Annotated in this window: 58 protein-coding genes and 1 tRNA gene; 29 read left to right on the forward strand and 30 right to left on the reverse strand. The window is 64.7% G+C overall.

The features are described from left to right. Positions 1 to 9: 9 nt before the first annotated feature. From bhcB to ACP159_RS00020, 4 genes are all read left to right on the forward strand, one after another. Positions 10 to 972, forward strand: coding sequence for a beta-hydroxyaspartate dehydratase BhcB (gene bhcB / locus ACP159_RS00005; RefSeq protein ID WP_425098181.1), 963 nt, complete (start codon positions 10 to 12; stop codon positions 970 to 972). Between the two features lie 11 nt (positions 973 to 983). Beyond that, a complete protein-coding gene (gene bhcC / locus ACP159_RS00010) occupies positions 984 to 2,150 on the forward strand; it encodes a 3-hydroxy-D-aspartate aldolase BhcC (RefSeq protein ID WP_425097552.1) in 1,167 nt (388 codons plus the stop codon). Positions 2,151 to 2,275: 125 nt separating this feature from the next. Next, complete coding sequence (gene bhcD / locus ACP159_RS00015; protein WP_425097554.1) at positions 2,276 to 3,241, forward strand: iminosuccinate reductase BhcD; 966 nt, start codon at positions 2,276 to 2,278, stop codon at positions 3,239 to 3,241. A gap of 187 nt (positions 3,242 to 3,428) precedes the next feature. Then, positions 3,429 to 4,049 carry a VPLPA-CTERM sorting domain-containing protein gene (locus ACP159_RS00020; RefSeq protein WP_425097555.1) on the forward strand — a complete coding sequence of 207 codons (621 nt, stop codon included), beginning with the start codon at positions 3,429 to 3,431 and terminating at the stop codon, positions 4,047 to 4,049. Between the two features lie 63 nt (positions 4,050 to 4,112). On the opposite strand, the gene ACP159_RS00025 is transcribed toward ACP159_RS00020, so the two are convergent. The 3 genes from ACP159_RS00025 to puuE are packed head-to-tail and all read right to left on the reverse strand — an operon-like array spanning position 4,113 to position 7,475. Further along, positions 4,113 to 5,528: a uracil-xanthine permease family protein gene (locus ACP159_RS00025; RefSeq protein WP_425097556.1), complete on the reverse strand. Its 1,416-nt coding sequence runs from the start codon at positions 5,526 to 5,528 to the stop codon at positions 4,113 to 4,115. Between the two features lie 52 nt (positions 5,529 to 5,580). Further along, positions 5,581 to 6,066, reverse strand: a complete 486-nt coding sequence (locus ACP159_RS00030) for an ureidoglycolate lyase (RefSeq protein ID WP_425097557.1) — start codon at positions 6,064 to 6,066, stop codon at positions 5,581 to 5,583. After that, a complete protein-coding gene (gene puuE / locus ACP159_RS00035; RefSeq protein WP_425097558.1) occupies positions 6,063 to 7,475 on the reverse strand; it encodes an allantoinase PuuE in 1,413 nt (470 codons plus the stop codon). Before puuE ends, ACP159_RS00030 begins: the two co-directional genes overlap by 4 nt. Before the next feature lie 150 nt (positions 7,476 to 7,625). Here puuE and uraH point away from each other — a divergent pair, with 150 nt between their 5' ends. Next, a complete protein-coding gene (gene uraH, locus ACP159_RS00040) occupies positions 7,626 to 7,982 on the forward strand; it encodes a hydroxyisourate hydrolase (RefSeq protein WP_425097559.1) in 357 nt (118 codons plus the stop codon). A 175-nt stretch (positions 7,983 to 8,157) separates the two neighbouring features. Here the strand turns inward: uraH and ACP159_RS00045 are convergent, their stop codons facing one another. After that, a complete protein-coding gene (locus tag ACP159_RS00045) occupies positions 8,158 to 8,583 on the reverse strand; it encodes a tetratricopeptide repeat protein (protein ID WP_425097560.1) in 426 nt (141 codons plus the stop codon). Positions 8,584 to 8,744: 161 nt separating this feature from the next. Continuing rightward, complete coding sequence (locus tag ACP159_RS00050; protein ID WP_425097561.1) at positions 8,745 to 9,650, reverse strand: LysR family transcriptional regulator; 906 nt, start codon at positions 9,648 to 9,650, stop codon at positions 8,745 to 8,747. 102 nt (positions 9,651 to 9,752) lie between these two features. Here ACP159_RS00050 and ACP159_RS00055 point away from each other — a divergent pair, with 102 nt between their 5' ends. After that, positions 9,753 to 10,988: a urate hydroxylase PuuD gene (locus ACP159_RS00055; protein ID WP_425097562.1), complete on the forward strand. Its 1,236-nt coding sequence runs from the start codon at positions 9,753 to 9,755 to the stop codon at positions 10,986 to 10,988. Between the two features lie 61 nt (positions 10,989 to 11,049). Here the strand turns inward: ACP159_RS00055 and ACP159_RS00060 are convergent, their stop codons facing one another. Beyond that, a complete protein-coding gene (locus ACP159_RS00060; RefSeq protein ID WP_425097563.1) occupies positions 11,050 to 12,252 on the reverse strand; it encodes a M24 family metallopeptidase in 1,203 nt (400 codons plus the stop codon). A gap of 287 nt (positions 12,253 to 12,539) precedes the next feature. Here ACP159_RS00060 and ACP159_RS00065 point away from each other — a divergent pair, with 287 nt between their 5' ends. After that, positions 12,540 to 12,818 (forward strand): hypothetical protein, encoded by a 279-nt coding sequence (locus ACP159_RS00065; protein WP_425097564.1) that lies wholly within the window; start codon positions 12,540 to 12,542, stop codon positions 12,816 to 12,818. A gap of 4 nt (positions 12,819 to 12,822) precedes the next feature. Here the strand turns inward: ACP159_RS00065 and ACP159_RS00070 are convergent, their stop codons facing one another. Beyond that, a complete protein-coding gene (locus tag ACP159_RS00070; protein WP_425097565.1) occupies positions 12,823 to 13,470 on the reverse strand; it encodes a L,D-transpeptidase in 648 nt (215 codons plus the stop codon). Positions 13,471 to 13,718: 248 nt separating this feature from the next. On the opposite strand from ACP159_RS00070, the gene ACP159_RS00075 reads away from it, so the two are divergent. Then, on the forward strand, positions 13,719 to 14,360 hold the full coding sequence (locus ACP159_RS00075; RefSeq protein WP_425097566.1) for an SGNH/GDSL hydrolase family protein: 642 nt from the start codon (positions 13,719 to 13,721) through the stop codon (positions 14,358 to 14,360). A 53-nt stretch (positions 14,361 to 14,413) separates the two neighbouring features. On the opposite strand, the gene ACP159_RS00080 is transcribed toward ACP159_RS00075, so the two are convergent. The 5 genes from ACP159_RS00080 to ACP159_RS00100 all read right to left on the reverse strand — a co-directional run bounded on the left by ACP159_RS00080 (position 14,414) and on the right by ACP159_RS00100 (position 18,727). Then, positions 14,414 to 14,490, reverse strand: a tRNA-Pro gene (locus ACP159_RS00080). A 43-nt stretch (positions 14,491 to 14,533) separates the two neighbouring features. Next, positions 14,534 to 15,484 (reverse strand): DMT family transporter, encoded by a 951-nt coding sequence (locus tag ACP159_RS00085; protein ID WP_425097567.1) that lies wholly within the window; start codon positions 15,482 to 15,484, stop codon positions 14,534 to 14,536. Between the two features lie 190 nt (positions 15,485 to 15,674). Next, a complete protein-coding gene (locus ACP159_RS00090; RefSeq protein WP_425097568.1) occupies positions 15,675 to 16,580 on the reverse strand; it encodes a DUF2167 domain-containing protein in 906 nt (301 codons plus the stop codon). 85 nt (positions 16,581 to 16,665) lie between these two features. Beyond that, the gene (leuB, locus tag ACP159_RS00095) at positions 16,666 to 17,772 is read right to left on the reverse strand and encodes a 3-isopropylmalate dehydrogenase (RefSeq protein ID WP_425097569.1); all 1,107 of its coding nucleotides are present in this window, start codon (positions 17,770 to 17,772) and stop codon (positions 16,666 to 16,668) included. A 61-nt stretch (positions 17,773 to 17,833) separates the two neighbouring features. Then, positions 17,834 to 18,727: a LysR family transcriptional regulator gene (locus ACP159_RS00100; RefSeq protein WP_425097570.1), complete on the reverse strand. Its 894-nt coding sequence runs from the start codon at positions 18,725 to 18,727 to the stop codon at positions 17,834 to 17,836. Positions 18,728 to 18,822: 95 nt separating this feature from the next. On the opposite strand from ACP159_RS00100, the gene ACP159_RS00105 reads away from it, so the two are divergent. After that, the gene (locus tag ACP159_RS00105) at positions 18,823 to 19,746 is read left to right on the forward strand and encodes an epimerase (protein ID WP_425097571.1); all 924 of its coding nucleotides are present in this window, start codon (positions 18,823 to 18,825) and stop codon (positions 19,744 to 19,746) included. Here ACP159_RS00105 and ACP159_RS00110 read toward each other — a convergent pair. Together ACP159_RS00110 and ACP159_RS00115 are read right to left on the reverse strand one after the other, a co-directional pair. Next, complete coding sequence (locus ACP159_RS00110; RefSeq protein WP_425097572.1) at positions 19,679 to 20,635, reverse strand: endonuclease/exonuclease/phosphatase family protein; 957 nt, start codon at positions 20,633 to 20,635, stop codon at positions 19,679 to 19,681. The genes ACP159_RS00105 and ACP159_RS00110 overlap by 68 nt on opposite strands. Further along, the gene (locus ACP159_RS00115; RefSeq protein WP_425097573.1) at positions 20,632 to 21,465 is read right to left on the reverse strand and encodes a hypothetical protein; all 834 of its coding nucleotides are present in this window, start codon (positions 21,463 to 21,465) and stop codon (positions 20,632 to 20,634) included. Before ACP159_RS00115 ends, ACP159_RS00110 begins: the two co-directional genes overlap by 4 nt. 406 nt (positions 21,466 to 21,871) lie before the next feature. Here ACP159_RS00115 and ACP159_RS00120 point away from each other — a divergent pair, with 406 nt between their 5' ends. Beyond that, positions 21,872 to 22,492: an isopropylmalate isomerase gene (locus ACP159_RS00120; protein ID WP_425097574.1), complete on the forward strand. Its 621-nt coding sequence runs from the start codon at positions 21,872 to 21,874 to the stop codon at positions 22,490 to 22,492. A gap of 66 nt (positions 22,493 to 22,558) precedes the next feature. Here the strand turns inward: ACP159_RS00120 and leuD are convergent, their stop codons facing one another. The 7 genes from leuD to ACP159_RS00155 form a co-directional block, all read right to left on the reverse strand. Beyond that, positions 22,559 to 23,164 carry a 3-isopropylmalate dehydratase small subunit gene (gene leuD, locus ACP159_RS00125; protein WP_425097575.1) on the reverse strand — a complete coding sequence of 202 codons (606 nt, stop codon included), beginning with the start codon at positions 23,162 to 23,164 and terminating at the stop codon, positions 22,559 to 22,561. 5 nt (positions 23,165 to 23,169) lie between these two features. Beyond that, positions 23,170 to 23,475, reverse strand: coding sequence for a hypothetical protein (locus ACP159_RS00130; RefSeq protein ID WP_425097576.1), 306 nt, complete (start codon positions 23,473 to 23,475; stop codon positions 23,170 to 23,172). 49 nt (positions 23,476 to 23,524) lie between these two features. After that, complete coding sequence (locus ACP159_RS00135) at positions 23,525 to 23,971, reverse strand: hypothetical protein (RefSeq protein ID WP_425097577.1); 447 nt, start codon at positions 23,969 to 23,971, stop codon at positions 23,525 to 23,527. 81 nt (positions 23,972 to 24,052) lie between these two features. Next, the gene (gene leuC / locus ACP159_RS00140) at positions 24,053 to 25,456 is read right to left on the reverse strand and encodes a 3-isopropylmalate dehydratase large subunit (protein ID WP_425097578.1); all 1,404 of its coding nucleotides are present in this window, start codon (positions 25,454 to 25,456) and stop codon (positions 24,053 to 24,055) included. Positions 25,457 to 25,531: 75 nt separating this feature from the next. After that, a complete protein-coding gene (locus ACP159_RS00145) occupies positions 25,532 to 25,654 on the reverse strand; it encodes an isopropylmalate isomerase (protein WP_425097579.1) in 123 nt (40 codons plus the stop codon). A 78-nt stretch (positions 25,655 to 25,732) separates the two neighbouring features. Next, positions 25,733 to 26,305: a hypothetical protein gene (locus tag ACP159_RS00150; RefSeq protein WP_425097580.1), complete on the reverse strand. Its 573-nt coding sequence runs from the start codon at positions 26,303 to 26,305 to the stop codon at positions 25,733 to 25,735. Between the two features lie 256 nt (positions 26,306 to 26,561). Then, a complete protein-coding gene (locus ACP159_RS00155; RefSeq protein ID WP_425097581.1) occupies positions 26,562 to 27,134 on the reverse strand; it encodes a VPLPA-CTERM sorting domain-containing protein in 573 nt (190 codons plus the stop codon). Between the two features lie 469 nt (positions 27,135 to 27,603). Here ACP159_RS00155 and ACP159_RS00160 point away from each other — a divergent pair, with 469 nt between their 5' ends. Further along, entirely contained in the window at positions 27,604 to 28,965 is a 1,362-nt protein-coding gene (locus tag ACP159_RS00160) for a mechanosensitive ion channel family protein (RefSeq protein ID WP_425097582.1), read from the forward strand. A gap of 266 nt (positions 28,966 to 29,231) precedes the next feature. Here ACP159_RS00160 and ACP159_RS00165 read toward each other — a convergent pair whose 3' ends face one another. Both ACP159_RS00165 and ACP159_RS00170 read right to left on the reverse strand, forming a co-directional pair. Beyond that, positions 29,232 to 30,185, reverse strand: coding sequence for a PLP-dependent cysteine synthase family protein (locus ACP159_RS00165; protein WP_425097583.1), 954 nt, complete (start codon positions 30,183 to 30,185; stop codon positions 29,232 to 29,234). A gap of 42 nt (positions 30,186 to 30,227) precedes the next feature. After that, the gene (locus tag ACP159_RS00170; RefSeq protein ID WP_425097584.1) at positions 30,228 to 30,536 is read right to left on the reverse strand and encodes an EthD family reductase; all 309 of its coding nucleotides are present in this window, start codon (positions 30,534 to 30,536) and stop codon (positions 30,228 to 30,230) included. A gap of 132 nt (positions 30,537 to 30,668) precedes the next feature. Between ACP159_RS00170 and ACP159_RS00175 the strand changes: the two genes are divergently transcribed. Further along, positions 30,669 to 31,847, forward strand: a complete 1,179-nt coding sequence (locus ACP159_RS00175) for an acetyl-CoA C-acyltransferase family protein (RefSeq protein ID WP_425097585.1) — start codon at positions 30,669 to 30,671, stop codon at positions 31,845 to 31,847. Positions 31,848 to 32,099: 252 nt separating this feature from the next. On the opposite strand, the gene ACP159_RS00180 is transcribed toward ACP159_RS00175, so the two are convergent. Then, positions 32,100 to 32,888 (reverse strand): alpha/beta hydrolase, encoded by a 789-nt coding sequence (locus ACP159_RS00180; RefSeq protein ID WP_425097586.1) that lies wholly within the window; start codon positions 32,886 to 32,888, stop codon positions 32,100 to 32,102. 105 nt (positions 32,889 to 32,993) lie between these two features. Between ACP159_RS00180 and ACP159_RS00185 the strand changes: the two genes are divergently transcribed. From ACP159_RS00185 to ACP159_RS00195, 3 genes are read left to right on the forward strand one after another with little or no spacing between them, the layout of a single operon-like run. Next, the gene (locus tag ACP159_RS00185; RefSeq protein ID WP_425097587.1) at positions 32,994 to 34,472 is read left to right on the forward strand and encodes an NAD-dependent succinate-semialdehyde dehydrogenase; all 1,479 of its coding nucleotides are present in this window, start codon (positions 32,994 to 32,996) and stop codon (positions 34,470 to 34,472) included. Between the two features lies 1 nt (position 34,473). Next, positions 34,474 to 35,385, forward strand: a complete 912-nt coding sequence (locus ACP159_RS00190) for a hypothetical protein (protein WP_425097588.1) — start codon at positions 34,474 to 34,476, stop codon at positions 35,383 to 35,385. Further along, complete coding sequence (locus ACP159_RS00195; protein ID WP_425097589.1) at positions 35,382 to 35,753, forward strand: hypothetical protein; 372 nt, start codon at positions 35,382 to 35,384, stop codon at positions 35,751 to 35,753. Before ACP159_RS00190 ends, ACP159_RS00195 begins: the two co-directional genes overlap by 4 nt. Positions 35,754 to 35,808: 55 nt before the next feature. On the opposite strand, the gene ACP159_RS00200 is transcribed toward ACP159_RS00195, so the two are convergent. Next, complete coding sequence (locus ACP159_RS00200; RefSeq protein WP_425097590.1) at positions 35,809 to 36,360, reverse strand: hypothetical protein; 552 nt, start codon at positions 36,358 to 36,360, stop codon at positions 35,809 to 35,811. A gap of 112 nt (positions 36,361 to 36,472) precedes the next feature. Between ACP159_RS00200 and ACP159_RS00205 the strand changes: the two genes are divergently transcribed. From ACP159_RS00205 to arfB, 9 genes are all read left to right on the forward strand, one after another. Further along, positions 36,473 to 36,799, forward strand: a complete 327-nt coding sequence (locus tag ACP159_RS00205) for a hypothetical protein (RefSeq protein ID WP_425097591.1) — start codon at positions 36,473 to 36,475, stop codon at positions 36,797 to 36,799. Positions 36,800 to 36,863: 64 nt separating this feature from the next. After that, positions 36,864 to 37,130, forward strand: a complete 267-nt coding sequence (locus ACP159_RS00210; RefSeq protein WP_425097592.1) for a hypothetical protein — start codon at positions 36,864 to 36,866, stop codon at positions 37,128 to 37,130. A gap of 10 nt (positions 37,131 to 37,140) precedes the next feature. Continuing rightward, entirely contained in the window at positions 37,141 to 37,734 is a 594-nt protein-coding gene (locus tag ACP159_RS00215; RefSeq protein WP_425097593.1) for a DUF1523 family protein, read from the forward strand. Between the two features lie 145 nt (positions 37,735 to 37,879). After that, a complete protein-coding gene (locus ACP159_RS00220; protein WP_425097594.1) occupies positions 37,880 to 39,250 on the forward strand; it encodes an MFS transporter in 1,371 nt (456 codons plus the stop codon). Further along, the gene (mepA, locus tag ACP159_RS00225) at positions 39,247 to 40,167 is read left to right on the forward strand and encodes a penicillin-insensitive murein endopeptidase (protein ID WP_425097595.1); all 921 of its coding nucleotides are present in this window, start codon (positions 39,247 to 39,249) and stop codon (positions 40,165 to 40,167) included. The genes ACP159_RS00220 and mepA overlap by 4 nt, the downstream gene beginning before the upstream one ends. Positions 40,168 to 40,177: 10 nt before the next feature. Then, positions 40,178 to 41,062, forward strand: coding sequence for an esterase-like activity of phytase family protein (locus ACP159_RS00230; protein ID WP_425097596.1), 885 nt, complete (start codon positions 40,178 to 40,180; stop codon positions 41,060 to 41,062). 69 nt (positions 41,063 to 41,131) lie between these two features. Beyond that, complete coding sequence (locus ACP159_RS00235; RefSeq protein ID WP_425097597.1) at positions 41,132 to 41,467, forward strand: DUF2322 family protein; 336 nt, start codon at positions 41,132 to 41,134, stop codon at positions 41,465 to 41,467. Positions 41,468 to 41,585: 118 nt separating this feature from the next. Further along, entirely contained in the window at positions 41,586 to 42,236 is a 651-nt protein-coding gene (locus tag ACP159_RS00240; RefSeq protein WP_425097598.1) for a queuosine precursor transporter, read from the forward strand. Positions 42,237 to 42,544: 308 nt separating this feature from the next. Beyond that, positions 42,545 to 42,964, forward strand: a complete 420-nt coding sequence (gene arfB, locus ACP159_RS00245; protein ID WP_425097599.1) for an alternative ribosome rescue aminoacyl-tRNA hydrolase ArfB — start codon at positions 42,545 to 42,547, stop codon at positions 42,962 to 42,964. Between the two features lie 115 nt (positions 42,965 to 43,079). On the opposite strand, the gene ACP159_RS00250 is transcribed toward arfB, so the two are convergent. The 4 genes from ACP159_RS00250 to argH all read right to left on the reverse strand — a co-directional run bounded on the left by ACP159_RS00250 (position 43,080) and on the right by argH (position 48,972). Continuing rightward, positions 43,080 to 45,713 (reverse strand): DUF4175 domain-containing protein, encoded by a 2,634-nt coding sequence (locus tag ACP159_RS00250; protein ID WP_425097600.1) that lies wholly within the window; start codon positions 45,711 to 45,713, stop codon positions 43,080 to 43,082. A 39-nt stretch (positions 45,714 to 45,752) separates the two neighbouring features. Then, the gene (lysA, locus tag ACP159_RS00255; protein ID WP_425097601.1) at positions 45,753 to 47,021 is read right to left on the reverse strand and encodes a diaminopimelate decarboxylase; all 1,269 of its coding nucleotides are present in this window, start codon (positions 47,019 to 47,021) and stop codon (positions 45,753 to 45,755) included. 159 nt (positions 47,022 to 47,180) lie between these two features. After that, entirely contained in the window at positions 47,181 to 47,486 is a 306-nt protein-coding gene (locus ACP159_RS00260) for a DUF2834 domain-containing protein (protein ID WP_425098182.1), read from the reverse strand. Positions 47,487 to 47,580: 94 nt separating this feature from the next. Further along, positions 47,581 to 48,972, reverse strand: a complete 1,392-nt coding sequence (argH, locus tag ACP159_RS00265) for an argininosuccinate lyase (RefSeq protein WP_425097602.1) — start codon at positions 48,970 to 48,972, stop codon at positions 47,581 to 47,583. A 21-nt stretch (positions 48,973 to 48,993) separates the two neighbouring features. Here argH and ACP159_RS00270 point away from each other — a divergent pair, with 21 nt between their 5' ends. Next, positions 48,994 to 49,554: a TlpA family protein disulfide reductase gene (locus tag ACP159_RS00270; protein WP_425097603.1), complete on the forward strand. Its 561-nt coding sequence runs from the start codon at positions 48,994 to 48,996 to the stop codon at positions 49,552 to 49,554. Positions 49,555 to 49,943: 389 nt separating this feature from the next. Here the strand turns inward: ACP159_RS00270 and ACP159_RS00275 are convergent, their stop codons facing one another. After that, complete coding sequence (locus ACP159_RS00275) at positions 49,944 to 50,135, reverse strand: hypothetical protein (protein ID WP_425097604.1); 192 nt, start codon at positions 50,133 to 50,135, stop codon at positions 49,944 to 49,946. A gap of 223 nt (positions 50,136 to 50,358) precedes the next feature. Here ACP159_RS00275 and ACP159_RS00280 point away from each other — a divergent pair, with 223 nt between their 5' ends. From ACP159_RS00280 to ACP159_RS00295, 4 genes are all read left to right on the forward strand, one after another. Next, positions 50,359 to 50,751 (forward strand): hypothetical protein, encoded by a 393-nt coding sequence (locus ACP159_RS00280; protein ID WP_425097605.1) that lies wholly within the window; start codon positions 50,359 to 50,361, stop codon positions 50,749 to 50,751. Beyond that, positions 50,748 to 51,656: a sterol desaturase family protein gene (locus ACP159_RS00285; RefSeq protein WP_425097606.1), complete on the forward strand. Its 909-nt coding sequence runs from the start codon at positions 50,748 to 50,750 to the stop codon at positions 51,654 to 51,656. The genes ACP159_RS00280 and ACP159_RS00285 overlap by 4 nt, the downstream gene beginning before the upstream one ends. Positions 51,657 to 51,798: 142 nt before the next feature. Further along, a complete protein-coding gene (locus ACP159_RS00290) occupies positions 51,799 to 52,554 on the forward strand; it encodes an OB-fold-containig protein (RefSeq protein WP_425097607.1) in 756 nt (251 codons plus the stop codon). 15 nt (positions 52,555 to 52,569) lie between these two features. After that, positions 52,570 to 54,225: a flotillin family protein gene (locus tag ACP159_RS00295; RefSeq protein WP_425097608.1), complete on the forward strand. Its 1,656-nt coding sequence runs from the start codon at positions 52,570 to 52,572 to the stop codon at positions 54,223 to 54,225. Positions 54,226 to 54,541: the final 316 nt, after the last annotated feature.

A 54,541-nucleotide genomic window follows, 5' to 3' on the forward strand; every position in this document is an offset into this window, starting at 1 on the left:
GGCCGCGGCATGAAGGACCTTCTGGACATCCCGACCTATGACGACATGCTTGCCGCGCATGGACGGATCAAGCCGCATATCCGGCGCACGCCGGTGCGGGTCTCGGATTACCTGAACGATCTGGCCGGCTGTCAGCTTTTCTTCAAATGCGAGAACTTCCAGGAACCCGGCGCCTTCAAGGTGCGCGGGGCCTGCAACGCGGTCTTCGGGCTGGACGACGCGCGGGCGGCCAAGGGCGTGGCGACGCATTCCAGCGGCAACCATGCGTCCTGCCTCAGCTACGCGGCCATGCTGCGGGGCATTCCCTGCAACGTCGTCATGCCGCGCACCGCGCCGCAGGCCAAGAAGGACACGGTGCGGCGCTACGGCGGCGTGATCACGGAATGCGAGCCGTCGACGAGCAGCCGGGAGGCGACCTTTGCAGAGGTGCAGGCCCGGACAGGCGGCGACTTCGTCCATCCCTACAACGATCCGCGTGTGATCGCGGGGCAGGGCACCTGTTCCAAGGAGTTCATGGAGCAGACCGACGGGCTGGACATGGTGGTCGCGCCGATCGGCGGCGGCGGCATGATCTCGGGCACCTGCCTGACGCTGGCGACGCTCGCCCCCGAATGCCAAGTCATCGCGGCGGAACCGGAACAGGCGGACGACGCGTTTCGCAGCTTCAAGGCGGGGCACATCATCGCCGATGACGCGCCGAAGACCATCGCGGACGGGCTGTTGGTGCCACTCAAGGACCTGACATGGCACTTCGTCCGGACCCACGTGAGCGAGATCTACACGGCCTCCGATCCGGAAATCGTCGACGCGATGAAGCTGATCTGGAAACATCTGCGCATCGTCATGGAACCGTCGAGCGCGGTGCCCCTGGCCACCATCCTGAAGAACCCCGACGCCTTCCGCGGCAAGCGCGTGGGCATCATCATCACCGGCGGAAACGTCGATCTGGATAAATTGCCCTGGATGGGCTGAGGAGATTTCCGATGAAAGACCTGACCAATTTCGACCTCTACGAGGTGGGTTATGACATTCCGGCCAAGCCCGGCATGGACGCCGCCGACATCCAGACCCCCGCGCTGGTGCTGGACCTCGACGCGCTGGAGCGCAACGTCCGCAAGATGGGCGATTATGCCAAGGCGCACGGAATGCGCCATCGGGCGCACGGCAAGATGCACAAGTCGGTGGACGTGCTGAAGCTTCAGATGGATCTGGGCGGCGCGATCGGCGTCTGCTGCCAGAAAGTGTCCGAAGCCGAGGTCTTTGCCCGCGCGGGTATCAAGGAAATCCTCGTGTCGAACCAGGTGCGCGACCCGGCCAAGATCGCGCGGCTGGCGCAGCTGCCGAAGATCAGCGGCGGCGAGGTGATCGTTTGCGTGGATGACGTCGCCAATATTGCCGACCTGTCGGCGGCGGCGGTCACGGCAGGCACGACCCTTGGCGTCTTCGTGGAAATCGACTGCGGCGCGGGGCGCTGCGGCGTAACCACCACGCCTGCGGTGGTCGAGATCGCAAAGGCGGCCGTCGCGGCGGGCAACCTGATTTATCGCGGGATTCAGGCCTATCAGGGCGCGATGCAGCACATGGACGATTTCGGCGCGCGCAAGGCCAGGATCGACGCGGCCATCGCGCAGGTGCAGGACGCGGTCGACGCGCTGAAGGCCGAAGGGATCGACACCGATCTGGTGTCGGGTGGTGGCACCGGGTCCTATTGCTTCGAGTCGACTTCCGGCCTGTATAACGAACTGCAATGCGGGTCCTACGCCTTCATGGACGCGGATTACGGCCGCATTCTGGACAAGGACGGCCAGCGCATCGACGCGGGCGAATGGGAAAACGCGTTCTTCATCCTGACCAGCGTGATGAGCCACGCCAAGCCCGACAAGGCGATCTGCGACGCCGGTCTCAAGGCGCAATCCGTCGACAGCGGCCTGCCGGTCATCTACGGGCGCGACGACGTGGAATATGTCAAATGCTCGGACGAGCATGGTGTGATTGCCGATCCGAATGCCGTGCTGAAGGTGGGTGAAAAGCTGCGCCTCGTGCCCGGTCATTGCGACCCGACCGCCAATGTCCACGACTGGTACGTCGGTGTTCGAAACGGCAAGGTCGAATGCGTCTGGCCTGTTTCGGCCCGCGGCAAGGCCTATTGAGCGCCGACAGGGGGTGCGAGGGGCCAGCCCCTCGCTCTCCCCGGGGTATTTGCACCAAGAAGAAGCAGGGACTCGGTCCCGGATGACGTCTTGGGTGGGCGTCGCAGTTTGAAGGACACCATATCATGTGGATCGTACCGGAACGGGTCATCGCCGATCTGATGACCCGCGAGGCGGCGTTCGACGCCGTCGAACAGGTTTTTGCCGCGATGGCGGCGGGGGCGGCGCGCAACTTTCCCGTGGTGCGCGAAGCCCTGGGGCACGAGGACGCGCTCTACGGGTTCAAGGGCGGCTTCGATGGCGCAGGCCAGGTGCTGGGGCTGAAGGCCGGGGGCTACTGGCCGCACAACATGGACCGCCGGGGGCTGATCAATCACCAGTCGACGGTGTTCCTGTTCGATCCCGACACGGGCCAGCCTACGGCGATGGTCGGGGGCAACCTGTTGACGGCGCTGCGCACGGCGGCGGCATCCTCGGTGTCGATCCGGCATCTGGCACGACCGGACGCGCGGGTGCTGGGGATGATCGGCGCGGGGCACCAGGCGACGTTCCAGTTACGCGCCGCGCTGGAACAGCGCCCGTTCGAAAAGGTGATCGCCTGGAACCGGAGCGCGACGCGGCTGGACAGTTTGCGGGTGGTTGCCGAAGAAGCCGGCGTCCCGTTCGAATCGGTCCCGCTGGAGGGGATGCGGGAAGCGGATGTGATCGTCACGATCACCAGCGCCTTTGCGCCGTCGCTGCTGGCCGATCACGTGTCAGACGGCACCCATATCGCCTGCATGGGCACCGATACGGTCGGCAAGCAGGAGGTCGAGTCGTCGCTGCTGGGGCGGGCCACGGTGTTCACTGATGAAGTGGCGCAAAGCGTCACCATCGGCGAGGCGCAACATGCCGTTGCAGAAGGCCTGATCCGCGCGGCGAACATTACCCCGCTCGGAGCAGTCATCAACGGCACGCGTCCGGGGCGGGTTTCGGACCGACAGATCACGCTGTTCGACGGCACCGGCGTCGGACTGCAGGATCTGGCCGTCGCCTCGGCGGTGGTGGACCGCGCCATTGCGCAGGGCATCGCCATCGAGGTCGAGTTCTGAGCAGCGCCGCCGCCAAATTGCCGCACCTTGCCACTCGGGGTTGATAACTCCGATCCACCGCCCCCGATAAGGCGTATTTTCAGCCTTTTTTTCCCGTTTGCCTTCGGAATCCCGGAAAACCGCGCTACGCTCTCCCTAGGGCCGCGTGGACCCTTGCGGCCCGAAACGCATATTCGGGGGATTCTTCATGAAACGTATTCGCTCACTGGTCGCGGCAGTCCTGTCGTTCGCCGCCGTCAGCACGGCGCAGGCTGGTACAGTCAACATCACCATCACCGAGGAAGCCGGCGGCGTCCGGCTCACGGGCAGCGGGACCTTCGATTTCAGCGGCCTGTCTCTCGCCATCGACAACGGCGGCATGGGGAACGCCGGGCTGATCGACCCGGCAGGCGGCGGGCTGATGTCCGGCGGGATCGGGAGCTTTGTCGGGTTTGCTCTGGATTTCTACTATTTCAACAACCCCTTCCCCGCCTTCGGCACCGGCTCGCCCTATGGCGGGACCTTCTCGGACGGGGATGTCTTTGGCTTCATGTTCCTGTCCACCTCCGCTGGCACCGGGGATTTCCTCATGCTACCCGCCAATTCCAACGACCTGCCGGTGCCGGTCATCGCGCTGGACTTCGAGACTATCTACGGCAGTGACAGCTATGCCACGCGCGGCATCACACCCGGCAGCTACAGCGCATCGCTGAACGGCAACACGGTCAACCTGACCGTCGTGAGCCCTGTGCCGCTTCCGGCGGCGGGTGGCCTGTTGCTTGCGGGACTGGGCGCGCTCGGCCTGAAACGCCGTCGCCGCAAAGGCTGAGCCCGGCACACAAAAAAGCCTCCGCCCATTGGCGGAGGCTATCGTTTTGCGGTCAGGCTTGGATCACTCCCCCGGCAGGCTCCCGGCGCCGTGGCCGGCCATGCCGCCGTTGACCTCTTCCGTCGCCTCGTCCGACAGCTCCTCCGGCAGGACGAGGTTGAGCACGATGGCGATGAAGGCCGCAGGCAGGATGCCCGAAGTGGCGAGCACCTTCACCGTGGCGGGCAGGTATTGCAGCGCGTCCGGCTCCAGTTGCAGGCCGAGGCCGAGCGACAGGGCGATGGCGAAGATCACCATGTTGCGGCGGTTCCAGTTGACGTCCGACAGCATCGAGATGCCCGCTGCCACGACCATGCCGAACATCACGATCACGCCGCCGCCGAGCACTTCGATCGGAACGGAGGAAATGATCGCGCCGATCTTCGGCACGAGGCCGCAGACGATCAGGAAGATCCCGCCGATGGTCACCACAGTGCGGCTCATCACGCCGGTCATGGCGATCAGGCCGACGTTCTGGCTGAACGAGGTGTTCGGCAACGCACCGAACAGGCCGGAGACCGCGGTGCCGAGACCATCCGCGAAGGTCGCGCCGCGGATCTCGACATCGGTGGCTTCCCGGCCCGCGCCGCCCTTGGTGATCCCGGAGACGTCACCGACGGTTTCGATGGCGGAGACCACGCCCATGGCGCAGAAGCCGATGATCGCGGCGACGGAGAATTCCAGCCCGAAGTGCAGCGGGTTCGGCAGCGCGAAGTTGGCGGCGCGGCCCACGTTCCCAAGATTCACCTGACCCAGCACGAAGGCGAGCGCATATCCGACCAGCAGGCCGATGAGCACGGCGGAAACAGAAAGCATCCCCTTGGTGAAAAACTTCAGCCCCAGCGTCACGACGATCACCGTCCCGGCCATCAGCCAGTTGATGCCGCTGCCGTATTCCGGCGTGCCAATGGCAGGCACACCCCCGGCGGCGTACTGAATGCCGACCTTGACCAGCGCGAGGCCGATCATGGTGACGACCAGGCCGGTCACCAGCGGCGGCAGGGCAAAGCGCAGCCGGCCGATGAAGAAGCCGAGCGAGGCGTGGAACAGGCCGCCGACGAGGATGCCGCCCATAAGAACGGCGATGGATTCGACACCCTTCCCCGCAACCAGCGGGATCATGATCGGGATGAAGGCGAAGGACGTGCCCTGCACGATGGGCAGGCGGGCGCCGACCGGGCCGAAGCCGATGGACTGGAACAGCGTGGCGATACCCGCGAAGAACATCGACATCTGGATCATGTAGATCATCTGCGGGAAGTCGGGCGAGTTGGAGCCGAAGCCGAAGCCCGCCGCACCGCAGACGATGATCGCGGGCGTCACGTTGGACACGAACATGGCGAGGACATGCTGGATGCCCAGCGGTACCGCCTTGGCCAGCGGTGGCGTGTAATTCGGGTCGCGGAGTTGCTCCGGTGTCCCGATGGAAGCGTCTGTCATTCTTCTGTCCTCTCTGTTGTGCGGGTGCCGGCTCCTCCTCCGGCAGCCCTGTTCACGTGTCGATGGTGTACGGCTCGTCGAGCCAGTGCTCCTCCAGGTTGTCGCCCGCTCCGATGCGGTCGATCACGGCGAAAAGCCCGGACCCGGAGAGCGGCGTCAGCACGCCATGCCAGGCGTTCCGGTGGAAATTGATGCCCTGCCCCGGTTCGGTCAGGAAGGCCTGCGGCGTGCCCGGCTTGCCACCATCGTCCGGGGCGACGATGACAAGGAAGGCATCCATGGACATGGGCAGGAAGGCTTGAGAGCCGAGCGGGTGCCGTTCCAGCAGGTCGAGGGTGTAGGGCAGCGTGCGCAACTCCGCCTTGAACAGGCTGATCCCCGCCGTGCCGCCATCGGTGAAGTCGAGCGTGGCGCGGTCGTGATACCGCCCGCACAGGCCTTGATTGATGAGTTTGTCCGGAGCACCGCTGGTATCGAGCACCTCGCCAAAGGGGGCAAAGGCCTCGGCGGTCAGGGGCTGGATCGTGATCCGGCTCATGCGCCCAGCTTCTCGATCAGCCGCAGTTCGGCGATGCGTTCGACCTGCTTGCAGGCTTCGGCGAATTCCGTGGCGCGGTCATTCCCGATCCGGCGTTGGAAGGCTGCAAGAATGCCAGCCTTGGTGTTGTCCTTCACCGCGATGATGAAGGGGAAGCCGAACTTTTCCGTGTACCGGTCGTTCAGGTCGGTGAAGCTGGCGCGTTCCGCGTCCGTCAGCAGGTTCAGCCCGGCGCTGGCCTGCTCATTGGTGGACTCAGCCGTCAGCCGCCCGGCGGCGGCGAGTTTCCCGGCAAGGTCGGGGTGGGCCGTCAGGACGCCAAGCCTTTGCTCCTCTGACGCGGACCGGAACACGCGGGCAAGGGCGTTATGCACACCCGCCGCGCTGTCGGAATAGGTCCCGAGTTCCCCGGCGTGGGCCGTTTCGGCAATCCAGGGGGAATGCTCGAAGATGCCGCCGAATTCCCGGACAAAGGTGTCGCGGTCCATCTGCGAAGGGCGCAGGCCGGTCGGCGCGGGATGCTCTGCCGCCCAGTGGTCGGCGATCTGCTCGCGGGTGGCGAACCAGACACCCTCGTGCGAGGACATGTACTCCATGACCCGCTTCAAGGCGGCCATCCGGCTCGGACGCCCGATCAGACGGCAATGCAGGCCAATCGACATCATCTTTGGCGCGCCTGCCTGCCCCTCGGCATAGAGCACATCGAAGGCATCGCGCACCATCGCTTCGAAATCCGCGCCCTGCGTGTAGCCCGCCTGAATGGCGAAGCGCATGTCGTTGCAATCCATGGTGTAAGGCACGATGAGTTGCTGCTTGCCGCCAGCCTCCATCCAGTACGGCAGATCGTCGGAATAACTGTCTGCGATATAGGCGAGGTCCGCCTCCTCGGCGGCCAGCGGGATGGTGTTCATCGAACAGCGCCCGGTGTACCAGCCGCGCGGCGGCTCTCCGACAACCTCGGTGTGCAGACGGATCGCCTCGCGGATCTGCTTGCGCTCCTCCTCGGCGGGCATGTCCTTGTGCTCGACCCATTTCAGGCCGTGTGAGGCGATCTCCCACCCCGCATCCTTCATCGCCTTCACCTGTTCCGGCGCCCGCGCCAAGGCAGTGGCGACGCCGTAGACGGTGATCGGCGTGTCCTTCAATAGGGAATGCACCCGCCAGAACCCGGCCCGCGAGCCGTATTCATAGATGGTTTCCATGTTCCAGTGCCGCATCCCCGGCCAGGGCGCCGCGCCGGTGATCTCGGACAGGAAGCCTTCGGAGGCCGCATCGCCGTGCAAGATGTTGTTCTCGCCCCCCTCTTCGTAGTTCAGCACGATCTGCACGGCGATCTTCGCGCCGCCGGGCCAATTCGCGTTCGGGATATTCGGGCCATAGCCGGCCATGTCACGGGGGTAGCGTATCACTTGACTTTCCTTCTGCTTGCGCCGTTCATAAACCAGAAAATGCCGGCGGTTTTTCAAATTCTTTTTGAAAGAGCCTTCTGGCACGGGTGCTTTGCCCTCGTCAGACGGAACCGCTTAATAAGGGCGCAGCTATGACAGGAGAGCTTATCCATGACCGGCTATCTGACAACGCATGTTCTTGATACGGCGCGGGGATGCCCGGCGGAAGGCATCCGGATCGCGCTCTACCGCGTCTCGGGCAATTCGCACAAAAAGCTGGCAGAGACAGTAACGAATGCCGATGGCCGCACGGATTCCCCGATCCTGCCGGAAGGCAGGTTCAAGACCGGGACCTACGAATTGGTGTTCTTCGCCGGGGACTACCTGCGCGCGTCAGGCCAGGTGGAGGGGGACATCCTCTTCCTTGACGAAGTCCCGATCCGCTTCGGCGTGTCGGACCCGGAGGCGCATTACCATGTGCCGCTGCTGCTCTCGCCCTATGGGATGAGCACCTATCGGGGGAGTTGATACGGCGTGAACAGACGTGTCGCCGTTTTCAAAGTGCCACTTTTTCCGTCACGGTCCGAGCAATAGCCCGCCGTTCGCTGGTCTGTGATTGAACAGCAGGAAAGCGGACCAAGCACTATTTCGCTGAGGCTGCGCAAACGGCCTCTTTGGAAATCATGAAAGCTGATAGCGCCTTCTATCTGTCGGCCTCGACCACCGACACCCACAGTATAAGCGTGTTGCGGTCTTCCAATTGAACCATGCGTTGGTGGAGTTCCTGCTCCCACGGTCCCGCCTTTGCCCGTGCGTCGCGCAAGGCTTTCTCAAACGCTTCAACAGCTTTCTCTGGTTTTCCAATTTGAGCGAGCGCGATCCCTCTTTCGAGTTCGATGCGGCTCCCTTTTGCCCGTTCGAGAGATGAGAATTTCATCCAAGCGGCAGCGGCGAGTGAAATGTTGCAGAACCGAAGCTTCTTGGTTCCCTCATAGCGATCATTCCGACACGCTCCGGCCATCAATCCTGCGGTCATTCCGCTCAGCCAAACGCCAAGAAAAGCCCATACAAAGATTGCGGCGGCCCAAGTCTTAAACTTTGTTTTTTGCATGACGGTGGGCGTTTCCATACATCTTGGTATCAAGCGCCCGAAATACGGCAAGCTCAAGAACAGCCTTTCGTGCGTTGTGCAGCATCGGTCAAACAGCTCGAATTAGAAGTTCGCTGCACAAGCAGCGCTTTTGCGGTCGCATCTCATCCCGGAGAGTTTGCCGCTACGCGGACCGGGCCTTACCCACGCACCTTCCCCGCGATCCGTTCGATCATGAACTCCATGAACAGCCGCGTCTTGGGGTCTTGCCTGCGGCGGTGTGTGAAGAGACAGGCCATCTGGACCGGCTCCGGCGGGGTTTTTGTCGCCACCGGGACCAAGGCCCCCGAGGCGAGGTGGTCGGCAATCTCGAAGATCGGTTTCAGCGCCACCCCCTGCCCCGCCAAAGCCCAATCCGTCAGCACATCCCCATCGTCACACTCATAGCGCCCGGACACCCGGAACCGTTTGGGTCCGTTTTCAGTACTCAGCAGCCATTGGAACTCTGTGGCCCCCGGAAAACGCAGGCTGAGGCATTCGTGCTTGCCATCGAGCAGGTCCTCACCGCTCTCCGGCATACCCCGCCGCGCGATGTAGTCCGGCGCGGCGCAAAGCACGCGCGGGACATCGGCGATCTTGCGGATGCGCAGGGTGCTGTCCTCCGGCTGGCCGAGGAAGAAGGCGAGGTCGAGCCCCTCGGTGGTCAGGTCTACCTTCCGGTCCGTCAGTCTGAGCCGAACGCTGACCTCCGGGTAATCCTCCAGAAACGCCGGCACCTGTGGCGCGATCAGCCTGCGGCCGACTCCCAAAGGGGCGGCGACATACAAGGACCCGCGCAGGTTCTCCGTGATGTTGGCAATCTGCGCCTCCGCGCCTTCGATTGCCTCCAGAATGTCCGTCGCCCCGCGATAGAAACTCTTGCCCTGCTCCGTCGGCGTCAGACTCCGCGTCGTCCGCTGGAACAGCCGCACCCCCAGATGCTCCTCCAGCTGCGAGATTCGAGAAGACGTGACCGCCGGAGAAATCCGCAGATCGCGCCCGGCAGCGGACATGCTGCCCAATTCATAGACACGAACGAAGGTGCGGATGTTGTCGATGTAGGACATTCTTCGGAAATTTTTGATGCTGCTTGGCTTTTGCCAGCGATAGCAGAGTAAATGGGAGTCGCCTAGTCTGGCGTCCGAGACAGAGCTTCAGGAGACCCGCGCATGTACGATCTGGCAATCATCTGGGACTGGATCGCGTTCAGCGTCCGCTGGCTGCATGTGATCACCGCCATGGCATGGATCGGTGCGTCCTTCTATTTCATCGCGCTGGACCTGATGCTGAAGCCGAACGACGCGTTGCCGGACGGGGCATATGGAGAGGAATGGGAGGTGCACGGAGGCGGGTTTTACCACACGGTGAAATACCTCGTGGCCCCGGCGCGGATGCCCGAGCACCTGACCTGGCACAAGTGGCAGAGTTATACGACATGGCTTTCGGGGGCGGCGCTCCTGATGATCGTCTATTGGGTCGGCGGGGAGTTGTTCCTGATCGACCCGACGAAGGCCGATCTGGCACTGTGGCAGGCGATCCTGATCTCCGCCGCCTCGCTGACCATCGGCTGGCTGATCTATGACGCGCTGTGCAAGTCGGCCTTGAGCGAACAGCCGACGCTGCTCATGCTGTTGCTCTTCTTCATGCTGGTGATTATGGCCTGGGGCTACAACCAGATCTTCACCGGGCGCGCGGCCCTGCTGCACCTCGGCGCGTTCACGGCGACGATCATGACCGCCAATGTCTTCTTCCAGATCATGCCGAACCAGCGCATCGTGGTCGCGGACCTCAAGGCGGGCCGGACGCCGGATGCCAAGTACGGCAAGATCGCCAAGGTGCGCTCGACCCACAACAACTACCTGACCCTGCCCGTCGTCTTCCTGATGTTGTCGAACCACTACCCGCTGGCCTTCGCGACCGAATATTCATGGATCATCGCCTCGCTGATCTTCCTGACCGGCGTGACCATCCGGCATTACTTCAACACCATGCACAAGACCGGAAGCGGGCCGCACTGGACCTGGGCCGTGACGGTGCTGCTGATGGTGGTGATCGCCTGGCTGTCTACGGCGCGGGGGGGCGAGACCTACGAGGAGTCCGAGGCGCGGGCGCTGACGCCTTACGAGGAGAAATACGCCTCTGCGGAGGGCTTCGAGGACGCCTATTACGCCGTGGTCGGCAACTGCTCCATGTGCCATTCCCGCGAGCCCTCTTACGAGGGTATCCGCTGGGCGCCGAAGGATGTCCTGCTCGAAACCGAAGCTGATGTCGCCCGCCATGCCTCGCAAATCTACCTGCACGCGGGCCTGAGCCACGCCATGCCGCCGCCCAACGCCATCCAGATGGACCCTGAGGCGCGGGAGCTGATCGTGGCCTGGGTCCGGGAAGTGCGCGGGATCCAGTAGCGCGGGATCCGGGATCTTTCAAAGATCCCGGACCGATTTCCTTTCAGGAAATCGCCCCCGCCTAGCCGACGACGTTGAAGTCCGGACCATAGGGATATTTCGTGATATCCTCGTTGCCGTCCTCGGTGATGACGAGGATGTCATGCTCGCGGTAACCGCCCGCCCCCGGCTGGCCCTCCGGGATCGTCAGCATCGGTTCCATGGAAATCACCATGCCCGGCTCCAGCACCGTGTCGATGTCCTCGCGCAGTTCCAGACCCGCCTCGCGCCCGTAGTAATGGGACAGCACGCCGAAGGAATGGCCATAGCCGAAAGTGCGATACTGCAACAGGTCGCGCTCCGCGAAGAAGGCGTTGATCTTCTGCGTCACATCCGAGCATTTCGCCCCCGGCACCAGCAAGGACATGCCGTATTCATGTGCGGCGACGTTGGCGTCCCAGATCGCACGGGACGCGTCGTCCACCTCGCCCACGAACAAGGTCCGCTCCAGAGCGGTGTAATAGCCAGAGATCATCGGGAAGGTATTCAACGACAGGATATCACCCCGCTGCAGCACCCGCCCCGTGACCGGGTTGTGTGCGCCGTCGGTGTTGATGCCGGACTGGAACCAGACCCAGGTGTCGCGATACTCCGCATTCGGAAAGCGCTTCGCGATCTCCAGTTCCATCGCATCGCGCCCCGCCATGGCCACGTCGATCTCTCGCACGCCTTCCCGGATGGCGTCCCGGATGGCATAGCCACCGACATCGGCCACCTGCGCACCATGACGGATCAGGGCAATCTCCGCCTCGGACTTGTGCATCCGCTGCAGCATGGTCGTCGGCGCGATATCGAGCGAGACGGACGGCTTCAGGAAATCCTCCATCAGATCACGCTGCACCAGCGTCATGTGATCGCCCTCGTAGCCGATCACCCGGCCCTCGCCGGTCACCGACAGGATCGCCCGCCAGTAGTTGTTCCGCTGCCAGTCGGTATAGGTGATGTTGTCGCCATGACACCGCCGCCACGGCTGCGCCGCGTCGATGCCGGCGCTGATTGTGACGCTCTCGGTCTCGGTAACCACCAGTCCGTAAGGGCGGCCAAAGCTGCAATAGAGGAAGCCGGAATAATAGGCGATGTTGTGCATGGAGGTGAAGACGCAGGCCTCCACGCCAAGCGCTTCCATGCGCTCGCGCAACTCGGCGAGCCGGGCGTCGTATTCCTCGGAGGCGAAGGGCAACACGCGGTCGCCCTGATGAAAGCGGTAGAATTCGGGACGGTGCATCGGACTTTCCTTCTCGATGCGTCGTCTTGGGGAGCCCTCCCCGCGACGACGGAAAAGCAACCCCGGCGTTCAGGATGGGTAAGTGGGCGCGTGAAACACGCTGGCGACGCCATCGCCTGCCCTGTCGTCTTCTATGGCGCAGGAAAAGCTGTCCGGCAAGCATCATGAACGCCGCCGCCTGCGGCAGGTCTGCCATAGCGGATAACCTGTGCATCGTGGCGGGCTTGCGGGAACCGCCCGGCGGTGCAACGGTGCGGAAAACACGGATTAACCGGATCGGACCGACCATGCCCAGGACCCTGACTTTCCTCGCCCTTCCCCTCGCCCTGCTGGGTCTTGCCGCCTGCGAGACCGTGCCCGCCGAAGACGGCGCGCCGACCGGCGGTATCGTGACCGTTCCGGAGTCCGTCTCGTCCATTGCCGCGCCGTTCCAGGACCTGACGACGGCGCGGATCAATCCGACCGATGGCTGCTACTGGTACACCCACAAGGGTCCAGTGGAGACGACGCAGCTGCCGCTGCGGACCAGTGCCGGAAACCCGATCTGCATCCGTCCGCAGAGCTGATCCCTTACAGCCGGCTGCCGTCCGTCGGATACAGATACGCCGTCACGCCGGTGTCGACCGCGTCGTAAAGCGTGTTGATATGCGCCATGACCATCCGCACGCAACCCGAGCTGGCGCGGGTGCCGATGGAGCGTGGCGCGGGTGTGCCGTGGATGCGCAGGTAGGTGTCGCGGTTGCCGACATAGAGATACAGAGCCCGCGACCCCAGCGCGTTGCCCGGCCCCGGAGGCATGCCCTCTTCCCAGCGGGCATACTTGTCCGGCTCGCGCTTGATCATGGTCGGCGTTGGCGTCCAGCCCGGCCACTTGGTCTTGCGCTTGATGGTGTAGACGCCCGGTTCATAGAGCCCGTCCCGTCCGATCGCCACGCCGTAGCGCATCGCCGTGCCGCCTTCCTCGATGTGGTAGAGGTAGCGGGCCACCGCGTCGACATGGATGTCACCCGGCGTCAACCCATCATTCGCCTTCACGCGGCGCGGCAGAAGACGCGGATGCAGTCCCCAGGGATTGGAGGACTCGAGATTGAAATCCGCCGGCGTCACCTCCGCGTCCCAGGCATCCCAGTCGCCGGGTGCGGCGAGGGCGGGTCGGACAAGGGCCGGAGTGGCCAGTGCGGCAAGGGAACTGGCGATCAGGGTGCGTCTGCTGAACATGCGGGACCTTTTCTGTCTGTCTTCCGGGCGGCGGGCGCCCTCTTTGCCTCGATCAAATCGCCAAAGCGGCGGCGGGTTCAAACCCAATCTGCAGGGGACGAGATGATTCTGACGGGGTTGAGGCCTGCGGGTTGCACCCGGGCTGTCTTGGACCAACCCATTCCGCCGGCCCGGGGTTCCGTTTTGATCCCAGCGCGCAGGCTGCGGCGGCGATTGATCCCGGGCGTCCTCGGCTTATCTCGAATGGCATGACACGTATCGTACTGATCGCCCTGCTTCTGCTGAGCGCCTGCGGGCGCGGTGTGCCCGAGGCGGCCCGAATCGTCGTGGCCGGAGACTCCGTCATGGCGTGGAACCGCATCGAGGGCGCGTCAGTCGCCAGGGTGCTGGAGGCGAGACTTGGCGAGCCGGTCGGCGATGTCTCCCTGCCGCTGGCGCAGGTGGCGGGAGGGCGCGGCGCTTTGAACATCCCGTCCCAGCTTGCCGGGCTGACCCCGACCTTTGTCGTCCTGAACGGCGGCGCGAACGACCTGAGCGGCTGCGACTGCACCCGCTGCGACGCCGTGCTCGACCGGCTGGTCTCGGACAGCGGAGCGTCGGGCGCGATCCCGGCGCTTGTCGCGGACTTGCGCGGGCGCGGTGTCCGGGTGGTCTGGGCCGACTACTACACCGCACCGCGCTACGCGGGCACTACCTGCGAAGGCCCCTACCAGGTGCTCGAACAGCGCCTGAAACGGATGGCGGCACGGGACCCAGGTGTGACGGTGGTGGACATGGATGAGGTCTTCTCCCCCGATGACCTGTCGCTCTTCGCTGGGGACCGGATACACCCGTCAGCCAAAGGCTCCGCCCGTATCGCGGATCTGGTCGCGCCGGTGCTGAAACCCTGACGCCATGCTCCTGGGCCATGCCCGGACAGTCGTGGATACAGAGGGGAAACTCTTGGTCGGGCTGAGAGGATTCGAACCTCCGACCCCCTGCTCCCGAAGCAGGTGCGCTACCAGACTGCGCTACAGCCCGACCGTGCCGCGCGGAGTAATCGAACCGCGCGGCTTTGGCAAGATCAGTTTTCCGCTTTTCTTGCCCGAAAGAACGGCATGAAGCGCAGCGCCGCGCCATAGGGCCGCGCCCGGCTGTTGAGCACCGGCGACTGCGACGCGTCGCCCTTTCTGCTCTCCCGCGCCACGATGTAGATGCCGGACAGGATGATGATGCCCGCGCCGATGAAGGTGGCCATGTCGATGGTCTCGCCGAAGATGAAATAGCCATAGGCCGAGGCCCAAAGGATCTGCGAATATTGCATCGGCGCGACCATCGCCGCCTCCGCCTTGCGATAGGCGATGATCAGGATCAGGCCGGCGATGAAGCCGAGAACCGAAATCAGCCCCGCCGCGCCGAAATGCTCGATCGGCATCGGCTTGTAGACCGCGATCATCAGGGCCCCCACGACGAAGAAGTTCGCCGCGATGGGATAGAGCAGCAGCACGACGGAGCGCTCCTCGTTGCCGATCTTGCGCACGATGATGGAGGCGGTCGCCCCGAAGACGGCGGAGGCCATGGCGGCGAAATGCCCGGCGGACAGCGGCGCGGAGCCGGGCCGCAGCACGACCATGACGCCGATCAGCCCGACGACCACCGCCGCGCCGCGATGGATGCCGACCTTCTCGCCCAGCATGGGAATGGACAGCAGCGTGATGATCAGCGGCGCGGCAAACAGAATCGCGTAGGTCTGCGCCAGCGGCAAAACGGAGAAGGCGTAGAAGGCGCACATGCCGTTGATCACGGCACAGGCGGTCCGGAGCGCGGTCCACCACGGGTGTACCGGCCGCAGGTTCCCCTGCGTGGCATCCCGCATGAGCATGAACGAAATCAGCGGAAACGACAGCAACGTCGAGAAGAAGATGACCTGGAAGGGCGAATACTCCGCCCCCAGGAACTTGATGACCACGTCATGTGTTGCATAGATTCCAAAGGCGAGCAGGGCGAAACCTGCGCCTTGAGCGTTCTGTCCCATGAGTCGAACCTTGTCTTGTTGGGTCCAGCAAATATCCGCACGGGTCGGAGAGTAAAGGCGGGGAGCCCCGTTTTCCGTGCCAATCGCATGAATTCGCCGACTCTGACGGCATATGTAGCCGATTTGCCCTTTCCAGACGATGAAGGGCGGCCCGGATGGCGCCGCCCCCGTGGTCTCTGGCCGATCCGGATCAGCTTTCCTTGCGGGCGAACAAGCGCTTGAGCCCCGCGAGCGGGATCAGCAACAGGAACCAGAATTTCTTGAGCAGGAGAAGCCCGGTTGCAATCAGCCCGGTCTTCGCCAGCACCTTGCCCGCGATCAGACCACCGATCCCCACGGCGGCGACCGTGTCGATATCCGGGTTGAAATCGGCATAGCGGTTGCCTTCGGTGAAGGAGGTCATGGCCAGCAGCTTCGGCGCGTCCGTCTGCACTTCGCCCAACTGACCCATGCCGCTCACCACGTTCATCACCAGCACGCCTTTGCGCCCCAGTGCGCGGATGTTGTAATTCAGCGTGTTGTCGTCCCCGGTCGAGCCATTGAAAGACAGCTCTTTGGCCCAATACAGCTTGCGATCCGTCTTGTCGTAATGCGGCGGCTCGGCCCAGCCGACCAGCTTGATCGACTCATAGCCGTTCTGCAGCCGGAAGCTGTTCTCGGCCTCGGTATCCGCCTGCATGTCCTTGAGCAGCGCGGCGTAGTCGTAAGCTTCCGCGTCCTCGTCCTTGACGAAGCCGATCTCCTCGAAGGTCAGAACCATGCCCCAGGTGTCGTGCAGCGGCGTTGCGTCGATGGGAAAGACCATGCCGAGTATGGTGGTGTCTTCCGGGTTGCCCCAGAGGTCCTCCAGAACATACCGGGCATCCTTCGGCCCGAGGAAATAGAACGCGTCGCCCTGCTCCAGCGTGGCAATACCGTTCTGCAAGGTCACCGTGCCGGTCTGGTAGTCGAGCTTGTCGAGCAGGCCGATAAAGTCCGCCGCCTCCGCATCCGCCGCGATCTCCGGGAAGAGAGCCTTGAACTCCTCCGCGATCGCGAGCCCCGGCATTGCCAAGGCGGCCAGAGCCGCAAACGCATACACCTTGAAATCAAACATGAAAAAACGCCCTCGATTGTTTCGAAGGCGTTTTAACGATCCTCACGGGCAAATACTGTCTCTATTCAGCATCATCGCCGGAAAATCAAAGCGACGCGTCCAGCGCCACGACAATGGCGTCGCCCATTTCGGAGGTCGAGACCGGCGCCTTGCCTTCTTCGCCGAGCAGGTCCGCGGTCCGGTAGCCGTCCGCCAGAACCTTCTCGACGGCCTGTTCGAGGCGGGTCGCCTCGTCGCCCTGATCGAAGGAATAGCGCAGCGCCATGGCAAAGCTGAGCACGCAGGCGATCGGGTTGGCCTTGCCTTGCCCCGCAATGTCCGGAGCGGAGCCGTGCACCGGCTCGTAGAGCGCCTTGGGACGACCGTTCTCCATCGGCGCACCAAGCGAGGCGGAGGGAAGCATCCCGAGCGAGCCGGTCAGCATGGCCGCGAGGTCGGACAGCAGGTCGCCGAACAGGTTGTCCGTCACGATCACGTCGAACTGCTTGGGCCAGCGGGTCAGCTGCATCGCGCCGGCGTCCGCATACATGTGCGAGAGCTCCACATCCGGATATTCCGCATCGTGGATCTCCTGCACGACGTCGCGCCACAGGATGCCGGATTCCATCACGTTGGCCTTCTCCATGGAGCAGACCTTGTTGCCACGCTTGCGGGCCATCTCGAAGGCCGAGCGCGCCACGCGGGCGATTTCCGACTCGGTGTAGCGCTGGGTGTTGATGCCCACGCGCTCGTTGCCTTCCTTGATGATGCCGCGCGGCTCGCCGAAGTAGACACCGGAGGTCAGCTCGCGGATGATCATGATGTCGAGACCGGCCACCACGTCCTTCTTCAGCGAGGAGAAATCCGCCAGCGCGTCAAAGCACTGTGCCGGACGCAGGTTCGCATAGAGGTCCATCTCCTTGCGCAGACGCAGGAGGCCGCGCTCCGGCTTCACCGAGAAGTCGAGCTTGTCGTACTTCGGACCGCCCACGGCGCCGAGCAGCACCGCGTCCACTTCCTGCGCCTTCGCCATGGTGTCGTCATGCAACGGTGTGCCGTGCTTGTCATAGGCGCAGCCGCCCACAAGATCCTCGCTCACGTCGAAGGTGAGGCCGCGCTTCGCGCCGTACCAGTCGATGATCTTGCGGACTTCGGCCATGACTTCGGGGCCGATGCCGTCGCCGGGCAGGATGAGAAGCGAGGGGTTGGTCATTGGGGCAGTCCTTTTAAGGGAAATCTCTTCCGCAATCGCCTACCCAAGCCGGGACAAATGGTCAAGAAAGGTGCGCTTTCAGCCCCTCTTCCAGCGCATCCCAGACCCGCCGGATGCGCGGCGTCGTCCGCACCGCCTCATGCGCGGCGAGCCAGACCGGCAGCCCCGGCAGCGGCACCTCCGGGAACAGCCGCACCACGGTTTTGTCATGATCGCCCATGCAGGCCTGCGCAATGCCGATCCCGCAGCCCGCCCGCACCAGCTCCCAATAGACCGCGTGATGATCGCAACGCGTGGCGAACCAGTCCCGCGTCGCTTCCATCCCGTACTCGCGCATCCCCCGAAGCAGCAGGTCGGAGCGATCGTAGCCGACAAGGTCCATGCTCCACACGTCCGGGAAGGTCCTCGGCGTGCCCTTGCGGTCGAGATAACTCTTCGCCGCGTAGAGCCCCAGCTTCAGGTCGCCAAGGTGCTTCGTCACGATATCAAGCTGTTCCGTGCGGTACATCCGCACGGCGATATCCGCCTCGCGGTAGAGTAGGTTCTCGGATGTGTCGGAGGCGGCCAGTTCCACCTCGATCTGCGGCTCCTCCATGCGCAGCCTGGCGAGAATCGGTGGAAGGTGGTGATGCGCGGTGAAGACGCTGGCAGTGATCCGCACCGTGCCGGTCAGCGCGTCGCTCCGCCCCGCCGCCGCGAGCGAAAGCGCATGCAGCGCCTCCGCCATCCGTCGCGCGTGCGGCAACAGCGCCTGCCCGGCTTCGCTCAGCGCCAGCCCCCGCGCCTGCCGGGTGAACAGCGACAACTGAAGGCTCTCCTCGATCCGCTGCACCTGCCGCCCCACCGTCGGCTGCGACGTGCCAAGCCTGCGTGCCGCCTCCGACAGCGAGCCGCAATCGGCCACCGCAAGAAAGCTCTGGATCAGGGACCAGTCGAGTTTTGTCAGCGCATCCATTCAATGATGAATACACGACCTGCAAATTCATGCAATTCCGCGATGCTCGCGAATATCAGATAGTCCGCGCATCGGTATCCCAAGGAGAGACGATCATGGGACGGGTTCTAGTATTGGGCGGCACCGGTCGCTTCGGGCGCAACGCGGCAGAGGCATTCTGGAATGCCGGGTGGCGCGTGACCCTGTTCGACCGCCGCACGGATGACCTGAAGGCGGCGGCGCAGGGCATGGACGTGATCGTCAACGGATGGAACCCGCTCTACACCGATTGGGCGGCGCAAGTACCGTCCCTGACGGCGCGGGTCATCGCCGCCGCGCAAGCCAGCGGCGCGACGGTTCTGATCCCGGGCAATGTCTACGTCTATGGCGAGGATGCGCCGGAGGTCTGGGACGCGCAGACGCCCCATGCCGCGCAAAACCGGCTTGGCCGGGTGCGGTGCGAGATGGAAGCGAGTTACCGCGAGTCGGGCGTGCAGACGATCGTGCTGCGTGCCGGCGACTTCCTCGATACCGAGGCCTCCGGCAACTGGTTCGACCGGATGATGGCACCATCGCTCAAGCGCGGGGTCCTGACCTACCCGGGACCGCTCGACGCCCCGCACGCCTGGGCCTGGCTGCCGGACGTGGCGCGGGCCGCCGTCGCGCTGGCGGACAGGCGGGCGGACCTGCCACGCTTCGCCGACATCCCCTTTCCCGGATACACCCTGACAGGGCAACAGGTGACAAACCTCTGTTCCGCCGTGCTGACGCGGCCGGTCCGGGCGAAGAGCATGAGCTGGCTGCCGCTCCACCTTGCCGCGCCGGTCTGGCCCATGGCGCGGCACCTTCTGGAAATGCGTTACCTCTGGCGCAATCCGCATCGCCTGGATGGCGCAGCGTTCGCAACATGGCTGCCGGAGTTCGTGCACACGCCGCCGGAGGAAGCCCTCGCCCGGGCCATCGCTCCGGTGCTCAATCCGCCAAGACCAGATCGACCCAAACGAGCCGATGCGGCCCCGCGTCCGGCACAGGCGGGCTGATCCCGGCGTTCACAACCGTGAGGTCGTGGGACGGCAACACGTAGGAGACCCGCATCTCGCCCACGCGCTCCCAGGCGACGGTAGGCAGGCCCGGCAAGGGGTCCTGCAGGCCCGGGTGGGTCAGCACGGCCTCCACAGCCTGATGGATGCCCTCGCCCCGCTCCGGATCGAGGTTGAGATTGCCAAGCAGCACCAGCGGCGCCTCGGGCACTGGCCCCAAACGACCGCCAAGCGCGTGCAGCCAGAGCAGCACCTCGTCCCGGTTGCGCCGTCCGTTCCGGTCCTCCGGCCCGTCGAAGACCGGCGGCGTTGCGCTGACCGTCAACAGGGTCAGCGGACCGCCAGGGGTCTCGACCCGCAGCGCCCAATGCGCAGAGGTGGACAGCCGCTGCACGCCTTGTCCCGGATCGTCCGCCGCCATCGCACTGTCCGGCGCATCCTCCCAGAGCAGCGCCGAATGGTCGACAACCAGCTTCACCGGCCAGCGCGACAGCACCGCCTGCCCGCCCTGCCCGGAAAACCAGCCATAACCCTGCGCATCCCTTGGCTCGCCAAGCCGCCGGTCCCCGTCGAGGTCCAGTCCGGTCTGCATTCCGGTGTTGGGCCGCGCGGCGAAGGCATGGGGCAGGTCCAGTCCCTGCGCTTTCAGCCGCACCAGCATCTGCCCCAGCGCCGCGAGCCCCGCGTCGTAATCCACATCGGTGAGCAGCAGCACATCCGGCGCGGCCTGCGCGACCGCGTCCAGCCCGGGCACCGGATCTTCGTTCAGCAGATCCCGCAGCAGCAGTCCCGGCCCCTTGCGGCTGAAGTCTCCGGCCCAGGTCGCCACGCGCAGCGGCTCCGCCAGGGCGGGCCACGCGGTCAGGAGCAAAATCAGGATCAGTGTCAAACAGCCGCCTGCATTTCCGCCTGCGCGTAGGCGCGGCGGCGCTTTTCCTCGATCAGGTCGGCGATGCGCATCAGCGCGACGCCCCGCATGATCAGGCTGGAAGGCAGGAAGGCCCATGCGCTCATCGTCCAGATCAGGGTCTGCGGTTCGGTCAGGGCGATCTCGTAAGAGAAGACCGAGGCGCTCTTCAAAACCGCCGGGATAACGAATGGCAGAAGAAACCCTAACACGACGTTAACGTGCGCGTCGCGCTTGAGCCGGTTCAGGATGTCACCGCCCGCTGTTGGATCGAACAGCGGCAGGTTGACCCAGAAATTGAACGCCCCGTAGCGGATCGGCCAGTTCAGCATTCGCACGCACAGCACGAAGGCCAGAAGGGAAACCAGCGAGATCAGGTAGGCCAGCCCCGCCGAGGTCCGCAGCAGGTCCATCTGCCCGAGCGTGGCGTCGCCCGGCGCCAGCAACACCATCAACCGCACCGGCGAGAAGGTGAAATCCATCGCCCCGCCGACAGCACCACCCGCCGCCGTCAGCAGACCGCTCAGCGTCGTCGGATGGACCTGTCCCCGCGCGATCACGCTCATCAGGAGGATGGTGAAGAAGAGGGCGAGGAACCGCATACGGTTGTACGGAGGCGCGTCGCGGAACTCGAGCAATGACGGGTAGGCGGAGAAATACTCCACGAACGTCAGGGCGCCGCCCACCAGCGACAGCAGAACGACGATTTGAGTCGTATCCACCGAGACACCCGGAAGCATCATCGTCGGCATGGCAATCACCAATGCCACAAGAAACGCCCGTGCGCCCGCACTGACCAGTCGTTTGATCACTGACCTGCCCTTTCAGTTCGGACGGGCGCGATACGATGCCGCTCCCTTGTTCCTGACTGATCTGCCCGCCGATTATGGCGGTTTGCCTCATTCTTGCCCAAGTTTTGCCCCTTTTCGAGTTAGGCGACAATACGAGGCTCACAGGTTCACTGAATTTTGGGCGATTTAACGGTTTCACTGGTGCGGGATTGCATCAATATGACGGCAAGAGTGCGGCAACCCTATGGAATAAAACAAAATATTGCGGTTTTGGCGCGCAACGCCACAAGCGAGTGCCGGTGAACGGTTTACCATCGTTAATTTAGTATTAACACCGGGCCGCGTATCCGGCACAACGAGACACCGGAAAGCGCGAGGGACCGAGGCTGCATGGCGGCCTTTTGCCATAGTTCAGACGGGGTGTGTCATGGAGATTTTTGGCGCCAGTGCGCTTTTTGCGTGCATCAGCACAGACTGGGCCGCCGGAGTCGGCGGCCCTTCACTGATCGGGTGGTTTTCCGCCTATACGCTTGCGGCGGTCATTAGTCTGCGCGCCGGGGCGGTCCGAAAGCGCGACCGGACGTTCTGGCTGGCCATCGGCGCATTCCTCTTGTTGCTGGCCGCGAACAAGGTCCTCGACCTGCAAACCGCACTCACCGCCGCGGGACGATGCCTGACCCGGAGCCAGGGTTGGTACGATGCACGCCGGACGGTGCAGTTCGGTTTCATGCTCGCCCTGGTCGGTGTCGCCCTGCTCATCATGACAGTCATGGTGCACCGGATGCGGCGGGCACTGCACCGCGTGGGTCTGGCCCTGATCGGCGTTGCCCTGCTTCTGATCTTCGTTGCTACGCGCGCGGCGGGGTTTCATCACGTCGATCTGCTGTTCGGCTTCGCCTCGCGTACCATGCCGACGAAATGGGGGCTGGAGTTCACTGGCATGCTGCTGATCGCCACCAACGCGGTCTTCGCCATCCGGGGACGGCGGCGGCAGCGGCTCCACGGGCAATCCACCCAACGGCGTGACATGCCGTTCAGCCGAAGCTGACACATCCGCAGCCTTGCGCAAAACGCCCGCCGGAGAGGCGGGCGCGGCCTGTTCATTCCGAAGGGATCACACCCAGGGACGCGCCTGTGCGGCCTGCGCCTCGAAGGCGTCGATGGCCGGTGCCTTCTCCAGCGACAGGCCGATGTCGTCGAGACCGTTCAGCAGGCAATGCTTCTTGAACGGGTCGAGTTCGAAGGTGAAAGTCTCACCTTCGGAGGTCGACACGGTCTGGTTCTCCAGATCGACGATCATCCGTGCGTTCGAGCCCTTCTCGGCGTCCTTCATCAGGACGTCGACCGCTTCCTGCGGCAGCACGATCGGCAGGATGCCGTTCTTGAAGCAGTTGTTGTAGAAGATGTCGGCGAAGCTGGTCGAGATGACCGACTTGATGCCGAAATCCTTCAGCGCCCAGGGCGCGTGCTCACGCGAGGAGCCGCAACCGAAATTGTCACCGGCCACGAGGATCTCCGCGTCACGGTACTGCGGCTGGTTCAGGACGAAATCCGGGATCTCGTTGCCCTGGCGGTCATAGCGCATCTCGTCGAAGAGGTTCACGCCAAGGCCGGAACGCTTGATGGTCTTCAGGAAGACCTTGGGGATGATCATGTCGGTGTCGATATTGACCAGCGGCATGGGTGCCGCGATCCCGGTGAGTTTTTCGAACTTTTCCATTGGGATTATTCCTTGATGGAGGGGCGATCCGCGCCGCCCGGTGTTTGGGAAACCTTGCGCTTGGCCCGACCGAAGACGAGCGCAACCGAGGCGATGGCTCCGCCGACGCTGGCAAAGGCCACGACAAAACCGATCAGAGCGAAGGGCATGTCTGGCTGTGCAAGAACGAGCCAGAGAACCGACCCGAAGAACACTGTCAGCAACGGCAGGAAGAAGACGGCGGCGAGGGCCACCACATGCGGATCACGGGTGACGGCGCTGCGTTCGACAGCACCGCCCACCGAGGGACCGTCATGGGTGGCTCGAACCATCAGATATTACTCCGTGTGCGGCAAAAGCACCGCTATCCCGGAAAGTCTTTCAAATTTGTCCATAATTACCTGAGTTCAGAGTATGGTAGAGTTCCGCCGAATTCTCCCGAACATACTCGGTAATCGCGGCGTCTACACATTCATTGGACTGATACCATTGCTGTTCAATCACATCGAGCTTTTCAAGAAGGCCTTCGAGCCCCTGTCCAACCCAATCGCGTGTGATCTGTCCAATTTCCGCTTCGCTTGCGTCTGCGCTTAGCCCCAGAAGGGTCCAGGCCTCAGTGACAACGCGCTCGTTCTCAGGCAAACCAAGAAACCGCATGGCCTGCCGCCCAAGACGTGCGTGGCAGGCTTGCAGCTCGAAATAGCAGAATATCCCACTGGACTGTAGGCAAGTGGGAAACTGATCCGCAGACATGAACAGCAATTCTGTTTCTTTGATGTGATTGGGTGCCGCCCGTTCGAGGTCATAAAGCGAGAACAGATAGTCCATTGAGCTTTGGTCAGGCGCACCTGTGACAATCTCATGGAGCCGCGTGTTCACTGCGTTTATGGCCTCCTGAGGCGACATCGCTTACATCAGCTCCCGAACATCCGTCAGCCTGCCGGTCAGCGCCGCTGCCGCCGCCATGCCCGGGGAGACGAGATGCGTGCGGCCCTTGTAGCCCTGACGGCCCTCGAAGTTGCGGTTCGACGTGGACGCGCAGCGCTCGTTCTCGGACAGCTGGTCAGGGTTCATCGCAAGGCACATGGAGCAGCCCGCGAGACGCCATTCGAAGCCCGCGTCGGTGAAGATCTTGTCGAGACCTTCCTCCTCAGCCTGCGCCCGCACGAGACCGGAGCCGGGCACGACCATGGCGCGGTTCACCTTGATCTTCTTGCCCTTCACGATCTCCGCCGCGGCGCGCAGGTCTTCGATGCGGCCGTTGGTGCAGGAACCGATGAAGACCGTGTCGATTTCGATGTCGGTCAGTTTCTGGCCCGGAGTCAGACCCATGTATTCCAGCGAGCGCTTGGCCGCCTCGACCTTGCCGCCCTTGAAGCTCTCGGGAGCGGGCACAACCGCGGAAATCGGCAGCACGTCCTCGGGCGAGGTGCCCCAGGTCACGACCGGCTCGATCTCTTCGCCCTTGAGCGTCACGACCTTGTCGAAATGCGCGCCCTCATCGGTGAAGAGCGTCTTCCACCACGCCAGCGCGGCCTCGAACTGCGCCCCCTTCGGCGCGTGCGGACGGCCCTTGACGTATTCGAATGTCTTCTCGTCCGGCGCAATCAGGCCAGCGCGGGCGCCGCCTTCGATGGCCATGTTGCAGACGGTCATGCGGCCTTCCATCGACAGATCGCGGATCGCCTCGCCGCAATATTCGATGACATAGCCGGTGCCGCCGGCGGTGCCGGTTGCGCCGATCACCGCGAGGGTGATGTCCTTGGCGGTCACACCCGGACGCAGCTTGCCGGTGATCTCGACCTTCATGTTCTTGGACTTCTTCTGGATCAGCGTCTGGGTGGCCAGAACGTGCTCGACCTCGGATGTGCCGATGCCATGCGCCAGAGCGCCGAAGGCCCCATGCGTCGCGGTGTGGCTGTCGCCGCAAACCACGGTCATGCCCGGCAGGGTCCAGCCCTGCTCCGGCCCGACGATGTGCACGATGCCCTGACGCACATCGGTCACCGGGTAATAGTGAATACCGAAGTCCTTGGCGTTCTTGTCGAGCGCGGCCACCTGGATGGCCGAATCCTCGGTCATGTTCTTCGGATCTTCACGGCCCGCGGTGGTCGGCACGTTGTGGTCCGGCACGGCGATGGTCTTCTCCGGCGCGCGCACCTTGCGGCCCGCCATACGCAGCCCTTCGAAGGCCTGCGGCGAGGTCACTTCGTGCACGAGGTGGCGGTCGATGTAGAGCAGGCAAGTGCCGTCTGCGTCTTCGGATACGACATGCGCATCCCAGATCTTGTCATAGAGCGTCTTGGGGGACATGGGTCCTCTCCCGTTTTGATTGGTAAGACTGGCGATAAGGCAGGTCAAAAGGACGTGCAAACACGTCCGCGCGCCTTATAGGCGGGCAAGCACGGTGTGGGTGGCACCGTGGAAGCGCTCGCGCAGGCGGGCGCGGTCACCGAGATTGATGATCTTGCTCATGGGCTGGCAGATACGCCCTTTGCGTGAGTCTATCAAGGCCGTGGTTCGCGGCAGTGCAGCAATGCAAAAGGCCGCCGCGATGCGGCGGCCCTGCCTGCTTGGTGCTCTGACAGCTCAGGCCCTGCGGCGGCGGCGCAGCGCGGCGATGAGGCCAAGACCGCCAGCCAGCAGCGGAAGCGAGGCGGGCAATGGCACTTCGGCGGAGGTCGCGCTGGCCAGGCTCACCTGCAGGTATAGGCGCGACCCGTCAGGATCTGTGGACAAGGAATTGACGCTGTCCCAACCAACGCCCGGGTTTGCATTCCAACGCGCACCCGTCATGACGGGCGATTTGTCCGGGATTATGCGCGATGGCATGTAAACCGTGCATCCCGACGCAAGGCATCCGAAGATCAACGACGGGTCGTCAAAAACACTCCGGTCGATAAAGTTGCTCACAAAGTCGGTAAGGAAAAATCCGTTGTTCTCCCCCGAGAACGGTGAAAGCACGTCATCAAATCCGCAACTTCCGAAAACCTCCACACAGGTGCCCGTTGCCAGCGCCAGATCGTAGGACTCCCCGAGATAGTCGTAGCCTTTCACGCCGGTCAGCGCTCCGCTCCCGTTCGTGACCGCTGTGGCGGCGGATGTATGGGTGGCGAGGCCTGAGAACGCCAAAAAGGTCAGCAGGGAGAGTAATCGGAGCATCGGAAGGGCCTTTCGGGGTCAAATCATCGCTCATCTTCAAGCCGATCCGGGACCGGAGGCCTCAGGGAAAAGCCAAATAGGTTTAGCAGAATTATCTTTGCGGCGAAGAAAAAACGACATTTCCGGACGAAAACAGGCACATCCGCCGAATTTGCGCTGACCTCGAATTGCAGACCAGACCACTCAATCAACTTCCGATAGCCGAATCAAAAAGGCCGCCCGGATCGGACGGCCCCTTCAATCGGCTCAAGTGCGTTCAGGCCTTGCGGCGACGGCGCAGCGCGGCGATCAGGCCGAGGCCACCGGCCAGCAGCGGCAGCGAGGCGGGCAGCGGCACTTCGGACGTTGCGGAAAGTTCGACGTGCGCGATCGACATATAATTCAAAGGAATTGTATTCATGTTGATTGCGCTGACGTTAGACACCACATTCGTCGCCGCAGCGCCCTGAACAACGGTCGCCCGAACACCGCTGAGGCTGGTGCTTCCCCCCATATGAATCTGGCATTGGGTGGTGGTGCCTTCGCAACCACGGATCAGTTGGGGGTTCAAATCGAAGAAGCTGCCGGCCGCAAAGACCTGGTCCAGCAATGCCTGTGCGAACAAGGACAGCTCGGTGGGACCGGGACCAGTGTTCGAGAAGGGTGTTTGGCAGCTGACCACCCCGCAGTCCAGGTCGAGGAAGGAAACGTCGTAGTTAACCCCGTTGAAGGCAACGCCGTTCGCGTCGGTCAGAACGCCACCGCCATCGGTGACCAGAGTTGCGGCAGAGGATTGGGTGCTGACGCTGGCAATCAGCAGGGCCGCGACGAGAGAGAGAAAACGAACCATGTAGTCAACTTTCCTGAATATCGGTGAACGACAGTGCTTTGGAGTAGTCTCGGGATGAGAACCTTCATTCCCTTGCACAGTTTTAACGATTTTGAAAGCTGGGCAGTTGACGAGTAGGCGATTTTCTTAATTGCCTTCTGCATCGCCCCCAAGCGCCGCGCCGCCCCCTGCGACCTTCTGGCAGAGGGGTGCGGCGGATTTGTCCTCTTGAAAAGGCGCCTCGGAAGCCTTCTTTTGATCCATCTGTCAACCGGGCCAATGGGTGTACGCATGCGCAGCCCCCTCAACATCGTGAACGTGATTTTGATCGCCGTGCTCGCCGTGGCGGCGCTGACCGTGCATGCCGAGCAGGGTCAGGCCATCACCGCGCCCGTCTCCTTGCTGAACTGACACCGCCTGACCCCCTGATTTTGCAAGAAACCTTGCCCCGTGCCGTCCCCGGTGTACCATTCCCCAAAAGGGAGCAGGCATGGAACCGGACCAGATACCCCTGACGGAGGCGCTCGGCCCGCTGAAGGACCAGATCCTGAGCCTGATCGCGCAGGGCGAGGCCGTCGTCGGCAGCCTGTTCCGCCCATGGATCGGCTACCAGCTGGCGATGATCGCTGTGCTGTTCGCCTGCGTCCACCTCGCTGCGCTCTGGGTGAAGCCCAGGATCGGCGACTGGCTGCGGGCCCGCGAGGGCTGGGCCAAGTGGCAGCTGCGGATCGGCCTGATCGTGCAGCGGCGCAGCCGGATGCTCCTCTTCGTCATCGGCATCTGGCTCACTGTCTGGCTGATGCGCGAGATCACCTGGCCGTCGCGCTCGTACCTGCTCGCCCTCGTCGCCAATCTTGCCACCGCCTGGCTGTTCATCGCCTTTGCCACCCGGCTCATCGGCAACGCCTTCATCCGGGGACTCGTGCGCTACGGGGCATGGACCTGGGTGACCCTCTCCATCCTCAACCTGACCGACGAGACCCAGACCCTTCTGGACAGCCTCGCCATCACCATCGGCGAGTCGCGCCTGTCGCTCTGGCTGATCCTCAAGGCGGTGGTGCTGGTCGGCATCCTGATCACCCTTGCCCGCCTCGCCGCCAGTTCCAGCGCCGCCAGCATCCGTCGCAACAGCGACATCAGCCCGTCGATGCAGGTTCTGGCGGTGAAGTTCCTGCAGGTCGTCCTGTTCGGCAGCGCGTTCTTCATCGGCCTCAAACTGGTCGGGGTGGACCTCACCGGCCTCGCCGTGCTCTCCGGCGCCATCGGCGTCGGTCTCGGTTTCGGCCTGCAAAAGGTCGTCTCGAACCTCGTGTCCGGCATCATCATCCTGCTCGACAAGTCGATCAAACCGGGCGACGTGATCTCCCTTGGCGAGACATTCGGCTGGATTCAAAGCCTCGGCGCCCGCTACGTCTCCGTCGTCACCCGCGACGGCAAGGAATACCTCATCCCGAACGAGGACCTTATCACCGGGCAGGTGGTCAACTGGTCCCATTCCAACGATTTCGTCCGGCTCGACATCTATTTCGGTACGGCTTACGGCGACGACCCCCACGCCGTGCGCCGCATCGCCATCGACGCCGCCAAGAGCGTCGACCGGGTGCTGAGCTTCAAACCGCCGGTCTGCCACATCGTCGGCTTCGGCGACAGTTCCGTCGATTATATCCTGCGATTCTGGATCAGCGATCCGACGGGCGGTCTGACCAACATTCGCGGCAACGTCTATCTCGCGCTCTGGGACGCCTTCCAGGAGAACGGCATCTCGATTCCCTTCCCGCAGCGGGAAGTCCGGATGCTCGGGCAAGACAAACCACCAGAACCCCCCGCCGCCGCTGAAAAAACTGTGGACTGATCGTCGGCGTTAAGCCTTTGTCAAGCATCCTGCGGCAGACTGATCGTCATGGCTCATCTCTCTCAGGATACGTGGCGTGACCCGGCTCGCGGCCAATATGGCACCGGACCGGGTCCGCATGTGCCCAACCGTGGCACGCCGCCGTCCTGGCCTGGCTTCGGCGCCTTCTTTATTCGTCTTCTCTCCGGCCTGTCCCACCGGACGGGCAAGACCCGGTCGGCACCCCGGCAGGACGCGCGGAGTTACCCCCGCAACTGATCTGTCTCTCAGGCCGGCCACAGGTCCGTCGACAGGTATTTGAGCCCGCTGTCGCAAATGACGATGGCCACGCAGCCGCCCCGTTCGGCCCCCTGCAACAGCTGCACCGCAGCGCACAGGTTCGCGCCAGACGAGAACCCGCCAAAGATCCCCTCCACCCGCGCCAGCATCCGCGCATGGTCCCGCGCCGCCTCACCGCTCACCGTCAGGAACCCGGCCAGCGACACGCCTGCCAGATGCGCCAGGTCATCCATCATGTAACCGCCGCCCTGGATCGGGTGATCCGGATGGTCCGTCCGGCCGCCCGAAATGGCCTCAGCCCCGTCCGGCTCCACCGCGTAGCAGCGCACCCCTTTAGGCACCAGGAATCGCGCAGTGCCGCCCAGCGTCCCGCCCGACCCGGCGAAATCACAAAAGGCGGTCACCGCGCCCCCGGATTGCTCCCAGAGCTCCGGCCCGGTGCCGGTCAGGTGCGACGCCGGGTTGCCCGGATGCCGGAACTGGTCGGCCCGAAAGGCGCCCCGCTCCGCCGTGATCCGTTGCGCCGCTACCTCGACCAGCGCGAGATCGACGCCCGAGACCTGCCCGGGCAGACTTCCCGGCGCCTGCGGCACGAGCACGACCTCCGCGCCCAGCGCCCGCATCATCCGCGCCCGCTCCACCGAGTTGCCCGCGCTCATCACCGCCACGAACGGATGCCCCAGAACTCCGCAGACGATGGCGAGGCCCGTGCCCATGTTGCCGGAAGTCAGTTCGACCACCGTCTGACCGGGCGCAAGCGATCCATCCGCCCGCGCCGCCTCGACGATGGCCTTCGCGGCGCGATCCTTCTTGGAAAACCCCGGCATCAGGTAATCGAGCTTCGCGAGGATGCGCCCCTCCAGCCCCAAGGCGGCCGTCACCCGGGCCAGTTCGACCAACGGTGTGCCGCCAATGGCATGGGTGACGTCAGGCAGGATCATGCCGCAACGCTGGTCGGCAGTGCCGCGCGTGTCAAGTCACGCTCAGCCGACGACCTCGCCGATCAGCATCTGCACCGGGCAATCGGTGAAATTCTCGATGTCCGCGATCAACGGCCCGCCGGTCTCCAGCGCGGTGTTCAGCGCGTCTGCATCCTTGAAGACGATGCTGGCGATGGCGTGGTAACCAGCGGGCACATCCGGCCCCCCGGCCAGCCCCCGCGTCACCAGCGTGCGTTCGATCAGCGGCCCCCAATGAGTGCCGACCATCGGCAGATGCGTCTCGGTGTAATAGTCCATATCGAACCGGCTGCCCTCCGCCGCCGGGTAGATCACTTGCAAGGTCGCGCTCATGGGTCCTCTCCCTCTATGCCCTCAAGATGGCAGCCTAACACAGAATCCTGCAATCCGTGACGACACGTTTCAGGCTGACAACACCGGGGCCCTGCCTCATAGTCCGGAGGCAACGAGAGGGGAGTACAGACCATGAGCGACGACATCGTCATCCTGGGCGGCGCACGCACCGCCATCGGCACCTTCGGCGGATCGCTGGCGGGAACGCCACCCACCGACCTCGGCGCGATTGCCGCGAAGGCCGCGCTGGAACGCGCCGGGGTCGAGGGCGGCCAGATCGGCCATGTGGTCTTCGGGACCGTGATCGCGACGGAACCGAAGGACATGTACCTCAGCCGCGTCGCCGCGATGAAAGCCGGGGTGCCCGACACCACCCCCGCGATGAACGTCAACCGCCTCTGCGGCTCCGGTGCACAGGCCATCGTGTCGGGGACGCAATCGCTGATGCTGGGCGACGCGGATTTCGCGCTGGTCGGCGGGGCGGAGAACATGTCACGCAGCCCGTTCATCGTCCCGGACCAGCGCTGGGGCGCCAGGATGGGCGACGTCCGCACACTCGACATGATGCTCGGCGCGCTGAACTGCCCCTTCGGCACCGGCCACATGGGCGTCACCGCCGAGAACGTCTCCGCCGAGCACGACATCAGCCGCGATGCGCAGGACGCCTTCGCGCTCGAAAGCCAGCAGCGCGCCGCCAAGGCCATCGCCGAAGGGTACTTCAAGGATCAGATCGTCCCGGTCGAGGTGAAGGTCCGCCGCGAGACCGTCGCCTTCGATACGGACGAGCACCCCAAGGCCACCACCGCCGAGGCGCTTGCCGGCCTGCGCCCCGCCTTCCGGAAGGACGGCAGCGTTACCGCAGGCAACGCCTCGGGCATCAACGACGGTGCTGCCGCGCTGGTCCTCGCCCGCGCCTCCGCCGCCGAGAAGGCGGGTTTGAGCCCCCGCGCCCGGATCCTCGGCTACGCCCATGCCGGCGTCCGCCCGGAGGTGATGGGCATTGGTCCGGTACCGGCCTGCCGCGCCCTCTTCGATCGCACCGGCCTGACCGCCGCCGATTTCGACGTGATCGAAAGCAACGAGGCCTTCGCCGCGCAGGCTCTCGCCGTGAACAAGGAACTCGGCCTCGATCCGGCAAAGGTGAACCCGAACGGCGGCGCAATCGCTCTCGGCCACCCGGTCGGCGCAACCGGCGCGATCATCACGGTCAAGGCGCTGTACGAACTCGAGCGCACCGGCGGCAAACGCGCCCTCATCACCATGTGCATCGGCGGCGGCCAGGGCATCGCGCTGGCCATCGAGCGCCTCTGACACCAGGCAACCCACTGCGAAGCAGGGGCAAATCCCCTGCTTCTTTGGTCCAAAAATACCGCGGAGGTCCGGAGGCGGAGCCTCTGGCGCGCCTGCAAGGGCGCGATCCGCGCGTTTCGGAACGAAACGCGCGGCGGGGGGCGGGGCCCACCCCCCGCCAACCCCACAACCCCAGGCCCGCCGGGGGCGCCCCCGCGGCTTACCCCCCCCCCCCCGCGGGGGGGCCCGGGGCCCCCCCCCCGCCCAAGCCACTCACTCGAGGAGCCGCGTCACCATGGCATTCTCCGGGTCGGCCAGACCGTCGATCACGTCGAAATGGTGCCGCCCGGGCTCGACCACGCAGTCGCACCCCCAGGCCGTTGCCAGCCCTTTCGCCTGATCGACAAAGGCCGGTCGCTCGTCCGCACCGACCCAGACCGTCACCGGAACCCCGGGCGCCGCGTGCCGCATCGGGCTCTCCGCAAGGACCTCTGCCTCGTCGATCTTCAGATCGCGGTTCATCGAGGTCTGCATCAGTGGTGCCAGATCCGCCACCGGCGAGATCGGCATCACGCGCGCCAGCCGCCCCCGCACGTCATCCGGCAAAACACCCGGCTCCGACAGCCGCGCCACCAGGTGTCCCCCTGCGGAATGCCCGGCCAGCCGCAGCGGCCCTTCGACCTCATGCGCCACCACCGTCACGGCATCCGCCACCTGTCGCACGATGTCGCCGATCCGCACCCGCGGGCACAGGTCGTAGGACGGCATCGCCACCGCCCAGCCCCGCCGCACCGCACCCTCGGCCAGGTGCGACCAGTCGGAGCGGTCGAACTTGAGCCAGTAGCCACCGTGCACGAACACGACCAACCCCTCGGGAACACCGTCCGGCAGGAACAGGTCCATCGCCTGCCGCGTGCCGTGACCGTACATCACCCCCAGCCGCGCCTTGCCCGCCAGCGACATCCGCTGGCGATAGGCGGCGGCCTCCGCGGCCCAGCGCGGCGGGTAGTCGGCAGCCCCTTCGATGTAGGGGGCGTTGGCATAGGCATCGTCCAGCGTCATGACTTTCCTCTCTCTGGCTCTATACTTTCACCTCAACAAATGTTCTGCCTGATGCCAAGCAGACAATGACCAGGGGTGCCGATCGCGGCACCAAAGGAGGACCCGATGCTCGACCAGGCTACCACCAACCTCAAATCGCTTCTGAAGGACCCGAGCCTTCTGGAACCCCGCTCCTACGTCAACGGAACCTGGATCGCGGGCGAGAAGACATTCGACGTGACCAACCCCGCCCGGGGCGAAGTCATCGCGCAGATGACGGACCTCTCGCGCGAGGATGTGGCGAAGGCCATCGACGCCGCCTACACCGCCCAGAAGGACTGGGCGAAATGGACCGGCAAGGAGCGCGCCGCCGTTCTGCGCAAGTGGTTCGACCTGATGATGGAAAATCAGGACGACCTCGGCATCATCATGACCGCCGAACAGGGCAAGCCGCTGGCCGAAGCCAAGGGCGAGATCGCGTACGGCGCCTCCTACATCGAATTCTTCGGCGAGGAGGCCAAGCGCATCTACGGCGAGACCATCCCCGGACACCAGCGCGACAAGCGCATCACCGTGCTGAAACAGCCCGTCGGCGTCGCCGCGTCCATCACGCCGTGGAACTTCCCCAATGCCATGATCACCCGCAAGGCCGCGCCCGCCCTGGCGGCAGGCTGTGCCTTCATCGCCCGCCCGGCCAAGGAAACCCCACTCTCCGCCACCGCGCTCGCCGTGCTGGCCGACCGCGCCGGCATCCCGGCCGGCGTTTTCAACGTGGTCTGCTCCTCCTCCTCTTCCGCCATCGGCAAGGAGTTCTGCGAGAACCCGAAGGTGCGCAAACTGACCTTCACCGGCTCCACCGAAGTGGGCCGGATCCTGCTCAAGCAGGCCGCCGATCAGGTGATGAAATGCTCCATGGAACTGGGTGGCAACGCGCCCTTCATCGTCTTCGACGACGCCGACCTTGATGCCGCCGTCGAAGGCGCGATCCTGTGCAAGTTCCGCAACAACGGCCAGACCTGCGTCTGCGCCAACCGTATCTATGTGCAGGCCGGGGTCTATGACGCCTTTGCCGAGAAGCTTGCGGCGCGGGTTTCGAAGATGAAGGTCGGCGACGGGCTGGAGGCGGGCACCGATCTTGGCCCGCTGATCAACCGTGACGCCATCGACAAGGTGCAGGAACATGTCGCCGATGCCACCGCCAAGGGCGGCAAGGTCATCCTCGGCGGCGGTACACCGCTGGATCGCCCCGGCCATTTCCTGCCGCCGACCATCGTCACCGGCGCAACGCAGGACATGGCCTTTGCCACCGAAGAAACCTTCGGCCCCCTCGCCCCTCTGTTCAAATTCGAGGACGAGGACGAGGTCATCGCCATGGCGAATGACACCATCTTCGGCCTCGCCTCCTATTTCTACGCCAAGGACCTCAGCCGCGTGTACAAGGTCGCCGAGGCGCTGGAATATGGCATCGTCGGCATCAACACCGGCATCATCTCGACCGAGGTCGCCCCCTTCGGCGGGGTCAAGCAGTCCGGGCTTGGCCGCGAAGGCTCGCGTCACGGCATCGAGGATTACCTCGAACTGAAGTACCTCTGCATGAGTGTCTGACATGGGCGAGCCGCGCATCGCCCGGCTCTATCTCTACGACGATCTGCGCCGCCGGGTGGAAGCCGGGCGGCGCGGGTTTCTCACGACGGTGACCGCGCTGTTGCGCGGCGAGGGTTGGGAGGTCTACCTGAGGCCCGACACGCCGGAGGAACTGGCGCAGGCGCGGACACGCTCCGGCTACAGCCTCGTGCGCATGATCGCGCCGTCGAACCCGCGCGGCCTCACGTTCCGCCGCACGTATTTCGCCCCCTTCTGGCACATCGAACGCAGCGCCGAACGCTGGGACTGGCCCGTGGCGCGGGCGGCTTTCGATCCGTCGACGGTCCCGCCACACAAGGCGCAGCGTTTCCTTGCCACCCTGCGCCACCGGCATTTCTCCGACCACGCGGCACCCACGCGGGAGGGCTTTGTCCTCGTCCCCCTGCAAGGGCGCCTGCTGGAACGCCGCAGCTTTCAGGCCTGCACGCCGATCCAGATGCTGGAGACCCTGCTGCAGCACGATCCCAAGAGACACATACACGCAACGCTGCACCCCAAGGAACCCTACAACCCGCAGGACATCGCCGCGCTCGACCGCCTCGCGGCCCTGCCCCGCTTCAGCTATGGCAAGGGCGAGAGCGAACGGCTGCTGCCCGCCTGCGACTATGTCGCGACGATGAACTCCTCGGTGGCGCTGCATGGATATGTTCTCGAAAAACCTGCGCTGCTCTTCGGCAGGATCGACTTCCACCATATTGCCGCCAGCGTCTTCGATCTTGGCCTCGGGGAGGCGATGTCCCGCGCACCCGTCATGCGCCCCGATTTTGCCGCCTATCTTTGGTGGTTCTTCCGCGATAAGGCCATCGACGACAGCCGCCCCGATGCGCCCGCGCGGATCGCGGCGGCGCTGAGAGCCGGAGGCTGGCCGATTTGACCGAGGATTTCCTCGCCCCCGAACCCTTGCTGCCCCGGCAGGTGCTCGACGGCTGGGCGGCGCAGGCGCGCTCGGGTGAGGGCTCGCCCTGGCTTGAGGCGCATGAGGCGGAGGCGCTGGCGCGGCACGCGCTGGTCAGCCGCGAGGGCGTGGCCTTGATGGAGGCGGTGACGCGGCAATTCCGCGAGCCGGTGGAGGAAACCGACTGGGAAATCGTCGGCGCCGACCGGCCCGGCGAGAACTGGGCCGACCATCGAGACCCGTCGCGGGCCATGGACCTTCTGCGCCGGAAGATCCAGAAGGCGCGGCGCAACGGCGCACGCCTTCTGTACAAGCTCTGGCTGAAACCGGCGGGGGGTGCGGGGTAAACCCCGCCCTACGGAATGTCGGCGCAGGGCGATTGTGCCCCGCGCCGCACCAATGTCACTGGCCGAAGCTCGCCAGCCCGTCGTAGTCCACCTGCTCCAGCAGCATCCGCGCGGCGTCGAGGTCCCCCTCCGCCTGGATCAACACGCGGTTGCCGATCAGCCCCATGATCTGGCTGTCCTGCGCGGCAAAGCGCTGGCGGCCGATGCGCTCGACCTTCATCCCCATGGCGGCGGCGTTCGTCACCATCGCACTCATGGAGGCGACCATCGGATTGTCCGCCATCATCGTCAGCTTGACCGACTTGCCGTCCGGGCCGCTGTAATTGGCCTCCGCGCCGACACCGCCGCCCATCATGGCGAGGCCGGTGTTCATCTCGGAATTGACCTCGACGGTCCAGCCGTCCGGCGCCGGCGGCAGGAAGGCCCCGAGGCTGTCGGTCTTCATCTGCATCAGGGTCTGCCGGGCGAAGTCGATCTCGTCGAGCGCGTACTGGATGTCGCCGTCCTCGTAGGCCTTGATGGCCGATTGCAGCGTGTCGGTCACCTCGTCGGCGTACAGCGGGGACGCGGCGCCGAGCGCGGCGATCAATGCGATAATGCGGGTCATGAATACTCCTGTGTTCTGGATGGCCGCACCCTGCGCCGGGCACGCGCGGAAAAACAAGTGGGATTTTCCGGACCACATTGCACAGCCGCGCAATCCTCGGCAGAGTGCGGCCATGCTGTTCAGCCTTGCCATCCCTGCCGCCCTCCTGATGCTCGCCGCGATGCTGGCGGTGCGCGTGTTCGAACGCGTCCTGCCCGAGAGCATCCCCGGCCTCGGCCTCAACGCCGCGCTCTCCGCGCTCTGCCTCTGGGCGCTAGCCACGGTGCTTTTTGCCCTCCTCTACCACTGGCGCGGCGCACCGCTCAGCGCCATGTTCGGCGCGTCGGACAGCTGGCGTCACCTTGCCGGAATCGGACTGAAATCCGGGCTGATCTGGGGGCCGATGATCGTGCTGACCCTCTCCACCGTGCCCCGGCGCTGGAAACACGCCGTCTGGTAAACCCTTCGCAAGACCCTTGATTTTCATGCTCCAAGCGGTCAGGTGATACCAAAGGGGATTGCCGATGGTCGCGCTTCTACAACTTGTCGTGGTGGGCTTCGTGCTGTTGACGGTGGTCTACGTGGCCCTGTCCATCTGGTCGCGACGGGTGCGGCGAATGAAGCTGGAAAACGCCTGGTACGACGAGGGCCAGCCGGGCGAGCAGGACGCCTTTGTCGAACAGGGGCTTCGGGACTACGACGGCTCTCTCCGGCGCAAGCTGATCCTCGGGGTCTACGTGGTTCCAATCCTCGTGATCGGCACTATCATCTATCTGACGAATTTCCACTGAGGGGGCCGGAATGGTCTATGTGAAATGGGTCTTCATCGTGACCTTCTGGCTGCTGGTCGGCGCCTTCCTGCATTACACGCTGCCGCAGCACGACATCGCGCGGATCACCGACACCTATGAAAAGCGGGTTGATCCCGGCGAGAACAGCTGGTTCTGGGCTCAGGCCGACGTGGGCACCGACGGCACGGTGCCGAACCGCGATGTCTTCTTCATCCAGACCCGGCAGGACGACGGCGACGTGATGGTCTACCGCAACGAGGACACCGGTTGGGGCTGGCCGCCGTATTTCAAGTTCGACACTTCGAACCTGCAGGCCGAAGCCGCCGACCTGCGCTCCACCGCCGACACCCCGCAGTGGGTCGTCATCACCCACTACGGCTGGCGCAACGAGTTCATGACGATCTTCCCCAACGCCATCTCCGTACGCCCGGTGGACAGCCCCGACGTGCGGATCATCCCGTGGCTCAACATCATCATCCTCGTCACGTTGTTTGCCCTGTTCTGGGCGGTCCGGGTGCGCTGGAACAGGTTCTGGGAACGGCGCGTGGACCCGGCGCTGACCCGGATGGGCGACAAGATCGACGAAAAACGCTTCGGTCGGTGAGCGTTTCCCAGCCCCCGGCCTGACCCGGACACCGGGCGCGACGTGGTCCCGGACCTGATCCGGGACTTCACCCGCAGCCCGATTCCATGCCTTGCCCTTTCCCGCGCCGCGCTGTTCTATCGCCCTCGCGCAGCAGGGGGCACTTATGGCGACGTTACCGAACCGCAAACGCATCTGGGGCTGGATGTTCTTCGACTGGGCGCAGCAGCCCTACGCCACCCTCGGCCTGACCTTCATCTTCGCACCCTATTTCGCGGCCGTCGCCACCGACGCTCTGGTGGCACAGGGTACGGACCTCGACACCGCCAAGGTCGGCGCCCAGACGCTCTGGTCCTCGGCGCAGACCATCGGCGGGCTGGTCATTGCCTTCACCGCGCCCTTCCTCGGGGCCTGGGCCGATGCCTCGGGGCGCAAACGCCCGTGGATCCTGCTGTTTTCCCTTATCGCCATCCTCTGCGCTGGGTTGCTCTGGAACCTCACGCCCGATGGCGCATCCCTCATGCTCATGCTGGCGGCCTTCTGGGTCGGCTACGTCTGCTCGGAAATCGCCTTCAACCTGAACAACGCCTTCCTCCCGGACCTAGGCACCGCGGAGGAAGTCGGGCGCATTTCCGGCACCGCCACGGCCTTTGGCTACTGGGGCGGGGTGCTGTCGCTCTTCGTCATGCTGCTGTTCTTCGCCGAGAACGAGACCGGCACCACCCTGATCAAGCTCGCCCCCGCCTTCGGCCTCGATCCGGAGAACCGCGAGGGCACGCGTTTCGTCGGCCCATTCATCGCGATCTGGTTCGCGGTTTTCCTGATTCCCTTCATCCTCTGGAGCCGCGACAACCCGGCGGTCAAACGCAACCGGCCGGGCTTCAACCAAGTACTGAGCGAGCTTTGGGTTTCCATCTGCCGCGTCGGCAAGAAGCCCTCGACCCGCGCCTTCCTGCTCTCCTCCCTGTTCTACCGCGACGCTTTGACCGCGCTCTATGCCTACGGCGGCATCTACGCGCGGCAGGTGCTCGACTGGCAGACCATCCAGATCGGCGTCTTCGGCATCATCGCCGCCATAGCTGCTGCCGTGATCAGCTGGATCGGCGGCATCGCGGACCAGCGGCTTGGCCCGAAACCCGTCATCGCCACCTGCATCTGGGTGCTGATCGCCGTCGGCAGCGTGATCGTCGGCATGTCCCGGGTCCATGTCTTCGGCATTCCCCTGCCCGAAGGTTCCCCAATCCCCGACATCCTCTTCTACATCTGCGGCGCCGCCATCGGCGGGGCGGGCGGTGCGCTCTACAGCGCGTCGCGCAGTCTGATGGTCCGCCACACCGACCCCGAACACCCGGGTGAGGCCTTCGGCCTCTTCGCCTTCGTCGGCAAGGCCACCGCCTTCCTTGCCCCCGCTTTGATCACCGTTTTCGGCATTCTGACCCAATCCAATCAACTTGCGTTTCTTCCGGTGATCTTCCTTTTGCTGCTCGGTCTTTTTCTGCTACGCTGGGTGCAACCAGACGGAGAAACATCCGCATGATACGAGCCGTATTCACAGCCCTCGCCCTCGTTGCCCTCTCCTCCTGCTCCTCAGGCGGCGGACGGGACATTTCCGGGGAACGCATCGCGCCGGTCAAACTTGACCCGGTGCTCTCCTCCAAGCAGGCCAAGCAGCTCTTCGGCGCCAAGGGTTCCGCTTCCGCGCAACCCTCCGACCCCATAGGCTTCTATTCCAAGGGTTGCCAGGCCGGGGCCGTGCAACTGCCGGAAACCGGCCCGACATGGCAGGCCATGCGCCTGTCGCGCAACCGCAACTGGGGCCAGCCGGAACTGGTCGACTACGTGCAGGACCTCAGCCGCAAGGCGGCGAAGCTGCCCGGCTGGAACGGTATCTACGTCGGCGACATGAGCCAGCCGCGCGGTGGACCCATGCTGACCGGCCACGCCAGCCACCAGATCGGCCTCGACGCCGACATCTGGATGCTGCCCGCGTCCAACCTGAACCTGTCGGCCAAGGAACGCGAGAACATCTCCTCGATTTCTCTGCGCCGCTCCTCCGGGGCCTACACCAACGACAACTGGACCCCGCAGCACCATGAACTGCTGAAGGCCGCCGCATCCGACCCGCGCGTGGCGCGGATTTTCGTCTTCCCCGGGGCCAAGGTGAAGATGTGCAACGACGAGAAGGGCGACCGCAGCTACCTGCGCAAGATCCGCCCCTGGTATGGCCACCACTACCACTTCCACGTCCGGCTGAACTGCCCGAAAGGCGCGAGCTACTGCACGGACCAGAGCCCGCCGCCCGCCGGGGATGGCTGCGCCGATGCGGAGCAGTGGGTGCGGAACATCCTCAACCCGCCGCCGCCCGATCCCAACGCCCCACCGCCCAAACCGAAGCGCGAGCTGACCATGGCGGACCTGCCGAACCAATGCGCCGCGGTGCTGTCGTCGAAGTGAAGCGCCGGACATGACACTGACCAGACTGGCGGCCTGCCTGGCCGCCTTCCTCGTGCCGGGGCTGAGCGCCGCGGCCAACGCCAGGCTCGATTACCTCGGCACCTACACCTGGCCCGTCGAGGAGCACCGCTCCGGCGGCTTTTCCGCCATCGAGGTCGCGGAAGACGGGCGCGACTTCATCGCGCTCTCGGACCGCGGCCCGATCACCTTCGGCCGCTTCACCCGCGACCCCGAAACCGGACACATCACCGGCGTCCACGCGACCATCCCCGAGATGCTGCGCGACACCTCAGGCAAGGTGCACCCGAAAGAAACCTACGATCCCGAAGGCCTCGCCGTCTCTCCCTCCGGCCGCTTCTACGTCTCCTACGAGGGTCTGAACCTGATCTGGGGCTACGACGAGCCGTCGCTTGCCGTCGAGACCCTCACCACCGAAGCGTTCAAGCGCCTGCAGGGCAATTCCGGTCTGGAAGCGCTCGCCATGGACCCGCAGGGGCGGCTCGTCACCATGCCCGAACGCTCCGGCCAACTCACCACGCCCTTCCCGGTCTGGAGGCTGGAACAGGACGGCTGGCATCACCGCTTCGACCTTGCCCGCTCCGGCGGCTTTCTCATGGTCGGCGCGGACTTCGGCCCGGACGGCCGGCTCTATACGCTCGAACGCATCTTCACCGGCTGGGGATTCCGCAGCCGCATCCGCCGGTTCACCTTTGCGGACGACCGGATCGTCGCGGATGAAACCCTGCTGGAGACCGTGCTCTGGCAGCACGACAACCTCGAAGGCCTCTCCGCCTGGCGCGACGACACCGGGGCAATCCGGCTGACGATGATCTCCGACGACAATTTCAGCACGGTTCTGAAAACCAATATCGTGGAATACCGCGTGGTGGAGTGAGCCGCGCGCAACACCCGGCAGCAGCCGCACCGCGCCGCCGAGGCGGACGATCCCAAGGATGACAAGACCATGACACCGATCCAGCCCGCCGCGTCCTTCAAGGACACCCTGTCCCGCCTGCCCGCGATCGACGGCCTCGCCCGCATCGACCTGGCCAATCCCGCGGGCACCCTGGTCGCCAGCATCGAGAACCAGCCGGGCAAGCAGGGCTCCCTCGCGGTCTACGCCTATCTCCACGCGGTCTTCGGCACCATCGACGCGGCGGCAGCGGAGCATGGCCTTGCGGTGTTTGGCGAGCACACGCAGGACGCCCGCAACCGCCCCCGTGCGCATCCCAACATCGACCGCCTTCTCGGGATCGTCGCGGGCGGTGCGCCGTTGACCGTCACCCGCGTGGACACCTGACCGCAGCGGCGGGCCTGCCACAGCCCTCTTGCAAGACTCGGACACACCCGGTAAACGCCGCCCGTCCGGCATCCTGCCGGGCCAAGTCCCCGCAACCTTGCAAAAACGGGTCCAGATCATGACGCGCACGCATATTCCCGGCATCCTTGCCATGGCCGCCATCGTGGTGGCCTCGAACATCCTCGTTCAATATCTCATCCTCGACGGCCTCCTGACCTGGGGCGCCTTCACCTATCCGCTCGCCTTCCTCGTCACCGACGTGATGAACCGCATCTACGGCGCACCCGCCGCCCGCAAGGTGGTGCTCGCCGGCTTCGTCACAGGGGTGATCTGCTCGCTGATCGGCTCGCAGATCATGCTGCAGGGCGACGGATTCGAATATGCCGCCGTGCCGCTGCGCATTGCCGTGGCCTCCGGCCTCGCCTTCCTGGTCGCGCAACTCACCGACATCACCGTGTTCAATCGCTTCCGGGACGGCAAATGGTGGCGCGCGCCGCTGGTCTCCACGCTGATCGGCTCGGCGCTGGACACGACGATCTTCTTCACCGTGGCCTTCTCCGCCTCCATCACGCTGTTCGGCGCGGATGCCGATGCGGCGATCAACTGGGCCTGGGAGGGCGTGCCCTTCATGAACGCCGGGCCGGTGGTGCCGCTCTGGGTGACCCTCGCGTTTGCCGACTGGCTGGTGAAGCTGACCCTCGCCCTGATCGCGCTCGTTCCTTTCAAATTGATCGTTTCGAAGGCACAGCAACAGACTGTCGCCATTTGAGGGAAAAAAAGACTTTGTGGATTCACCATCCCGTGCCAACATCATCTTGAGGGCACCGGGATGGGACACCCCCAGATCGGCAAGCGCCTCAAGCGTTTTAACAGCTGAAAGGAGGTGATCCAGTGGTCAGAGAACTGTTGGAGAGAGGTGTCGGAACAGTGAGAGGAAAGACAACCTAGGGCAGCCCCTGGGGTGATGTTTCCCCGAACTGGCGAGCAGCCTAACCGGCCCCGCCTCCTGAGTCTCGAAGGGTCGCCCACAGAAGGCGACCCTTTTCGATTCCGAATGTACGCACTATCTGCTTGGCCATGCGCATCACCGACGACATCTCCATCGAGGATTGGGAACTGACGGAACAGTTCATCCGCGCCTCCGGCCCCGGCGGGCAGAACGTCAACAAGGTCTCGACGGCGGTGGAACTGCGTTTCGAGGCGGAGCGCTCACCGAACCTGCCGGGCCCGGTGAAGACCCGCCTGCGCCGCCTCGCCGGACGCCGCTGGACCAAGGACGGTGCGCTTGTGTTGCAGGTCGACGAAACCCGCAGCCAGGCCCGCAACCGCGACATCGCCCGCGACAGGCTGGCGGAGCTGATCCGTCAGGCGCTGGTCAAGCCGAAGCGGCGCATTGCGACGAAGCCGACATTGGGCTCCAAGAAGCGGCGGTTGAAAGCCAAGAAGGAACGCGGCGAGGTCAAGGCGCTGCGCGGCAAGGTCGACCCGGCGCCGTGATCGCTGGACGGTTGAAAATTTTGCCGGGACAAAATTTTGCCTGGGGCTTTGCCCCGTCCTTCGGACTCCCCAAGGTATTTTGGGACCAAAGAAGACGGGACGCCCCGGTCTGCGATCAGAAGCGCTCCAGCAGGCGCCCGAGGTAATCCAGCTCTGCCTGCGGCCGCTCCAGCTCGCCCGAGCGTTCGCGCAGCTGGTCGAGCAGGTCCTGCGCCCGGCGGTACACATCCTCGCCCTGCAGCATGCCCTCGTCGGTGCCGGTCTGGCCGGTGTTGCCCGGGTTGCGGCCCAGCGGATCGCGCTGCTCCTGCGGATCGCCGCCTTCGGCAAAGCCCTGCTGGCCCTGCCCCTGCTGTTGCTGCTGCGCCATCGCCTCGCCGAGGCTGCGCAGGCCCTCGCGCAACGCCTCCATGGCCTCCGACTGGTTGTCGATCGCCTCGGCCAGGTCGCCGCCGCGCAGCGCCTCCTCGGCCCGATCCATCGCGCCCTCGGCCCGGCCCAGCGCCTCGGCGGCATCGTCGCCCGCTTCCGTGCCTTGCCCCGGCAGGTTCTGCCGCTGGCGGTTCAGCTCGTTCCGAAGCGCCCGCTGCCGCTCCGCCAACCCTTGTTCGAGCGATTGCTCGCCTTGGCCCTGACCATTCTGCGCCTCGCCCTGACCCTGTCCGGGCTGCTGCCCCTGCTGCTGGCCCTGCCCCTGCTGCTGGCCGCGGTCCTGACCCTGCTGGCCCTGTCCCTGCTGCTGGCCTTGCTGCTGGCCCTGCTCTTGTCCCGGCTGCTGTCCGTCCTGCCGCTGGCCGCGGTTGAACTGGTCCTGCAGGTCCCGGAAGCTGTCATCCGACAACTCCTGCTGATCGCGCAGCGTCTCCGACAGCCCCTCCATCGCCTGCTCACCCGGGGACTGGCCGCCCTGGCCCTGACCTTGGGTGATCTGCATGTTCTCCAGCATTTCCTGCAGCTGGCGCATCGCCTCCATGGCCTCCGCCATCCGGCCTTCTTCCATCAACTCCTGAATACGGTCCATCATGCGCTGGATGTCGTCCTGGGACATTTCGATGGACTCGCCCGGGTTGCCCTGCTGCTGGCTGTCGGGGTTTTCCTGCGCCTGCCGCCGCTGCTCCTGTGCCAGCTGCCGCATGTAATCCTGCGTCGCTTCCCGCAATTCCTGCATCAGCTCGGCGATTTCCTGATCCGAGGCGCCGTTCTTCATCGCCTCTTCCAGCCGGTCCTGCGCCCGCTGCAGACGTTGCCGCGCGTCCTCCAGATCCCCCTCCTCGAACTCCAGCGCGAGATCCCACATCGCCTGCGCCAATTCCGCCTGCTGCTCGTCCGTCATCCCGTGACGGCCCAGCGCCTCGACCCGGCCGAGCAGGGTGCGCAGTTTCAGCGCCAGCACCTGCTTGCGGAACTCCGGGCCCGGCTTGTTGGTCACGGCACGCAGGATCTGCCCGATCTCGCGAGCATTTTTGCGGTTCCACAAGAGCGCCTGCCGCTGTTCGATCACCGCCGCCGCCACCGGATCGAAGAACCGCCGCCCCGGCAGGGTCAGCACCTCCGGCTCCGACAGCCCGGTCTGCCCGCGCGCATCCCGCACCGACAGCTCCAGCTTCACCGGCAGGTTCGCCCAGGGATGCAGCGAGAAATTCTCCACGAGATCCTGCGTGAACTCCGCCCGGCTTCCGGAAATCGGCATCGGCAGGGGCACCTCGATCGCCGCGCGGGCCTCCGGCTCGATCTCGCGGCCATAGCGCCGGTTCACCTGATCCAGCGCCAGCGTGAACGTCGCAAAGCCGCCCTCGATCCCGTGATCGTCGCTTGCGCTGAACGGAATCTGCGCCTCCCCCTCGTAAGACGCCTCGATCTCGCCATCGCGTTTCACGCTCGGCGCATTGTCCGGGATCATCGCGATCTGCCAGAGCCGCCCACCCGGCCCGTCAATCGACAACTCGCCGGAGCGCACGACCTCGAAATCCTGCGCAGTCTGCACCGCGCCCTCCTCCGGCAACGGCCTCCCGGAAATGCTTTCCTGTACGCTCAGCGCACCGACTTCACCGTACATGCGCAGGGTGATCTGCGCCCCCTCGGGCACGTCCATCGACGGCGCGGTGATGTCATTCAGGTACACGGACGGCAACCGCGTGTAGGGCGGCGGGGCCATCCAGCCTTCCCAGCTGGGCCCCTGCGTCAGGTCCGGACCGCCCGCACCCATGCCCGTCACGGAGCCGACCTTGACCAGCGAGCCGAACAGGATCGCCACCGACAGGAACAACAGCCCGACATAGCGCAGCGCAAACGGGTCCTGCTTCGACAGCCTGAGGTCCGGGGCTTCGGCCTTGACCGCCGCCAGCGAGGCCTCCATTCGCCGCCGATGCGCCGCCCAGACCGCCCGCGAGGCGGCATCCTCGTGCCCTGTCGCCTGCCTGTCGAGAAGCGTGAAGATCGGTCGCCCCGGCATCCGCGCGTCGATCCGCTCCAGCGCCCCGCGCCGCGTCGGCAAATGGAATCGCCGCAGGCCGAAGACCGCCAGCCCGATCGCCACTCCGCCCAGAACAACACCACTCCACAAGAGCGCCGTTCCGGACAGCGCATCCTGCCAGCCCAGCATCAACACAGCCAGAACCGCGATCACCAACGTCCAGAGCGGCCAGAACGCCCGCACCACCTGTTCGGCCAACATGCCGAGCCAGGTCAGCGTGAGCGCATCACGCGTGCGTCCAAGGATATCGCCGAGCGGCTGTTTCTGATCGGTCATCCAGTGCTCCGGTCCGGGGGTGCGCCCCGGCGGGAACGCTTACAACCATTCTGGTAGCGTATCGCGGTTTATTATTTCGTCAAAGGTCGGACGTTTCCGGATGACAGCGAATTGATCGCCGTTGACCAGAACCTCCGGGATCAGGGGCCGCGTGTTGTACTCGCTCGACATCACCGCGCCATAAGCCCCGGCGCTGCGAAAAGCGAGCAAGTCCCCGGCCTTGAGCGGCGGCATCAGCCTCCCCTTGGCAAAGGTATCGCCGCTCTCGCAGACCGGCCCGACGATGTCATAGGGCAGCAGGTCCACACCGGCGTCCGCCTCAAGAACGGGCACGATCTCGTGATGCGCGTCGTACATCGCCGGACGGATGAGGTCATTCATCGCCGCGTCGAGGATCAGGAAGCTGCGCCCGTCACCCTGCTTGACGTAAATGACGCCGCTGACCAGCAGCCCGGCATTGCCCGCGATGAACCGTCCCGGCTCGATCTCGATCTCGCAGCCAAGGTGGCCGACGGTGCGCTGGATCAGCGCACCGTAATCAGAAGGCAGCGGCGGGGCCTCGTTCGAACGGGTATAGGGAATGCCAAGCCCGCCGCCCAGATCGAGCCGGGTGATCTCGTGTCCGTCTGCCCGCAAGGCTTTGGTGAATTCCGCGACCTTCTTGTACGCCAACTCATAGGGTTCCAACTCGGTCAGTTGCGAGCCGATGTGCACGTCGATGCCGACGACTTTCAGACCGGGCAGAGAGGCCGCCTCGGCATAGACCTGCCGCGCCCAGGCCAGCGGAATCCCGAACTTGTTCTCGGACTTGCCGGTGGAAATCTTCGCATGGGTCTTGGCATCGACGTCCGGATTGACCCGGATGGTGATCGGCGCAACCACCCCCATCGAGGTCGCAACCTCGGAAATCGCCCGCATCTCCGGCTCGCTCTCGACGTTGAACTGTCGGATGCCGCCTTCCAGAGCCGTGCGGATTTCTTCGCGCGTCTTGCCAACCCCGGAGAAGACGATCTTCTCTCCCGGCACCCCTGCCGCCTTCGCCCGCGCATACTCGCCGCCGGAGACCACATCCATGCCGGCTCCTTCGGCGGCCAGCGTCTTCAGGATCGCCTGATTGGAGGCCGCTTTCATCGCGTAACAGATCAGATGCGACGGCGCCCAGCTCAGCGCCTCGTCGAACAACCGAAAATGCCGCTGCAGGGTGGCTGTGGAATAGACATAGAACGGCGTGCCCATTGCCGCCGCGATCTCGCTCAGCGGCACATCCTCGGCATGCAGCGCGCCGTCCCGATAGAGAAAATGATCCAAAGCCGCCTCCTGCGCGAAACCCGCGCCGATGTAGCCCAGACGGGACGCCGGGGAAAGGGCCTCCCCGTCCTGCTTTCTTCTCTTCGGAAAATACTCTGGGGTTCCGGGGCAAAGCCCCGACCAAAATTTTGCCCCGACAAAATTTTCACCCCGCCGGGATCAAACCGGCCGCGAGCGGAAATAGAGGTACAAGGGCAAGCCACAACTCACCCCGATGCAAAACGTCGCCGGAATCGCCAGAAGCGCCACGACGTTCCGCCGCACCGCCACCTCCGCGATGATCCACAGCGTCAAGACCACCGCCGCGATCGTCAGATCCCAGGTCAGCCCGGTGGTGGAGGCATTGACATACCAGGCGTCGATCATCGCGCCAAAGTCCCAGCCGTTCTCCCGCAGGAAGGTCACGAACCAGTACATCGGGTGCACCGCCCCCCAGAGCGCCAACACCAGCCAGAGGTGCCGCAGCCTCACTGCGCCGCCTCTTCGCTCCCCGGCCTGAGCGGCTCGCCATCCGCCCCACAGCCGGCCAACGCCAGCAGCGCAAGCACCAGCAACGCCCTCACGCCAGCATCTCCTGCCACCGCTTCACCTGCGCCCGAACCTGCTCCGGCGCCGTGCCGCCATAGCTCATCCGCGAAGCCACCGATTTCTGCACCGTCAGCACGTCGAAAATCCCCTCCGTGATCGCCGCATGCACGCCCTGCATCTCCGCCAACGACAGGTCCGGCAAATCGCAGCCCTTCTTCTCCGCCATCGCCACCAAGGCCCCCGTGACATGATGCGCCTCCCGGAAGGGTAGCCCGGTTTCCCGCACCAGCCAATCCGCAAGATCCGTCGCCGTCGAGAACCCGGACGACGCCGCCTTCTCAAGCTGCGCCCGGTTGCCGGTCATGTCCCGGACCATGCCTTCCATCGCCGCCAGCGCCAGCATCCAGTTGTCCGCCGCGTCGAAGACCTGCTCCTTGTCCTCCTGCATGTCCTTTGAATAGGCCAGCGGCAAACCCTTCATCACCATCATCAAGGCGACATTCGCCCCAAAGATCCGCCCGATCTTCGCCCGGATCAGCTCCGCCGCATCCGGGTTCTTCTTCTGCGGCATGATGCTGGAGCCAGTGCTGAACCGATCCGAGAGCGTCACGAACCGGAACTGTGCAGACGACCAGATCACCAGCTCCTCGGCAAAGCGGCTCAGATGCATCGCGCTGATGCTCGCCACCGAGAGGAACTCCAGGGCAAAGTCCCGCGCCGAAACGGCATCCAGCGAATTCGCCATCGGCCGGTCGAAGCCCAGCGCCTCTGCCGTCATGTGCCGGTCTATCGGGAACCCCGTCCCCGCCAGCGCCGCGGCACCGAGGGGCGATTCGTTCATCCGGATCCGCGCATCGCGCACTCGGGACAGATCCCGCCCGAACATCTCCACATAGGCCATCATGTGATGGCCCCAGGTCACCGGCTGCGCCGTCTGCAAGTGCGTGAAGCCCGGCATCACCCAATCGGCGCCCGCCTCCGCCTGCGCCAGCAGCGCCCGGATCAGCGCCAACAGCCCGCTCTCCGCCGCATCAAGCTGGTCCCGGACCCAGAGCCGGAAATCCACGGCGACCTGATCGTTCCGCGACCGCCCGGTGTGCAACCGTCCCGCCGGTTCGCCGATGACCTCCTTCAACCGCGCCTCGACATTCATGTGAATGTCCTCAAGCGCCGTGGAAAACGCGAACGTTCCGCCCTCGATCTCTGACAAAACCGTGAGCAAACCTTCCCGAATGGCTTCCGCATCACTAACACTAATGATGCCCTGCGCCGCGAGCATCGCCGCATGGGCCCTCGAGCCGGCAATATCCTGCGCCGCCATCCGCTGATCGAATCCGATCGAGGCATTGATCGCCTCCATGATCGCATCCGGTCCGGCGGCAAAGCGGCCGCCCCACATCTGGTTCGAGGTCTTGTCGGACATATCGCATCCTTCGGAGGGATTATGAGAAACCTTGGTCTTGCGCTGCTCTATACCGCCACGATGGCGCTTGCAAATCCGGGGTACGCCGACATCGCCGCCGCGGAGGCCGCGCGGGCCGGGGACATGAAGAAACTGACCTTCCACGCCGAGGCCAAGGACGCCGGGCAGGCGGAATTCATGACCTTCGACGGCGATCCGCTGACCCTGTCGCAATGGCAGGGCAAGTGGGTGATGGTGAACTTCTGGGCCACCTGGTGCGCCCCCTGCCGCCATGAAATGCCGATGCTCGCGGCGCTGCAACGTGAGCTTGGCGGAGAGACATTCGAGGTGCTCACCATCGCCACCTCGCGCAATCCCCCTGCCAAGATGAAAGCCTTCTTCGAGGAAATTGGCGTCGACAACCTGCCCCTGCATCGCGACCCAAAGTCCACGCTGGCCCGGCAGATGGGCATCCTCGGGCTGCCGGTGACGGTGATCCTGAACCCCGAAGGCAAGGAAATCGCCCGCCTGACGGGCGACGCGGACTGGTCCTCGGACGAAGCCAAGGCAGTGCTGTCGGCACTGATCTCAAGCGGAAGCTGAAGGGTTTCGCCTCGCTTCGCGAAGCGACCAACGCGCGCTTCGCGCGCGGCGGGGGCTCTGCCCCCACGCCCCTGTGGGGCACCTCCGAGGGTATTTGAGGACCAAAGAAGACCAGGGTGCCCCCTGCCTGTGGCAGCAGGGGGGCTTCTCCGGTCACGGTCATCGGCTCCTCAGCCTGTACCGTGCGCTCAGGCAACACGATTCTGGTTAAGAAACCCTTGCTTCTTTGGTCCCAAAATACCGCGGGGGTAGGCTCGCAGAGCCTTTTGGGGGCAGCGCCCCCGCACGGGCCGGAGGCCCGTTTCCGCGCGGCGCCGCAGGCGTCGCGCGATGGTCGGCTCGCACGTCGGATTTGCGAAGCAAATTCTGGCGCCGCGAGCCGAAAACCCTCAGACGACCACGGTCCGCTTGCGCGGCACCCACGTCCGTTTCTTCTTCTTTCCATCTTCCGTGTCGCTCTTGGTGTCCTCCGCGACCGGGAATGACCCGGAGAAGACGCCATACGGCCCGAGCCTCGAGGGCGCACTCGCGATGGCGAAAGTCTGGGATGCCAGGACGAGGGCGAGGATCAGGATACGCATGTGTTTCTCCGGGTCGTGGGCCCCCACCCACGGCACACAGATTTGGACAGGATTGTGGCGCGCGGCAACCTGTTTTTGCCACAATCGCTATATTCTTCAATGTCTTGGAAACAATGCACCCGTGTCGCGGGCATTGTCCCACTGGTAGCACCCCTATCCTGACGCCACGCAGCTTTTGACACGCACTCAAACCCGCGCACAATGCAGGCGAGGGAGGATCATCATGCCACTGCATCTGCTAGTGCCGCTGGTTGTCGGGGGCATTTTCGCCATCATGATCGCAACGGTCGTGATGGGCATGAACAAGCCGCGCCGGTTCGAATCCGAGGCGGACGCCCGATACGCATGGGAACGCGAGTTTCCGCAGATCGAGGTCAAGGCCCTTGCTCTCAGCCGTGCGGGCAATGCCGCGCTGGTCGACACGATGATCGGGCCCGGCCTCGTCTTCGCCATCGGCGCGGACAGCACGGCGCGACTGTTGTCGGGCACGCGAACAACGCGGACGGAGAATGGCCTCACCCTGCATCTGCCGGACTACACCGCACCCACCGTGCATCTGGCCCTCGACCCCGAAGAGGCCTCCGTCTGGGCCACCCGCATCGAGGCTGCACCATGACCGACACGCTGACCTACCCCGACGTCGTCTCCCTCGCCGTGCCGGTGTTCATCGCGGCGATCTTCATCGAGTTGTTCTGGATCAGGCTCACCGGGCGGGGCGGGCGCTACGAGACCCGCGACACCGTCACCTCCCTCATCATGGGCGCGGGCAATGTCGCATCGGGGATTGCGCTCGGCTTTGTCGCCTGGGGCTTCTTCATGCTGCTATGGCGGATCACGCCGCTGGACCTTGGCACTTCGCTGCCCGTGCTGATCCTGTGCTTTATCCTCGACGACCTGCGGTACTACTGGGTGCACCGTTTCGGGCACCGCATCCGATGGGTCTGGGCCAGCCATGTCAATCACCACTCCTCGCAGCACTACAATCTCTCCACCGCCTTGCGACAGACCTGGACCTACACCTTCACCTTCATGATGGTCGTCCGGGCTCCACTGATCCTGCTTGGCTTTCACCCGGCCATGGTGCTGTTCTGCGGCGGGCTGAACCTGATCTACCAGTTCTGGATCCACACCGAGGCCATCGACCGCCTGCCGAAATGGGTCGAGGCCATCATGAACACCCCCAGCCATCACCGCGTCCACCACGGCCGCAACCCGCGTTATCTGGACGCCAATTACGCCGGGGTGTTCATCGTCTGGGACAAACTCTTCGGCACCTTCGTTCCCGAAGACCCCGCCGAGAAACCGGACTACGGCCTCGTCCACAACATCGGCACCTTCAATCCGATCCGCGTCGCCTTCCACGAATGGGTCGGCATCTGGCGCGACATCACGCAACCCGGTCTGACCCTCCGCCAGCGCCTCCTCTACGCCGTCGCGCCGCCCGGGTGGTCCCACGACAACAGCCGCGAAACCTCGGACCAGATCAAAGCACGCGCAAAGCTTCCGCAACGGAATACCTGACTACCCGCCGCCCGGATTTTCCGGCATCCTGCAACCAACCCGTTGCGATCCGGTCGAAAATCCGACACGCACCCCTTGTAACGATCCCGTGATCACCCCATCTATTCAGTATACCAATGCATACCGAAAAGCCGTCAAAGCCATGCTCGACCCCTTCCTGACCGGACCTTACGTCCCCTTTACCGTCGCCCTTGCGCTGCTCTTCGGGTTGCTCGCGCTCGAACTGGTGTTTGCCATTCTCGGCGGAACGCTGCTCGGTGCAGGTGGGGACGGGCCGGATCTCGATGGCACCGACATGGACGTCGGCGACCTGCATATCGACTTCGACGGACTCGATGTGGATGCCTCGGACTTCGAACTGCCGGACCTGCACATCGACACGGACATCGACGTTGATGCGGACCCCGACATGGACACCCCCGCTGGCGCCGCCGAAGCAGGCATCGCCGCCTGGCTCGGCTTCGGCAAGATGCCCGCGCTGATCTGGCTCGCCTCGATCCTGCTCGCCTTCGGCACCACAGGGCTGTTCCTCCAGTCGGTCGTCAAGCAGCTTCTCGGCACCCCCGTGCCCGCCACTGTCGCCGCCGTACCAGCGCTGATCGTCGCCTTCCTCTTTGCCCGCCACTTCGGCGCGCTTTTCGCCCGGCTTCTGCCGAAAACCGAAACGCAATCGCTCTCCGAGCGCCACCTCGGCCGCCGCCCCGGTGTGGTCACGCAAGGCACCGCCGCCCGGAACCGCCCCGCCGAGGTGCGCGTCACCGACCGCTACGGCAACACCCATTACCTGCGCGCCGAGCCGCTCCGCGACGACGCCCGCATTCCACAGGGCAGCGAAGTCCTTGTCCTCCGGCACAAGCTGGACGGCGGCTACCGCCTTGTTCCACTCACCGATATCTAAAGGAGTTTCAAAGACATGGATCTCGTGACACTCGGCATTATCGTCGTCTCCGCCCTCGGCTTCCTGCTGCTGATCGGCCTCGTCCTCGCCCGCCTCTACCGCCGCGCCACCCGCGAAGTCAGCCTCGTGCGCACCGGCGCCGGCGGCAAGAAAGTCATCATGGACGGCGGCACCCTCGTCGTGCCGCTGCTGCACGAGGTCTCCCCCGTCAACATGAAGACCCTGCGCCTCGAAGTGAAACGCGACGGCGACGGGGCCCTCATCACACAGGACCGCATGCGCGTCGACGTGGGTGTGGAGTTCTACGTCTCCGTCCAGCCCACCGACGAGGGCATCGCCCGCGCCGCGCAGACCCTCGGCGCGCGCACCTTCGACATCGACCAGCTGCGCGAGATGATCGAAGGCAAGCTGATCGACGGTCTGCGCGCCGTGGCCGCGCAGATGACCATGGACTCGCTTCATGAGAACCGCGCCGACTTCGTGCAGGAGGTGCAGAACACCGTTTCCGAGGACCTGCTGAAAAACGGCCTCTCGCTCGAATCCGTCTCGCTGACCGCGCTCGACCAGACGCCCTTCGAGGCGCTCGACGAGAACAACGCCTTCAACGCCGTGGGTATGCGCCGCCTCGCGGAGGTCATCGCCACCTCGAAGAAGGAACGCGCCACCATCGACGCCGAGGCCGAGGTCGCCGTGCGCCGCGCCGCCATGGAAGCGGAGCGCCAGCGCCTCGCCATCGAGCGCGACGAGAAGCAGGCCAGCATCGAGCAGGCGCAGCAGGTCGCGACCATGCAGGCGGCGCAGGAAGCCGAGATTGCCGCCCGCCGCGAGGACAGCTTGCGCGAGACCGAGCGGTCCCGCATCGCCCGCGAGGAGGCCATCCGCGCCGCCGACATTGAGCGCGAGCGCAAGATCCGCGAAGCCGAGATCGCCAAGGAGCGCCAGCTCGAAGTGGCCGATCAGGAACGCCAGATCATCATCGCGCAGAAATCCGAGGAAGAGAGCCGCGCCCGCGCCTCCGCCGACCTTGCCCGCGCTGAGGCCACGAAAGCCATGGAAGCGGTGGTGACCGCCAAGCAGGTGGCCGAGGCCGAGCGTCTCAAGCAGATCGCCCTGATCGAGGCCGCCCGCGAAGCGGAGCGCGAGGCCACCAAGGTCCGCCTCGCCGCCCAGGCCGAGAAGGACGCCGCGCAGGACCGCGCTGACGCCCGCCGCGAGGAGGCGCAGGCCGACGCCGACGCCATCACCATCCGCGCCGAGGCCAAGAAGAAGGACATGCTGGCCGAGGCCGAAGGCCGCCGCGCCATCACCGATGCGGAGAACGCCCTCTCCGAAGGCATCATCGCGATGAAGATCGCGCTGGCCCGGCTGGAGGCCATGCCGGAAATCCTCGCCCAGGCCATGAAGCCGGTCGAGAAGATCGACTCGATCCGAATCCATCAGGTCACCGGCCTTGGCGGCGGCTCAGGCCCCGGCGGCGGCGCGTCCGGTGACAAGCCCGTGGTCAATCAGGCGCTGGATTCGATCATGGGCATGGCGGTGCAGATGCCCGCGCTCAAGAAGCTGGGCGAGGAACTGGGGGTCTCCATGGATGGCAGTCTCGACGGCTTGCTGAACGGCGCACTCGACGACACGCCGAAGGCCACAGACGCCCCGCCGCCTGCGGACGCCTGACATCCGCCACCCGCGCCCGGATTCTTCAAAAGAATCCGGGCCGATTTCTTTTCAAGAAATCGGCGCCAGGGTCACGCGACACATCCGCCCGTTAACCATTTTGCCGCAAATCTGGCCCGGCCTTGAGCCCGGTCGATAATGGTATCGGTACCATAAAATCAAATCTGTACGAAAATCGGCAGGTTTTGTACCAAACTCGGGTTAACGCCCCGTGGATGCGAGTTAATTTTCGTTAACCCGGTGTGGTGAAATGCCCGGACCAGGCCACATCTGGTATGCGCCCGGGACCGCCCGATGGCTTAACCCCGCCGCACGA

Origin of the sequence: Tropicibacter sp. S64, from assembly GCF_049803835.1 — a bacterium.
Lineage (GTDB): Bacteria > Pseudomonadota > Alphaproteobacteria > Rhodobacterales > Rhodobacteraceae > Pacificoceanicola.

Bases quoted from the DNA above. Each gene is read 5' to 3' on its own strand.
- ACP159_RS00235 (WP_425097597.1), top strand. From the start codon at position 41,132: ATGACACCGATCCAGCCCGCCGCGTCCTTCAAGGACACCCTGTCCCGC.
- ACP159_RS00240 (WP_425097598.1), top strand. From the start codon at position 41,586: ATGACGCGCACGCATATTCCCGGCATCCTTGCCATGGCCGCCATCGTG.
- ACP159_RS00105 (WP_425097571.1), top strand. From the start codon at position 18,823: ATGGGACGGGTTCTAGTATTGGGCGGCACCGGTCGCTTCGGGCGCAAC.
- arfB (WP_425097599.1), top strand. From the start codon at position 42,545: ATGCGCATCACCGACGACATCTCCATCGAGGATTGGGAACTGACGGAA.
- ACP159_RS00065 (WP_425097564.1), top strand. From the start codon at position 12,540: ATGCCCAGGACCCTGACTTTCCTCGCCCTTCCCCTCGCCCTGCTGGGT.
- ACP159_RS00070 (WP_425097565.1), bottom strand. From the start codon at position 13,470: ATGTTCAGCAGACGCACCCTGATCGCCAGTTCCCTTGCCGCACTGGCC.
- ACP159_RS00120 (WP_425097574.1), top strand. From the start codon at position 21,872: ATGGAGATTTTTGGCGCCAGTGCGCTTTTTGCGTGCATCAGCACAGAC.
- ACP159_RS00190 (WP_425097588.1), top strand. From the start codon at position 34,474: ATGGGCGAGCCGCGCATCGCCCGGCTCTATCTCTACGACGATCTGCGC.
- ACP159_RS00055 (WP_425097562.1), top strand. From the start codon at position 9,753: ATGTACGATCTGGCAATCATCTGGGACTGGATCGCGTTCAGCGTCCGC.
- ACP159_RS00250 (WP_425097600.1), bottom strand. From the start codon at position 45,713: ATGACCGATCAGAAACAGCCGCTCGGCGATATCCTTGGACGCACGCGT.
- ACP159_RS00100 (WP_425097570.1), bottom strand. From the start codon at position 18,727: ATGGATGCGCTGACAAAACTCGACTGGTCCCTGATCCAGAGCTTTCTT.
- ACP159_RS00155 (WP_425097581.1), bottom strand. From the start codon at position 27,134: ATGGTTCGTTTTCTCTCTCTCGTCGCGGCCCTGCTGATTGCCAGCGTC.
- ACP159_RS00050 (WP_425097561.1), bottom strand. From the start codon at position 9,650: ATGTCCTACATCGACAACATCCGCACCTTCGTTCGTGTCTATGAATTG.
- bhcC (WP_425097552.1), top strand. From the start codon at position 984: ATGAAAGACCTGACCAATTTCGACCTCTACGAGGTGGGTTATGACATT.
- ACP159_RS00290 (WP_425097607.1), top strand. From the start codon at position 51,799: ATGCTCGACCCCTTCCTGACCGGACCTTACGTCCCCTTTACCGTCGCC.
- bhcB (WP_425098181.1), top strand. From the start codon at position 10: ATGAAGGACCTTCTGGACATCCCGACCTATGACGACATGCTTGCCGCG.
- ACP159_RS00025 (WP_425097556.1), bottom strand. From the start codon at position 5,528: ATGACAGACGCTTCCATCGGGACACCGGAGCAACTCCGCGACCCGAAT.
- ACP159_RS00130 (WP_425097576.1), bottom strand. From the start codon at position 23,475: ATGGTTCGAGCCACCCATGACGGTCCCTCGGTGGGCGGTGCTGTCGAA.
- argH (WP_425097602.1), bottom strand. From the start codon at position 48,972: ATGTCCGACAAGACCTCGAACCAGATGTGGGGCGGCCGCTTTGCCGCC.
- ACP159_RS00165 (WP_425097583.1), bottom strand. From the start codon at position 30,185: ATGATCCTGCCTGACGTCACCCATGCCATTGGCGGCACACCGTTGGTC.
- leuB (WP_425097569.1), bottom strand. From the start codon at position 17,772: ATGACCAACCCCTCGCTTCTCATCCTGCCCGGCGACGGCATCGGCCCC.
- ACP159_RS00160 (WP_425097582.1), top strand. From the start codon at position 27,604: ATGGAACCGGACCAGATACCCCTGACGGAGGCGCTCGGCCCGCTGAAG.
- ACP159_RS00045 (WP_425097560.1), bottom strand. From the start codon at position 8,583: ATGGAAACGCCCACCGTCATGCAAAAAACAAAGTTTAAGACTTGGGCC.
- uraH (WP_425097559.1), top strand. From the start codon at position 7,626: ATGACCGGCTATCTGACAACGCATGTTCTTGATACGGCGCGGGGATGC.
- ACP159_RS00185 (WP_425097587.1), top strand. From the start codon at position 32,994: ATGCTCGACCAGGCTACCACCAACCTCAAATCGCTTCTGAAGGACCCG.
- ACP159_RS00280 (WP_425097605.1), top strand. From the start codon at position 50,359: ATGCCACTGCATCTGCTAGTGCCGCTGGTTGTCGGGGGCATTTTCGCC.
- ACP159_RS00060 (WP_425097563.1), bottom strand. From the start codon at position 12,252: ATGCACCGTCCCGAATTCTACCGCTTTCATCAGGGCGACCGCGTGTTG.
- mepA (WP_425097595.1), top strand. From the start codon at position 39,247: ATGATACGAGCCGTATTCACAGCCCTCGCCCTCGTTGCCCTCTCCTCC.
- leuD (WP_425097575.1), bottom strand. From the start codon at position 23,164: ATGGAAAAGTTCGAAAAACTCACCGGGATCGCGGCACCCATGCCGCTG.
- ACP159_RS00230 (WP_425097596.1), top strand. From the start codon at position 40,178: ATGACACTGACCAGACTGGCGGCCTGCCTGGCCGCCTTCCTCGTGCCG.
- ACP159_RS00210 (WP_425097592.1), top strand. From the start codon at position 36,864: ATGGTCGCGCTTCTACAACTTGTCGTGGTGGGCTTCGTGCTGTTGACG.
- ACP159_RS00150 (WP_425097580.1), bottom strand. From the start codon at position 26,305: ATGCTCCGATTACTCTCCCTGCTGACCTTTTTGGCGTTCTCAGGCCTC.
- ACP159_RS00075 (WP_425097566.1), top strand. From the start codon at position 13,719: ATGACACGTATCGTACTGATCGCCCTGCTTCTGCTGAGCGCCTGCGGG.
- ACP159_RS00215 (WP_425097593.1), top strand. From the start codon at position 37,141: ATGGTCTATGTGAAATGGGTCTTCATCGTGACCTTCTGGCTGCTGGTC.
- ACP159_RS00085 (WP_425097567.1), bottom strand. From the start codon at position 15,484: ATGGGACAGAACGCTCAAGGCGCAGGTTTCGCCCTGCTCGCCTTTGGA.
- ACP159_RS00285 (WP_425097606.1), top strand. From the start codon at position 50,748: ATGACCGACACGCTGACCTACCCCGACGTCGTCTCCCTCGCCGTGCCG.
- ACP159_RS00220 (WP_425097594.1), top strand. From the start codon at position 37,880: ATGGCGACGTTACCGAACCGCAAACGCATCTGGGGCTGGATGTTCTTC.
- ACP159_RS00135 (WP_425097577.1), bottom strand. From the start codon at position 23,971: ATGGACTATCTGTTCTCGCTTTATGACCTCGAACGGGCGGCACCCAAT.
- bhcD (WP_425097554.1), top strand. From the start codon at position 2,276: ATGTGGATCGTACCGGAACGGGTCATCGCCGATCTGATGACCCGCGAG.
- ACP159_RS00275 (WP_425097604.1), bottom strand. From the start codon at position 50,135: ATGCGTATCCTGATCCTCGCCCTCGTCCTGGCATCCCAGACTTTCGCC.
- ACP159_RS00170 (WP_425097584.1), bottom strand. From the start codon at position 30,536: ATGAGCGCGACCTTGCAAGTGATCTACCCGGCGGCGGAGGGCAGCCGG.
- ACP159_RS00180 (WP_425097586.1), bottom strand. From the start codon at position 32,888: ATGACGCTGGACGATGCCTATGCCAACGCCCCCTACATCGAAGGGGCT.
- ACP159_RS00175 (WP_425097585.1), top strand. From the start codon at position 30,669: ATGAGCGACGACATCGTCATCCTGGGCGGCGCACGCACCGCCATCGGC.
- ACP159_RS00090 (WP_425097568.1), bottom strand. From the start codon at position 16,580: ATGTTTGATTTCAAGGTGTATGCGTTTGCGGCTCTGGCCGCCTTGGCA.
- ACP159_RS00020 (WP_425097555.1), top strand. From the start codon at position 3,429: ATGAAACGTATTCGCTCACTGGTCGCGGCAGTCCTGTCGTTCGCCGCC.
- ACP159_RS00270 (WP_425097603.1), top strand. From the start codon at position 48,994: ATGAGAAACCTTGGTCTTGCGCTGCTCTATACCGCCACGATGGCGCTT.
- ACP159_RS00030 (WP_425097557.1), bottom strand. From the start codon at position 6,066: ATGAGCCGGATCACGATCCAGCCCCTGACCGCCGAGGCCTTTGCCCCC.
- ACP159_RS00295 (WP_425097608.1), top strand. From the start codon at position 52,570: ATGGATCTCGTGACACTCGGCATTATCGTCGTCTCCGCCCTCGGCTTC.
- leuC (WP_425097578.1), bottom strand. From the start codon at position 25,456: ATGTCCCCCAAGACGCTCTATGACAAGATCTGGGATGCGCATGTCGTA.
- ACP159_RS00205 (WP_425097591.1), top strand. From the start codon at position 36,473: ATGCTGTTCAGCCTTGCCATCCCTGCCGCCCTCCTGATGCTCGCCGCG.
- ACP159_RS00200 (WP_425097590.1), bottom strand. From the start codon at position 36,360: ATGACCCGCATTATCGCATTGATCGCCGCGCTCGGCGCCGCGTCCCCG.